This window comes from Arthrobacter pityocampae, from assembly GCF_002927275.1.
Taxonomy (GTDB): Bacteria; Actinomycetota; Actinomycetes; order Actinomycetales; family Micrococcaceae; genus Arthrobacter_D; species Arthrobacter_D pityocampae.
The window spans coordinates 393089-448448 of the sequence record NZ_PRKW01000005.1 but is presented as its reverse complement, the minus strand read 5'-3'; the positions used below and the strand labels follow the sequence as shown (position 1 = coordinate 448448).

57 protein-coding genes (2 of these 57 cut by a window edge) are annotated in these 55360 nt (G+C 69.8%); 24 read left to right on the top strand and 33 right to left on the bottom strand.

All coding sequences use genetic code 11. From position 1 onward, the window contains the following. A protein-coding gene (locus C4K88_RS13615) for an alpha-amylase family glycosyl hydrolase (protein WP_104122152.1) crosses the window boundary here: on the bottom strand, positions 1–1147 show its 5' portion. It extends 458 nt beyond the left edge of the window; 1147 of the gene's 1605 nt are visible here — the first part of the coding sequence; it begins with the start codon at positions 1145–1147; the stop codon falls past the left edge of the window. Between the two features lie 176 nt (positions 1148–1323). Between C4K88_RS13615 and C4K88_RS13610 the strand changes: the two genes are divergently transcribed. Continuing rightward, entirely contained in the window at positions 1324–1671 is a 348-nt protein-coding gene (locus tag C4K88_RS13610) for a nuclear transport factor 2-like protein (RefSeq protein ID WP_104122151.1), read from the top strand. A gap of 21 nt (positions 1672–1692) precedes the next feature. On the opposite strand, the gene C4K88_RS13605 is transcribed toward C4K88_RS13610, so the two are convergent. Beyond that, positions 1693–2187 carry a DUF4188 domain-containing protein gene (locus C4K88_RS13605; RefSeq protein ID WP_104122150.1) on the bottom strand — a complete coding sequence of 165 codons (495 nt, stop codon included), beginning with the start codon at positions 2185–2187 and terminating at the stop codon, positions 1693–1695. 76 nt (positions 2188–2263) lie between these two features. Here C4K88_RS13605 and C4K88_RS13600 point away from each other — a divergent pair, with 76 nt between their 5' ends. Together C4K88_RS13600 and C4K88_RS13595 are read left to right on the top strand one after the other, a co-directional pair. Further along, positions 2264–2839, top strand: a complete 576-nt coding sequence (locus C4K88_RS13600) for a TetR/AcrR family transcriptional regulator (protein ID WP_104122149.1) — start codon at positions 2264–2266, stop codon at positions 2837–2839. 137 nt (positions 2840–2976) lie between these two features. After that, positions 2977–4698 carry an alpha/beta-hydrolase family protein gene (locus C4K88_RS13595; RefSeq protein WP_104122148.1) on the top strand — a complete coding sequence of 574 codons (1722 nt, stop codon included), beginning with the start codon at positions 2977–2979 and terminating at the stop codon, positions 4696–4698. A 39-nt stretch (positions 4699–4737) separates the two neighbouring features. Here the strand turns inward: C4K88_RS13595 and C4K88_RS13590 are convergent, their stop codons facing one another. From C4K88_RS13590 to C4K88_RS13570, 5 genes are all read right to left on the bottom strand, one after another. Further along, positions 4738–5400 carry a GAP family protein gene (locus C4K88_RS13590; protein WP_104122147.1) on the bottom strand — a complete coding sequence of 221 codons (663 nt, stop codon included), beginning with the start codon at positions 5398–5400 and terminating at the stop codon, positions 4738–4740. Further along, a complete protein-coding gene (locus C4K88_RS13585; RefSeq protein WP_104122146.1) occupies positions 5400–5942 on the bottom strand; it encodes a TetR/AcrR family transcriptional regulator in 543 nt (180 codons plus the stop codon). Before C4K88_RS13585 ends, C4K88_RS13590 begins: the two co-directional genes overlap by 1 nt. A gap of 171 nt (positions 5943–6113) precedes the next feature. Then, positions 6114–7124, bottom strand: a complete 1011-nt coding sequence (locus tag C4K88_RS13580; RefSeq protein ID WP_104122145.1) for a serine hydrolase domain-containing protein — start codon at positions 7122–7124, stop codon at positions 6114–6116. 240 nt (positions 7125–7364) lie between these two features. After that, entirely contained in the window at positions 7365–7733 is a 369-nt protein-coding gene (locus tag C4K88_RS13575) for a DUF7793 family protein (protein ID WP_104122144.1), read from the bottom strand. A gap of 217 nt (positions 7734–7950) precedes the next feature. Further along, complete coding sequence (locus C4K88_RS13570; RefSeq protein WP_104122257.1) at positions 7951–8205, bottom strand: PLDc N-terminal domain-containing protein; 255 nt, start codon at positions 8203–8205, stop codon at positions 7951–7953. A 221-nt stretch (positions 8206–8426) separates the two neighbouring features. Here C4K88_RS13570 and C4K88_RS13565 point away from each other — a divergent pair, with 221 nt between their 5' ends. The 10 genes from C4K88_RS13565 to C4K88_RS13520 all read left to right on the top strand — a co-directional run bounded on the left by C4K88_RS13565 (position 8427) and on the right by C4K88_RS13520 (position 17854). Next, a complete protein-coding gene (locus tag C4K88_RS13565) occupies positions 8427–9893 on the top strand; it encodes a fumarylacetoacetate hydrolase family protein (RefSeq protein WP_104122143.1) in 1467 nt (488 codons plus the stop codon). Continuing rightward, positions 9886–10599, top strand: coding sequence for a GntR family transcriptional regulator (locus tag C4K88_RS13560; RefSeq protein WP_104122142.1), 714 nt, complete (start codon positions 9886–9888; stop codon positions 10597–10599). Before C4K88_RS13565 ends, C4K88_RS13560 begins: the two co-directional genes overlap by 8 nt. A 9-nt stretch (positions 10600–10608) precedes the next feature. Beyond that, positions 10609–12159 (top strand): 5-carboxymethyl-2-hydroxymuconate semialdehyde dehydrogenase, encoded by a 1551-nt coding sequence (hpaE, locus tag C4K88_RS13555; RefSeq protein WP_104122141.1) that lies wholly within the window; start codon positions 10609–10611, stop codon positions 12157–12159. Between the two features lie 35 nt (positions 12160–12194). Then, on the top strand, positions 12195–13274 hold the full coding sequence (hpaD, locus tag C4K88_RS13550; RefSeq protein WP_104122140.1) for a 3,4-dihydroxyphenylacetate 2,3-dioxygenase: 1080 nt from the start codon (positions 12195–12197) through the stop codon (positions 13272–13274). 26 nt (positions 13275–13300) lie between these two features. Next, entirely contained in the window at positions 13301–14086 is a 786-nt protein-coding gene (hpaH, locus tag C4K88_RS13545) for a 2-oxo-hept-4-ene-1,7-dioate hydratase (RefSeq protein ID WP_104122139.1), read from the top strand. Next, complete coding sequence (locus C4K88_RS13540) at positions 14071–14874, top strand: HpcH/HpaI aldolase family protein (RefSeq protein ID WP_174705242.1); 804 nt, start codon at positions 14071–14073, stop codon at positions 14872–14874. Before hpaH ends, C4K88_RS13540 begins: the two co-directional genes overlap by 16 nt. Positions 14875–14944: 70 nt before the next feature. Beyond that, positions 14945–15367, top strand: coding sequence for a hypothetical protein (locus C4K88_RS13535; RefSeq protein ID WP_104122137.1), 423 nt, complete (start codon positions 14945–14947; stop codon positions 15365–15367). A 52-nt stretch (positions 15368–15419) separates the two neighbouring features. Continuing rightward, entirely contained in the window at positions 15420–16436 is a 1017-nt protein-coding gene (locus tag C4K88_RS13530) for a nitronate monooxygenase (protein WP_104122136.1), read from the top strand. Between the two features lie 98 nt (positions 16437–16534). After that, a complete protein-coding gene (locus tag C4K88_RS13525) occupies positions 16535–16918 on the top strand; it encodes a hypothetical protein (protein ID WP_104122135.1) in 384 nt (127 codons plus the stop codon). A gap of 192 nt (positions 16919–17110) precedes the next feature. After that, the gene (locus C4K88_RS13520; RefSeq protein WP_104122134.1) at positions 17111–17854 is read left to right on the top strand and encodes a CPBP family intramembrane glutamic endopeptidase; all 744 of its coding nucleotides are present in this window, start codon (positions 17111–17113) and stop codon (positions 17852–17854) included. A gap of 285 nt (positions 17855–18139) precedes the next feature. Here C4K88_RS13520 and C4K88_RS13515 read toward each other — a convergent pair whose 3' ends face one another. After that, positions 18140–18604 (bottom strand): MarR family winged helix-turn-helix transcriptional regulator, encoded by a 465-nt coding sequence (locus C4K88_RS13515; protein WP_104122133.1) that lies wholly within the window; start codon positions 18602–18604, stop codon positions 18140–18142. Between the two features lie 163 nt (positions 18605–18767). Here C4K88_RS13515 and C4K88_RS13510 point away from each other — a divergent pair, with 163 nt between their 5' ends. Beyond that, complete coding sequence (locus C4K88_RS13510; protein ID WP_104122132.1) at positions 18768–19973, top strand: MFS transporter; 1206 nt, start codon at positions 18768–18770, stop codon at positions 19971–19973. Between the two features lie 38 nt (positions 19974–20011). On the opposite strand, the gene C4K88_RS13505 is transcribed toward C4K88_RS13510, so the two are convergent. From C4K88_RS13505 to C4K88_RS13495, 3 genes are all read right to left on the bottom strand, one after another. Further along, complete coding sequence (locus C4K88_RS13505; RefSeq protein WP_104122131.1) at positions 20012–22093, bottom strand: putative bifunctional diguanylate cyclase/phosphodiesterase; 2082 nt, start codon at positions 22091–22093, stop codon at positions 20012–20014. Positions 22094–22294: 201 nt separating this feature from the next. After that, positions 22295–23977, bottom strand: a complete 1683-nt coding sequence (locus C4K88_RS13500) for an AMP-binding protein (protein WP_104122130.1) — start codon at positions 23975–23977, stop codon at positions 22295–22297. A 143-nt stretch (positions 23978–24120) separates the two neighbouring features. Continuing rightward, the gene (locus C4K88_RS13495) at positions 24121–24501 is read right to left on the bottom strand and encodes a DUF2256 and DUF3253 domain-containing protein (protein WP_241521932.1); all 381 of its coding nucleotides are present in this window, start codon (positions 24499–24501) and stop codon (positions 24121–24123) included. Positions 24502–24769: 268 nt separating this feature from the next. Between C4K88_RS13495 and C4K88_RS13490 the strand changes: the two genes are divergently transcribed. Further along, positions 24770–26332, top strand: coding sequence for a GGDEF domain-containing protein (locus C4K88_RS13490; protein ID WP_104122128.1), 1563 nt, complete (start codon positions 24770–24772; stop codon positions 26330–26332). Between the two features lie 75 nt (positions 26333–26407). On the opposite strand, the gene C4K88_RS13485 is transcribed toward C4K88_RS13490, so the two are convergent. The 3 genes from C4K88_RS13485 to C4K88_RS13475 form a co-directional block, all read right to left on the bottom strand. Then, positions 26408–27508 carry a PQQ-dependent sugar dehydrogenase gene (locus C4K88_RS13485; protein WP_104122127.1) on the bottom strand — a complete coding sequence of 367 codons (1101 nt, stop codon included), beginning with the start codon at positions 27506–27508 and terminating at the stop codon, positions 26408–26410. A gap of 118 nt (positions 27509–27626) precedes the next feature. Next, entirely contained in the window at positions 27627–28391 is a 765-nt protein-coding gene (locus C4K88_RS13480; protein WP_104122256.1) for a MerR family transcriptional regulator, read from the bottom strand. Positions 28392–28474: 83 nt separating this feature from the next. Continuing rightward, positions 28475–28741 carry a hypothetical protein gene (locus C4K88_RS13475; RefSeq protein ID WP_146065693.1) on the bottom strand — a complete coding sequence of 89 codons (267 nt, stop codon included), beginning with the start codon at positions 28739–28741 and terminating at the stop codon, positions 28475–28477. A 150-nt stretch (positions 28742–28891) separates the two neighbouring features. Here C4K88_RS13475 and C4K88_RS13470 point away from each other — a divergent pair, with 150 nt between their 5' ends. After that, positions 28892–29323, top strand: a complete 432-nt coding sequence (locus tag C4K88_RS13470) for a helix-turn-helix domain-containing protein (RefSeq protein ID WP_104122125.1) — start codon at positions 28892–28894, stop codon at positions 29321–29323. A gap of 13 nt (positions 29324–29336) precedes the next feature. Here the strand turns inward: C4K88_RS13470 and C4K88_RS13465 are convergent, their stop codons facing one another. After that, the gene (locus C4K88_RS13465; RefSeq protein ID WP_104122255.1) at positions 29337–30566 is read right to left on the bottom strand and encodes a PucR family transcriptional regulator; all 1230 of its coding nucleotides are present in this window, start codon (positions 30564–30566) and stop codon (positions 29337–29339) included. A 263-nt stretch (positions 30567–30829) separates the two neighbouring features. Here C4K88_RS13465 and ald point away from each other — a divergent pair, with 263 nt between their 5' ends. Next, positions 30830–31942, top strand: a complete 1113-nt coding sequence (gene ald, locus C4K88_RS13460) for an alanine dehydrogenase (RefSeq protein WP_104122124.1) — start codon at positions 30830–30832, stop codon at positions 31940–31942. Between the two features lie 88 nt (positions 31943–32030). Here ald and C4K88_RS13455 read toward each other — a convergent pair whose 3' ends face one another. The 3 genes from C4K88_RS13455 to C4K88_RS13445 all read right to left on the bottom strand — a co-directional run bounded on the left by C4K88_RS13455 (position 32031) and on the right by C4K88_RS13445 (position 34594). Continuing rightward, on the bottom strand, positions 32031–33050 hold the full coding sequence (locus tag C4K88_RS13455) for a Gfo/Idh/MocA family protein (RefSeq protein WP_206604372.1): 1020 nt from the start codon (positions 33048–33050) through the stop codon (positions 32031–32033). Positions 33051–33088: 38 nt separating this feature from the next. Beyond that, positions 33089–33895, bottom strand: coding sequence for a GAF and ANTAR domain-containing protein (locus tag C4K88_RS13450; protein WP_104122122.1), 807 nt, complete (start codon positions 33893–33895; stop codon positions 33089–33091). A 69-nt stretch (positions 33896–33964) separates the two neighbouring features. Then, entirely contained in the window at positions 33965–34594 is a 630-nt protein-coding gene (locus C4K88_RS13445) for a TetR/AcrR family transcriptional regulator (protein WP_104122121.1), read from the bottom strand. Positions 34595–34697: 103 nt separating this feature from the next. Between C4K88_RS13445 and C4K88_RS13440 the strand changes: the two genes are divergently transcribed. After that, positions 34698–35258 (top strand): NAD(P)H-dependent oxidoreductase, encoded by a 561-nt coding sequence (locus tag C4K88_RS13440; RefSeq protein ID WP_104122120.1) that lies wholly within the window; start codon positions 34698–34700, stop codon positions 35256–35258. A gap of 78 nt (positions 35259–35336) precedes the next feature. Here the strand turns inward: C4K88_RS13440 and C4K88_RS13435 are convergent, their stop codons facing one another. The 3 genes from C4K88_RS13435 to C4K88_RS17440 form a co-directional block, all read right to left on the bottom strand. Next, positions 35337–35528, bottom strand: a complete 192-nt coding sequence (locus tag C4K88_RS13435; RefSeq protein ID WP_104122119.1) for a hypothetical protein — start codon at positions 35526–35528, stop codon at positions 35337–35339. Positions 35529–35556: 28 nt separating this feature from the next. Then, positions 35557–36531 (bottom strand): lantibiotic dehydratase C-terminal domain-containing protein, encoded by a 975-nt coding sequence (locus C4K88_RS13430; RefSeq protein ID WP_104122118.1) that lies wholly within the window; start codon positions 36529–36531, stop codon positions 35557–35559. An 84-nt stretch (positions 36532–36615) separates the two neighbouring features. After that, positions 36616–36756, bottom strand: a complete 141-nt coding sequence (locus C4K88_RS17440; protein WP_167399052.1) for a hypothetical protein — start codon at positions 36754–36756, stop codon at positions 36616–36618. Between the two features lie 368 nt (positions 36757–37124). Here C4K88_RS17440 and C4K88_RS13425 point away from each other — a divergent pair, with 368 nt between their 5' ends. Together C4K88_RS13425 and C4K88_RS13420 are read left to right on the top strand one after the other, a co-directional pair. Then, on the top strand, positions 37125–38093 hold the full coding sequence (locus C4K88_RS13425) for a helix-turn-helix transcriptional regulator (RefSeq protein WP_104122117.1): 969 nt from the start codon (positions 37125–37127) through the stop codon (positions 38091–38093). Positions 38094–38199: 106 nt separating this feature from the next. Beyond that, positions 38200–39492, top strand: a complete 1293-nt coding sequence (locus tag C4K88_RS13420) for an aminotransferase-like domain-containing protein (protein WP_241521931.1) — start codon at positions 38200–38202, stop codon at positions 39490–39492. A gap of 137 nt (positions 39493–39629) precedes the next feature. Here C4K88_RS13420 and C4K88_RS13415 read toward each other — a convergent pair whose 3' ends face one another. From C4K88_RS13415 to C4K88_RS13385, 7 genes are all read right to left on the bottom strand, one after another. Then, positions 39630–39845 (bottom strand): hypothetical protein, encoded by a 216-nt coding sequence (locus C4K88_RS13415; RefSeq protein ID WP_104122116.1) that lies wholly within the window; start codon positions 39843–39845, stop codon positions 39630–39632. Between the two features lie 9 nt (positions 39846–39854). Next, a complete protein-coding gene (locus tag C4K88_RS13410) occupies positions 39855–41495 on the bottom strand; it encodes a dihydrolipoamide acetyltransferase family protein (RefSeq protein WP_104122115.1) in 1641 nt (546 codons plus the stop codon). 9 nt (positions 41496–41504) lie between these two features. Further along, positions 41505–42479 (bottom strand): alpha-ketoacid dehydrogenase subunit beta, encoded by a 975-nt coding sequence (locus C4K88_RS13405; RefSeq protein ID WP_104122114.1) that lies wholly within the window; start codon positions 42477–42479, stop codon positions 41505–41507. After that, on the bottom strand, positions 42479–43696 hold the full coding sequence (pdhA, locus tag C4K88_RS13400; protein WP_104122113.1) for a pyruvate dehydrogenase (acetyl-transferring) E1 component subunit alpha: 1218 nt from the start codon (positions 43694–43696) through the stop codon (positions 42479–42481). Before pdhA ends, C4K88_RS13405 begins: the two co-directional genes overlap by 1 nt. Before the next feature lie 144 nt (positions 43697–43840). Beyond that, entirely contained in the window at positions 43841–44989 is a 1149-nt protein-coding gene (locus C4K88_RS13395) for a histidinol-phosphate transaminase (RefSeq protein WP_174705240.1), read from the bottom strand. Then, a complete protein-coding gene (locus C4K88_RS13390; RefSeq protein WP_104122111.1) occupies positions 44986–46287 on the bottom strand; it encodes a hypothetical protein in 1302 nt (433 codons plus the stop codon). The genes C4K88_RS13395 and C4K88_RS13390 overlap by 4 nt, the downstream gene beginning before the upstream one ends. Then, the gene (locus C4K88_RS13385; protein WP_146065692.1) at positions 46284–46544 is read right to left on the bottom strand and encodes a hypothetical protein; all 261 of its coding nucleotides are present in this window, start codon (positions 46542–46544) and stop codon (positions 46284–46286) included. The genes C4K88_RS13390 and C4K88_RS13385 overlap by 4 nt, the downstream gene beginning before the upstream one ends. A 228-nt stretch (positions 46545–46772) precedes the next feature. Between C4K88_RS13385 and purB the strand changes: the two genes are divergently transcribed. The 3 genes from purB to C4K88_RS13370 all read left to right on the top strand — a co-directional run bounded on the left by purB (position 46773) and on the right by C4K88_RS13370 (position 50661). Further along, the gene (gene purB / locus C4K88_RS13380; RefSeq protein WP_104122109.1) at positions 46773–48203 is read left to right on the top strand and encodes an adenylosuccinate lyase; all 1431 of its coding nucleotides are present in this window, start codon (positions 46773–46775) and stop codon (positions 48201–48203) included. A 61-nt stretch (positions 48204–48264) separates the two neighbouring features. Continuing rightward, positions 48265–49137 (top strand): endonuclease/exonuclease/phosphatase family protein, encoded by an 873-nt coding sequence (locus tag C4K88_RS13375; RefSeq protein ID WP_104122108.1) that lies wholly within the window; start codon positions 48265–48267, stop codon positions 49135–49137. Between the two features lie 81 nt (positions 49138–49218). Continuing rightward, positions 49219–50661 (top strand): lipase maturation factor family protein, encoded by a 1443-nt coding sequence (locus C4K88_RS13370; protein WP_104122107.1) that lies wholly within the window; start codon positions 49219–49221, stop codon positions 50659–50661. On the opposite strand, the gene C4K88_RS13365 is transcribed toward C4K88_RS13370, so the two are convergent. From C4K88_RS13365 to C4K88_RS13345, 5 genes are all read right to left on the bottom strand, one after another. Then, positions 50638–51201, bottom strand: a complete 564-nt coding sequence (locus tag C4K88_RS13365; protein WP_104122106.1) for a 2'-5' RNA ligase family protein — start codon at positions 51199–51201, stop codon at positions 50638–50640. The two genes, C4K88_RS13370 and C4K88_RS13365, sit on opposite strands and share 24 nt — an antisense overlap. A gap of 48 nt (positions 51202–51249) precedes the next feature. After that, positions 51250–52167, bottom strand: a complete 918-nt coding sequence (locus C4K88_RS13360; protein WP_104122105.1) for an FHA domain-containing protein — start codon at positions 52165–52167, stop codon at positions 51250–51252. Between the two features lie 15 nt (positions 52168–52182). Beyond that, entirely contained in the window at positions 52183–52437 is a 255-nt protein-coding gene (locus C4K88_RS13355) for a hypothetical protein (RefSeq protein WP_174705239.1), read from the bottom strand. A 132-nt stretch (positions 52438–52569) separates the two neighbouring features. Then, entirely contained in the window at positions 52570–53553 is a 984-nt protein-coding gene (locus C4K88_RS13350) for an aldo/keto reductase (RefSeq protein ID WP_104122103.1), read from the bottom strand. 8 nt (positions 53554–53561) lie between these two features. Further along, positions 53562–55130: a cryptochrome/photolyase family protein gene (locus tag C4K88_RS13345; protein WP_104122102.1), complete on the bottom strand. Its 1569-nt coding sequence runs from the start codon at positions 55128–55130 to the stop codon at positions 53562–53564. A gap of 132 nt (positions 55131–55262) precedes the next feature. Between C4K88_RS13345 and C4K88_RS13340 the strand changes: the two genes are divergently transcribed. Then, a protein-coding gene (locus C4K88_RS13340; protein WP_104122101.1) for an FAD-dependent oxidoreductase crosses the window boundary here: on the top strand, positions 55263–55360 show its beginning. 1396 nt of this gene lie beyond the right edge of the window; the window shows 98 of its 1494 coding nt (coding positions 1–98); the start codon lies at positions 55263–55265; its stop codon lies off the right edge, out of view.

The window sequence follows — 55360 nt, the reverse complement described above, 5'->3', positions numbered from 1 at the left end:
CCTGAAGCGGCACATCCACCTCGGGCAGCCCGAGCTCCTGGCCCTGGTACAGGTAGGCTCCACCCGGTAGTCCCAGCAGGGTGAGCAGGGCCGCGCGGGCACGGGACAGGCCATCGTCCCCACCGCCGTACCGGGTGACTGCGCGGACCACGTCGTGGTTCTCGATCGACCAGGCCGGCGCCGTCCCGACTTCCCCGTGGGCCTCCGCCAGCAGCGCTGCGGTCGACCTCCAGGTCTCCGCGTCCCACGGCACCTTGACGAAGGGGTAGGCGAACGCCTGATGCATCTCGTCGGACCGGACGAGGCGGGCTGCGCGATCCGCGTCGAGATTCACCTCCCCCACCAGGACACGCACGGGCGAGAATTCGTCCGCGATCTTCCGCCACCGCCGGTAGACGTCGTGCAGCTCCTCCTGATCCGTGAGGTGCGGGTTGAACCGCAGCCCCCGGGCCACCGCACCGGGGTCCTCGGCGTCGGGCAGTCCCTCCGTCTTGAAGAGCCCATGAGCGACGTCCACCCGGAGGCCGTCCACTCCCTTGCCGAACCAGAACCGGAGCACCTCCTCGAAGAAATCGCCCACCGCGGGGTTCCGCCAGTTCCAGTCGGGTTGGGCGGGCGAGAAGATGTGGAGATACCACTGCCGGTCGCTCGCGGAGTCCGGATGGGCCCGGGTCCAGGAGCGGTCGCCGAAGGAGGACACCCAGTTGTTGGGTGGGGTGTCGGCGTCGGGCCCGTCCTCGAAGTGGAAGAACTCCCGTTCGGGGGAACCGGGGCCGGCCGCGAGGGCGGCCTGGAAGAGCGGGTGTTCCACCGAGCAGTGGTTGGGGGCGATGTCCATGAGGACGCGCAGGCCCCTGCCGTGCGCCGCCTCGATCAGCTCCTCGAAGTCCTGCATCGTCCCGAACAGCGGATCGACACCGCAGTAGTCGCTGACGTCGTACCCCTGGTCGACCTGCGGCGATGGTTGGAAGGGCGTGATCCAGATCCCGTCCGCGCCGAGGGACGCGATGTACGGCAGATGCGCGGTCAGACCGACGAGGTCGCCGACGCCGTCACCGTTGCCGTCGGCGAAGGAGCGCGGATACACCTGGTAGATGACCGCATCCTGCCACCAGTCCGGCCGCCCTCCGCCATCGGCAGGAGTCATCGAGGACTGCCCGCAGCAACGGACCGGAGGGAGACGCGACGGCGGGCACCCAGCGCGCCGACCGGCCGAGGGACATGGTGGACGCACATGGTGCGAGCTTACGACGCCGCGATGCCACTTCCCTCCCCCGGACTCCGGGCATGGCGTCGCCCCCGGGCCGACGATAGGTTGCCGTCATGACAAATTCGGCGCCCGACGTCGTCCGAGCACAATTCGAGGCGTACCGGTCCGGCGATGAAGCCACCGCGCGGAGACTCATCAGCGATCGGCTGCGTTTCACCTCGCCACAGGACGACGGGATCTCCAAGGACCAGTTCTTCGCCACCTGCTTTCCCACCGCAAAATACTTCGTCCAGCAGGACATCGTCGACCTGCAGGAGCTCGGGGACGGGCGGGTGTTCCTCCGCTATCGGGCGCGACGCCGGGACGAACCTTCGTTCAGCAACGTGGAGGTGATCACGGTCGTCGGCGGGGAGATCGTCGACATTCGCGTGTACTTCGGCGGGCCCGACGACACACCCTGAGGCCCGCCCGATGCGTAGGGGTCAGAGCCGCTCACCGGCAGACCGACCCATCCGCTGCCTGGCAGTATTGGTCCCCACCCTGACCGGGCTGTGCGCGGTGGCCTTCGCCAATCCGAAGAGGGGCATCCCGTTGTAGATGGTTTCGATGCCACCCGCAGGCACCTGGTAGGTCTCATGCCAGACGCCCACATCCCCGCTCCCGGCGGTTTCCTTCATGAACCGGCGCCAGGGCTCGAGGTGCGGGGACTCGCGGTCGGCGGCGAACTTCCGCAGGTGTTCCGGGCTCTCCCAGTAGCTGAGCAGCATGGTGGTGCGGCCGAACCACTGCTCACAGCCCAGCATTCCTGACGCGGGATCCTCAGCCAGGTGCTGGAGCATCCGCGGCATCGCGCTCGCCACTTTGCCCACCGTCCTCACCTTCCACCACCGGTTCGCCCGCATGCCGATCAGGAACACCGTCACCGATTCCCGTCCTGGGGTGGCGGTGTACCGGCCCGGGAAGACTGCCTGTGCCATGGGGACTCCTCAGGAAGGGTGGGCGACGATATTTCGTAACTGCGTTATGAAACAAGGTTATGGAACAATCGGATGCATGGCAAGACCTGTGGTCCACGACGATTCCCTGCGGCAGGAGCTGCTGGCCGTGACGGTCGAGCTCGTGGACCGGAACGGACCAGCGCGGGTGACACTACGGGATGTGGCCTCGGCCGCCCGGACCTCCACCACCGCCGTCTACTCCCTGTTCGGCGGGAAGTCGCAGCTGCTGACTGCCGTGGTCGACGACGGGTTCCGCTCCTTCCGCGATTCGCAGGTGGCTGCCGCCCCGGAGGGGCTGCAGGCACTCGGCGTGGCCTACCGGGCCTGGGCGCTGGAGCACCCCGCGCTGTACCGGCTGATGTTCGGCGGCGCGATGGCCGCTTTCGTGGACTGCCGACCCAGCCCGGAGGCTGCGGGGAACGCCATGGAACCACTCAGGGAAGCCGTCGCCGCCGCGCAGGCATCAGGGGCCATGCGTGATGCCCCCGTCGACCTGGTGGCCGCAGCCATCTGGGGCCAGGTGCACGGACTGGTGAGCCTGGAACTGGCGCAGATGGGCCCGCCCAGCGCCGACTGGGCTGCTGCCTACGACTCGGCACTGGACGCCGTGGCCCGCGGGTGGGCCGCCTGATCCACCGCAACCGTTGTGGAGGACTCTGCGCATCGGACCGGCCTCGATCCTGGTTCTACGCTCGATGCGTGGACCTCACACCGGCCTCCCTGCGTCGTCATTTATGATGGGCCACCGACAACGGAAATGATGGACTCGTGGCGGTCTTCAGACGCGGCATCACCTACCTTCAGGCACACCTGCTCAGTCTGGTCTGTGCGCTTGCGCTCGCGTCGCTGGCGCTGACTCCCTCACTCGTGCCACGCCCTACCGTGTTCCAGGGATTCCTGGCCGGTTTCTGGTTCATGGTCGGCTTCCAGATCGGGTACGCGCTCCGCGAGTTGTGGCGGATGACGGCTCGCAGGGTCCGACGGGCAACCCCGCAGCCGGAGTCCGAACACCCGCGCGCCCCACACCGCAGCACGCCATGGGTACCGCCCCTCATCGCCCTGGTACTTCTGGCGTACGTCATCGGCTACGGCCTGCTGGTCGCTTCCTGGCAGAACCGCGTCCGGGAACTGGTGGACATGCCACCCGTCGACGGCGTGGGGCACGCCCGGTTCTTCGCGAGCATGCTCGTCATCATGGGGGTGCTCTACGGGATCTCCCGGGGCATCGGGGCTCTGCGGAGGTTCGTGGCCGAGCGGGTCTCCACGGCCGGCGGATCCGCGGGCGCGGCACGCCGGGCGTCGCGGGCCACGGGGGCGGCGGCCGTCGTCGTCCTCGTTGCCGGACTCGCCGGCGCAGGACTGGCTGCGGTCGGGACGATCTACGCGGCACGGGACGCCGACACCCTCGCGGGGAGCGTGCAACCGGTGCTTCCCACGCGGTCGGGCTCGCCGGAATCGGCGGTCGGGTGGGATCAGTTGGGCCGCCAGGGGCGTGCCTTCGCCGGCGGAGGACCGAGCGCGAGTGCAATCGGCCAGGTCACCGGCAGCCCCGCGATGGAACCGGTTCGTGTCTATGCAGGGCTTCCCGCCGGGCAGGATGCGGCGGCGCGGGCGGATCGTGTGGTCAGGGAACTCGAACGCGCCGGCGGGTTCGAGCGGGAGGTGCTGCTCGTCGCCACGCCCACCGGCTCCGGGTGGCTCGAACCGCAAGCCATCGCGGCCCTCGAATACCTCTACGGAGGCGACACGGCAACGGCGTCGATGCAGTATTCCTTCCAGCCCAGCTGGGTCTCGTTCCTGTTCAGCCCGGACCTCGCGGCGGAATCCAGCGAAGCGCTCTTCGACGCGGTGCATGCGCGCTGGCAGGAACTGCCCGCCGCGCAGCGGCCGAAGCTGGCCGTCTATGGGCTGAGCCTCGGGGCGCACGGCATGCAGGGCAGCTTCGAGAATCTCGATGACCTGCGCTCACGCACCGATGCCGCACTGTTCACCGGACCGCCGTCGAACTCCCAGCCGTGGCGCACGCTGCAGGACAACCGCGATGCCGGAAGCCCTGTCTGGCAGCCCATCTACCGACAGGGCCGGGAGGTGCGCTGGCAATCGAAGCCGGGGGATTTCGCTGCGGTGGCCGGTGATTGGGAGCAGCCACGGGTGGGCTACCTGCAACATGCCACGGATCCCATCACCTGGCTGGACCCAGCTGTCATCTATCAGCGGCCGGAGTGGCTGGCCGGACCGGCCGCAGCCGGCGGGCGTGGGGCCGACGTCAGTGATTCGATGCGCTGGATCCCCGGCGTGACCTTCCTGCACCTGACCACCGACATGCTGGTCAGCGAGGCCGTCCCGCCCAGCCACGGGCACAATTTCGGCGACGTGGCGGTCGACGGCTGGGCGCAGGTTCTCCCCGGACACGGGCGCAGCGACGCCCAGCTGGCGTCGATCCAAGCTGTCATCGAGACGATCAATACGCACGACCCCATCTGGGAGTAGCAACGAGCGTTCATGCTGCGTCCGCGGGTCGCTGAACACTCAGGGCCAGAAGGCGATGGTGAGCACGCCGAGGCCGAGGAGGGCGAGGGTCAGGGCCGTGGGGATGGAGCGTTCGATGGTGCCGGTGGCGAAGCGGTCGTAGACCTTCTGCAGGCGTAGCCGGACCCGCTCGCCGTGGGCGATGCCGAGGCCGAGCAGGACCAGGCAGGGGATGCAGTAGATGAGCGCGTACCCGGCCAGGGCGAGGAGCCCGGCGCCGGTGGTGATGCCCGCGTCGATCATGCGTTCGATGGCGATGAAGTAGGGGAACGCGTTGGGCAGGTCCGCCCCCGTGACGAGGACGCCGAGGGGCAGGGCGGTCCCCACACCGAACCAGGAGGGCAGGCCGATGCCCTTCCTCTCGCGGTCCTTCAGGCGACGGACGGCGGCGATGAACAGGGTGATCGCCGCAATCAGGAAAACGATGCGCCGCAGCCAGACGAGCCCGTCACCAACCGTTTCCGCCGCAGCCCCTGCGCCAAGGAAGATGATGGCGCCCAGCACGAGGACGGTGCTGAACGCTCCGAGGACGAAGGACAGGGCGGAGGCGACCGGGCGTCGGGGGACGGTGAGGAGGATCAGGGTGATCGTCACGATGGTCGCAGGGTTCAGGCTGTCGGCCAGTGCGAGCCCGAGGACCGCCCAGAACAGGCCGGCGCTCATCAGGTCTCCTGCCCCCGGTCCCGCTCGTGGATCCGTTCCGGGCTTCGCCTGGTGTCCAGCCAGCCGAGGATCGCCTCCAGCGACGGGAGGGTGTCTCCCGTCAGAGCGCTCATGACCAGGCCGTCGCCCAGGAGCCGGACGACGGACCCGGCGACGGGATCGCCCAGTTCCTCGGCCAGCAGGCGTTCCCACCGGGCGGAGGCCTCACCCGATCGACGCAGGAGATCCGAGGTGTCGGTTCCTCCTTCGCTGAAGGACATCAGCAGAGCCCGATAGAGATCCGATTCCTCCCGCGCCATGGAGATCTGCAACCACGTCCTGACGACGTCGCCAGTGGCCGCGGCCGCATCGAGGGCCGCGTCCATGGAGTCGATGGACTGCTCCGCGAGACCGGCCAGGAGGGCCGCCCTCGTCCGGAAGTGGTGGGTGAACCCACCCTTGGACACCCCGGCGGCAACCGCGACGACATCCATCGACGGCACCGATCCCGCCTCGATCGTGAGTCGGCGGGCCGTGTCGAGAATGCGTTCCCGGGCTGTCATACGTCAACAATAGCAAAGGACCGACCGACTAGTCGGTCGTTCCCCGTTGTCGATGTCCGCCACGGTCCAGTGGTTCGCCCCCTCGGGCAGCCATCGGATCCGGCATCACCGTCAGCCGCTGGATGATGACACATCCTGGTGGCCATCAGGCCCGCGGCGGCACGATGAGGGTCAGCGGGTGGGCTCGTCATCGACGACGGATGACGGCGCCGCAAGGGGCGCAGTGAATTCCTCGAGGATCCGGAATCCCTGCCGGTCCACGGATCGGTGAACCGCCGACAGCACGACCGCCCCGGTGCCGGCGTCGCGGTCGAGTCCGATCCAGCTGTTGAATCCGCCCGTGCTGCCGTTGTGCCAGGTGATCCTGCGCCCGTGGTGCTCGAGGGTGATCCACCCGGCGCCGATACCGACCCGGGGAGCGAACTCGGTGACCGGATCGAGCGCCGACATGCCGGGGGGCGCCCCGTCGAGGACCGATCGGAGGAAACCGCGCATCGTACCGATGGTCGCGCGGATGCCTCCCGCGGGAGCGATGGCTTCACCGACCCATGGCTGCATGGGCCGCCCGAACCGGTCGCATCCGGTGAGGTCCGCAGGCCCGAGGTCCTCGACGCGTGCGGGAGTCGAGAATCCGGGCCCCAGGTCGTCCTGCAGGAGCTGCGGGTAGCTGCTACCGGCCGCTTTCGCCACGGCGTGCCCGAGCAGCTGGAAACCGAGGTTCGAATACCTGGGCCGTGGGGCGCCGACGTGCACGGTGCGCACCTGGTCCAGGAGGGCGGCAAGCGAATCGCCGTAGGGGTTCTGCCCGTGGATCCAGAACCCGAGGGAGCGCCGGAGCGGGTGCATCCCCGGCGGCAGGCCCGGGAGGCCGGACCGGTGGATGGCCAGGGAGCCCAGGGTGACGGCGCCGACGTCCCCGTACCCCTCGAGGGGGAGCAGGTCGCCGAGGGTCGTCGTCGGCGACACGAGACCGCGCTCTACCGCGTGTCGGTAGAGCATCCCGGTCAGCCCCTTCGAGATCGATCCGATCTCGAAGGCGGAGCGGTCGTCGGAGCCCCTCAGTGCGGTCCTCTCCTCATACGGGGTCACCACCGCGATGGCCGTCGCTGACGCAGCGGGCCGGAATGCGCGTTCCGCCGCACCCAAGAGCCCCCCGTCCCCACTCCATTCGGCGTCCCCCATGAAAGTTCCTTCTCCCTCGTAGTGATGACCGATCGCCTTCCGGTCCCTCTGTAGTGGCTGTCCACCGGCGTACTCGTTACCGATGGTGCCGCCTTCAGGCGCTCACGTTCGCCGCCCCCTTCCCCGAGGTGCCGGCCACAGGGCCGCATTAGGCCGGGCTGCACACCAGGACGCCCTCGCCGCGCTCACCATACGGGGACAACGGCGCTCCATCCGGACTGCGCGCCTGTGGGGTGGCGACTACGCGGCGGGGCCCGCCTCAGCGGAATCCGGCCAGCCCTCGACCCACGACCGGGCTGACTCCTCCTCGGTGAAGTAACGGGTCGGGGTGAGAGCGCCGTGGGCGAAGCCCGCGAGGACCTCGTCGACAGGGCCATCACCGACGAGCGCGACGACGCTGAACCCCTGATAGGAATTCATCCCCAGACGTGTCTTCAGGGTCACGCCGTCGATGCCCCGCATGACGACCACCAGCGGCAGGATGCGCCCCTCGCCGACGTGCCGGAGGGCCAGTGCCGCCTCGACCGCCACCGCGTGAGTGATACGTGCTCCCGGCGCCCACCGCAGGAACAACACATCGTCGTCGCGGGCCACCACGAACTGATCCACTACACGCCCCTCCACAGGAAGAAAGCCCGACCGGGGCCGGGCAGAGAACATCGATTGTGCTGCGCCCTGATTGAATCACCTGCTCCGCGCATGGCGCGCATCATCGGCTTTTCACACACACGGTGTTGCCTCGGAGCTGACGTCCATGCAACCACACGCCGAGATCACCGGGACGATCGGCGGGAGTCCTGGAGCCGATTCGCGCGGCAGCGCTTCCTCAGCGCCGGATCCCCTTCCAGAAATACGCCACGGGCCCCACGAAGTTGATGGCGATGATGGCCGCCCACATGCCCTTGCTGCCGTTCACCGTCTCCTTGGGCCGGGTAGCGAGGTCCGTCCAGGCGAACGCGGCCAGGGACAGTTGCACGGAGCCGAGAATCACCACCCTCGCCTTCTGCGCGTCCGTGAGGTCGCCCCAGCGCTTCCGGGCGGCCTTCTTGTGGTGATGCGTCGATGCTTTGCGATCAGCCATGGGGATCTCCCGGGTCGGAGCCGGTGCCGGAAGCGGGGCCGCTGCCTCGTTCCCGGATGCACGGGCCGGCGGAACATTCGGATGCCACATCCCACCACGGACGGCGTTCCATGACCATGGCCGGAGCGAAATTTCCGCCGCGGACGGGAAGAGACCTTGACGCACCCGAAAGCCCCTGCCTACTCTTCGTATACGATTTTGTACTCGATGAGGAGCAACGGGTGGAACTGCTCGACGACGGCGTCCTCGCCGCAACCCGCAAGGTCATCGCGGTGCACATCAACTACCCCAGCCGTGCTGCACAGCGGGGCCGCACACCCGAGCAGCCGTCCTACTTCCTCAAGCCCTCCTCCTCCCTCGCCCTGTCCGGGTCCGGCGTCGAACGCCCCGCCGGCTGCGAACTGCTCGGCTTCGAGGGGGAGATCGCGCTGATCATCGGCGCACCCGCCCGACGGGTCTCCCCCGAAACCGCGTGGGGCCACGTCCGCTGGATCACGGCAGCGAACGACCTCGGCGTCTACGACCTGCGCTACGCGGACAAGGGCTCGAACCTGCGGTCCAAGGGCGGGGACGGCTTCACCCCGGTAGGGCCCGGGCTCCTGCCGGCCGACGCCGTCGACCCCTCCGACCTCAGGATCCGCACCTGGCAAAACGGGACGCTCGTGCAGGACGACACGACGGCCGGCCTCCTCTTCCCGTTCGCGCGGCTCATCGCGGACCTGTCCCAGCTCCTCACGCTCGAACCCGGCGACATGATCCTCACCGGCACGCCGGCCGGCGCATCGGTCGCCGGTCCGGGTGACCTGCTGGAGGTCGAGGTGACCGGGGCCGGCCTGTCCACGGGACGGCTGATCACATCGGTCAGCGAGGGCACGACGCCGCTGGCAGCGTTCGGTGCCCGCCCGAAGGTCGACGACGTCCAGCGCGAAGAGGCGTACGGCTCCCGCGAGGCGGCCGGACTGCCCGAGGTCGAGGCGACGCCCGCCCTGACCCCGGCGCTGAAGGCGACCCTCGAGAGCGTCTCCACCGCCACCCTCTCCTCCCTGCTGCGCAAGCGCGGTCTGAACAACGTCAGCATCGACGGCCTGACCTGCACGCAGCCGGGCCGGCGCGTCGTCGGACTCGCCCGCACCCTCCGCTACGTGCCGAACCGTGAGGACCTCTTCACGGCCCACGGCGCCGGCTACAACGCCCAGAAGCGCGCCGTCGATACCGTCGGCGAGGGCGAGATCCTCGTGATGGAGGCCCGCGGCGAGAAGGGCACCGGCACGGTCGGTGACATCCTCGCCCTCCGGGCGCAGGTCCGCGGAGCCGCGGCGATCATCACCGACGGCGGAGTCCGCGACGTCGCCGTGGTGGCCGCCCTCGACATGCCCACCTTCTACGCCAACCCGCACCCCGCCGTCCTGGGGCGGCGCCACATCCCGTGGGACACCGACGTCACGATCGCCTGCGGGGGGACGACCGTCCAGCCCGGCGACATCATCGTCGCGGACGCCGACGGCATCCTCGTGATCCCGCCCGCCCTCGCGACGGACCTGGCCGCGGACGCCGTCGTGCAGGAGAGGGAGGAGACGTTCATCGCGGAGATGGTGGCCGCCGGGCACAGCGTGGACGGCCTGTACCCGATGGACGCCGCCTGGCGGGAGCGCTACGACGCGTGGCAGGAGCGGCACGCCCATGGCTGAGCCGGCGGCAACCACCGACGTCCCAGCGGCGGGCAGCAAGTCGCAGCAGGCCTACGACGCCGTCAAGCAGCGGATCGTGGACGGCGCGTATCCCCCCGGGCACCGGCTGGTCCTCGCCGCGATCGCCCAGGACCTCGGCGTCAGCGTCGTGCCCGTGCGGGAGGCCATCCGCCGCCTCGAGGCCGAGGGCCTGGTGACGTTCCAGCGGAACGTGGGAGCCACCGTCGCGGGGATCGACCCCACCGAATACCTCTACACGATGCAGACCCTGAGCCTCGTCGAGGGAGCGGCGACGGCGCTGTCCGCGCCGCTGATCAGCGCCACCGACCTCGAGCGGGCCAGGGCGGTCAACGACGCCATGCGCGCCTGCCTGCAGGACTTCGATCCCGTCCGCTTCACCCGGCTCAACCAGGACTTCCATGCCATCCTCTTCGAGCACTGCCCCAATCCGCACATCCTGGACCTGGTGCACCGCGGGTGGAACCGGCTGGCGTCGCTGCGGTCCTCGACGTTCCGTTTCGTGCCCGAACGCGCCCGCGAGTCCGTCGAGGAACACGCGCACCTGCTCGCCCTCATCGCGGGCGGGGCGGACGCCGACGCCGTCGAACGCGCCGCCCGCCGCCATCGCAGCGCCACCCTCGACGCCTACCTGACGCACTTCAGTACCACCGAGGCAATCTCCGACGCTTCCCCCGACCACGGTTAGGACCCCCCCATGACGATCCCCGGCGCACAGACCACCGCGGCCACCGCGCGGCACATCCCGGACGGCGTGCCCTCCTCCCTCCAGCACTACATCGGCGGCGAGTTCGTCGACTCCGTGGGCGGGGCCACGTTCGACGTCCTGGACCCGGTGTCCAACACCACCTATGCCACCGCGGCGGCCGGCCAGCGGGAGGACGTCGACCGCGCCGTCGCCGCCGCGCGGGAGGCCTTCACCAACGGACCGTGGCCGCGGATGAAGCCCCGCGAGCGCGCCCGCGTGCTGAACCGGATCGCCGACGCCGTCGAGGCGCAGGAGGCCCGGCTCGCCGAACTCGAGACCTTCGACACCGGCCTGCCCATCACCCAGGCGAAGGGCCAGGCCCTGCGCGCGGCCGAGAACTTCCGCTTCTTCGCGGACCTCATCGTGGCCCAGTTCGACGACGCCATGAAGGTCCCCGGCTCGCAGATCAACTACGTGAACCGGAAGCCGATCGGCGTCGCCGGGCTGATCACGCCGTGGAACACGCCCTTCATGCTGGAATCCTGGAAGCTCGCGCCGGCGCTGGCCACGGGCAACACGGTGGTCCTGAAGCCCGCCGAGTTCACCCCCCTCTCCGCGTCCCTGTGGGCGCAGATCTTCAAGGACGCCGGACTGCCCGACGGCGTGTTCAACCTCGTCAACGGCCTCGGCGAGGAAGCCGGGGACGCCCTCGTCAAACACCCCGACGTGCCGCTGATCTCCTTCACCGGCGAGACCACCACGGGCCAGACGATCTTCCGGAACGCCGCGGCGCACCTCAAGGGGCTCTCGATGGAGCTCGGCGGGAAGTCCCCCTGCATCGTCTTCGCGGACGCGGACCTCGACGCCGCCATCGACTCGGCCCTGTTCGGCGTGTTCTCCCTCAACGGCGAACGTTGTACCGCCGGCTCGCGCATCCTCGTCGAGCGCCCCGTCTACGAGGAGTTCTGCCAGAAGTACGCGGCCCGGGCGAGGACCATCGTCGTCGGCGACCCGCACGACCCGAAAACCGAGGTCGGGGCGCTCGTCCACCCGGAGCACTATGCCAAGGTGGCCTCCTACGTGGAGATCGGCAAGACGGAGGGCCGCCTCCTCGCCGGCGGCGGGCGCCCCGAGCACCTGCCCGAGGGCAACTACATCGCCCCGACGGTCTTCGCGGACGTCTCCCCCGACGCGCGGATCTTCCAGGAGGAGATCTTCGGCCCCGTCGTCGCCATCACCCCCTTCGACACCGACGCCGAGGCCCTGGAACTCGCGAACAACACGCGCTACGGGCTCGCGGCCTACGTGTGGACGAGTGACCTCACCCGCGCCCATACGTTCTCGCAGGACGTCGAGGCCGGGATGGTGTGGCTGAACAGCCACAACGTCCGCGACCTGCGCACCCCGTTCGGCGGCGTCAAGGCCTCCGGGCTGGGCCACGAGGGCGGCTACCGGTCCATCGACTTCTACACCGACCAGCAGGCCGTGCACATCACCCTCGGCGCCGTCCACACCCCCCAGTTCGGCAGGATCGACGACTCCGCAGCCAACGAAGGCTGACCCATCCCAGTTTCGCTCGACGAAGAGAGAATCCCATGACCACCCCCATCCCCACGCCCTCGGTCCCCGCCCCGGATATCGTCCGCTGCGCCTACATGGAGATCGTGGTCACCGACCTCGCCCGCTCGCGCGAGTTCTACGTCGACGTCCTCGGCCTGCACGTCACGGAGGAGGACGAGAACGCGATCTACCTGCGCTCCCTCGAGGAGTTCATCCACCACAACCTCGTGCTGCGGCGCGGTCCGGTCGCCGCCGTCGCCGCGTTCGCCTACCGGGTGAAGTCGCCCGCGGAGGTCGACGCCGCCGAGGCGTATTACCGCGAACTGGGCTGCCGCACCGAACGCCGCGCAGGAGGCTTCACGAAGGGCGTCGGGGACTCCGTGCGCGTCGAGGACCCGCTGGGCTTCCCGTACGAGTTCTTCTACGACGTCGAGCACGTGGAGCGCCTCACCCAGCGTTACGATTTGTACTCGGCCGGTGAACTGGTGCGGCTGGACCACTTCAACCAGGTCACCCCCGACGTGCCGCGCGGCCGCGCCTACCTCGAGGACCTCGGCTTCCGCGTCTCCGAGGACATCCAGGACTCCGACGGCGTCACCTACGCCGTCTGGATGCACCGCAAGCAGACCGTGCACGACACCGCCCTGACCGGCGGCAACGGCCCGCGCATGCACCACGTGGCGTTCGCCACCCACGAGAAACACAACATCATCCAGATCTGCGACAAAATGGGCGCCCTGCGCATCAGCGACCGCATCGAACGCGGGCCCGGGCGGCACGGCGTCTCCAACGCCTTCTACCTGTACATCCTCGACCCGGACGGCCACCGCGTGGAGATCTACTGCCAGGACTACTACACGGGCGACCCTGACAATCCCACCATCACCTGGGACGTGCACGACAACCAGCGCCGCGACTGGTGGGGTAACCCGGTGGTGCCGTCCTGGTACTCGGAGGCGTCCCTCGTGCTGGACCTCGACGGAAACCCCCAGCCCGTCGTCGAACGGGACGAGCGGAGCGAGATGGCCGTCACCGTCGGCGCGGACGGCTTCTCCTACACCCGCAGGCAGGACGACGACGGCGTCGAGGGCTTCAAGCTCGGCACCCAGCTCTGACCATCCCCGGCTCCCGAAGGACCCCGATGCTTGATCCGCAGACCATCAGCCAGATCGCCGACGAACTCCTCGACGCCGCCAGCACGCGGACCCCGGTGCCGCTGCTGACGGCCCGCTACCCGGGCATGACCGTCGAAGACTCCTACGCGGTGCAGCGGCTGTGGCGTCAGCGGAACGAGGACGCCGGCCGGACGCTCGTGGGGCGGAAGATCGGGCTCACGTCCCGGGCGATGCAGGCCGCGACCGGCATCACCGAGCCGGACTACGGCGCGATCTTCGACGACATGGTCTTCGAGACCGGCTGCTCGGTGCCGTGGGACGCCTACACCCGCCCGCGCGTCGAAGTGGAACTCGCGTTCGTGCTCAAGAACGACCTCACCGGGCCGGGCTGCACGATCTTCGACGTCCTGAACGCCACAGACCACGTGGTGCCCGCCCTCGAGATCCTCGACTCGCGGATCGAGATGGAGGGACGCACCATCGTGGACACCATCGCCGACAACGCGGCGATGGGCGCCATGGTGGTCGGCGGCCGGCCGGTGAGGCCCGACGCCGTCGACCTCCGCTGGGTGTCCGCCATCCTCTACAAGAACCAGGTGGTCGAGGAGACCGGCGTGGCCGCCGGGGTCCTCGACCATCCAGCCGCGGGCGTGCACTGGCTCGCGAACAGGATCGCCGCCCACGGGGACCGGCTCAAGGCCGGGGACATCATCCTCGCCGGGTCCTTCACCCGCCCGCTCTGGGTGGACAAGGGCGACACCGTCCACGCCGACTACGGACCACTGGGGGCCGTCACATGCCGCTTCCATTAGGAGAGTCCTTCCGCGAGGCGCTCGCCGCGGCCGATCGGCCGCTGGCGGGCATGTGGGTGTGCTCGGGCAGCCCGCTCGTCGCCGAGATCTGCGCCGGGGCGGGCCTGGACTGGCTGCTCGTGGACGCCGAGCACAGCCCGAACGGGCTCGAGTCGATCCTCGCCCAGCTGCAGGCCATCCACGGCTACCCGGTGCACACGCTCGTCCGACCGCCCGTCAACGACACCGTCCTCATCAAGCAGTACCTGGACCTGGGCGTGCAGAACCTGCTGATCCCCATGGTGCATTCCGTGGCGGACGCCGAAGCCGCGGTCGCCGCCACCCGCTACCCGCCCGAGGGCGTGCGCGGCGTCGGGTCGGCGCTCGCGCGGGCGGCCCGCTGGAACCGGGTGCCCGAGTATCTGGCCCGTGCCGCCTCGACGATCAGCGTCACGGTCCAGATCGAGTCGGTGGCCGCCGTCGACGCCGTCGCGGACATCCTCGCGGTCGACGGCGTCGACGCCATCTTCGTCGGCCCGTCCGATCTCGCGGCGTCCCTGGGACTCCTCGGCCAGCAGGAACACCCCGACGTGGTGGCCGCCGTCGAGCGGTGCCTCGCCGCTGCGACGCGGGCCGGGAAGCCGGCGGGCGTCAACGCGTTCACGCCGTCCGTCGCCCGGCGGTATCTGGACGGCGGGGCCGGGTTCATCCTGGTCGGCGCGGACGTCGCGCTGCTGGCCCGCGGCTCCGAGGCCCTGGCCGCGGCGTTCGTCCCGGCGTCCGACGACGGTCCGGGCGCCAGCTACTGACGCCCCGCCCGGCCTCGGTGTGTGGGGGGCGTTCCTACCCCGTCACGCGCTGGACGGCTAGGCTCCGAGGATGACTCGAGCGATCCGCCACGATCCAGGCCCGCACCGGGCGTCCACCGGTCTCGCCGCCCTCCTCCTCGCCGTCGTCGGGGGCTTCCAGGCGGCACTCGCCGCGGGCGCACCCTGGGGACAGGCCGCCTACGGGGGCGGGCACCGCGGTGTACTGCCGGCGAAGTACCGGGCGTCGAGCGCCGTGTCCACGCTGGTCTACGCGGGGCTCATCGCGGTCGTCCTCGGCAGGCGTCCGGGCCCGGGACTGCGGCGGCGGATCCTCACTGGGGCCTCAGGACTGATGATGCTCGGCACGGTGCTGAACCTCGCGTCGCGGTCCCGGGTCGAACGGCTGGTGTGGACGCCGGTGGCGGGGACGCTCGCCGTCACCCTCCTGCGCGTGGCCCGCGGCCCGCGGAGGGTCAGGTCGCGACCGCGATGAATCAGCCGAGGGCGGGCCACCGCGCGGACCGCCGATCCGGGGGTGGCTAGGAGTGCGCGCTCTTGACCTGTCGTCGCTGCGCCGTCCGATCGTGGGCGCCCCCATGGCCGGAGGGCCCTCGACGCCCGGGCTGGCAGCGGCGGTGACCAACGCCGGCGGCCTGGGTTTCCTTGCCGGCGGGTACAAGTCACCGGACCAGATCGGCCGGCAGATCCGTGCCACCCGGACGCTCACCGACGGCCCGATCGGGGTCAACCTCTTCGTCGTGTCCGCGAACGACGCCGACGAGGAGGAGCTCGAGGCGTACCGCCTGGAACTCCAGGTGGAGGCGGACCGGCACGGGGTCGAACTCGGAACGCCCCGCTGGGACGACGATGCGTGGGAGGCCAAGCTCGACGTCGTGCGTGCGGAGAGACCGGACGTGGTGTCCTTCACCTTCGGCTGCCCTGCGGCCGGCATCCTGCGCGAACTCGACGGCCGGGGGATCCTCACCGCGGTGACCGTCACCGATGCTGCTGAAGCACGTGCCGCTGCATGCAACGGCGCCCAGGTCCTCGTGGTGCAGGGACCCGAGGCCGGAGGGCACCGTGCCACCTTCGACGCCGCCGCCGAACCGGGAACCTCGCCGCTTCCCGAACTTCTTGCGACCATCAAGGCCACGACCGATCTGCCCCTGATGGCAGGCGGAGGCATCAGTACGCGCAGGCTCGCTGGAGAGATCCTCGACGCCGGGGCAGTTGCCGTCCTCGTGGGAACAGCCCTGCTGCTGGCCGACGAGGCAGGAACGGCACCTGCGCACCGCACAGCGCTGCAGGATCCACAGTTCACCGGAACGGCGGTCACGCGCGCCTTCACCGGACGACCCGCACGGAGCCTGCGCAACCGCTTCATCGACGACCACCCGATCACCGCGCATGCCTACCCCCAGATCCACTACCTGACCGCTCCCCTGCGCGCGGCCGCAGCGGCGCGCAACGACGCGCAGGCCCTCCACCTCTGGGCCGGAACGGGGTACCGCCACACGCGGGGAGGTTCCGCTGCCGAGATCGTCGCTGCGTTGACGCCCTGACCTGGACCACGATCCGGCGCTGGATCATCGAACCGGACATCAGGGTAGTTGCAGTTCCGCAACAGTCGGCCCTCCGGCAGCGGCCCTCTGCACTGTCGATGACCGGGTGCAGCGCCCCGGAGGAAACCAGGGATGCCATCGCCAACGGTGAGGACGGGCAGGTCGGCGTCGTGAAGCTGCGCAGCATGCTCGTGGTCTCGGCGGAAGAAGGGGAGGCAGGCCGCCTTCTGGGGACGCTCGACAACGAGTCCTCCGCAGCCGTCGAGGTGGTGATCGGCGACTCGGACGATCAGGTGGCGGTGACAGCGCCGGCGAACGGCCAGTACCCGCTGGACACCAGCGAGGAGATCCTGAGCACCGTCGAAGAACCTCCTGGGGCGCTGACGCAGCTCACCCTGGCAACGCCGTCGGAATCCGCCACGCTCGATGTGCCGATGCTCGACGGCACCCTGGACCAGTACGAGGCATACCTCCCTGACTGAGCACAGACCCCGGACCAGTACAGGAACCGGGGCTGGTTGTTCTCGGTGGGCGCCGGGATGAGGGGCGCGCAGCCGACCACGACCGTGTCCTGCTCACGGCACGCGAGTGGCAGTCGGGTACCGAGGACCTCGAGCCATTCGGGATAGCGTGAAGGATCACCGCCCAGCGACATCATGACCGGGGACCCTCCTATGCCAGCCAGTTCGAGCATCGAACGCGACCCTGCGGACCGACAGGTGAAACCGGCGACCCTCGGCCAGGCGGCGTGGGCCCTGATGTTCGTCGTCCTCTACGTCGCTCTGGGTGCCGCCGCGATCGTCGTCGCCGGGCTCTCGGGTGCCGTCGAATTCACCCTCGCATCCCTTCTGCCGGCCTTCCTCGTCACGGTGACCGCGGCCGCGATGCTCGCCCTCTACCTCCACCTCGTCCGCCGGAACCGCCTGTCCCTGGCCGGGCTCGGCTTCCGACGCCCGACGCTCCGGCTGTTCCACCTGCTCTGGCAGATACCGGTCATCATCCTCGTCTGCGGCAGCCTGCAGGGCATCTTCCTCGTGTGGCTGAGCTCCCTCGGCGTGGACACGGCGTCGGCCGGTACGGCCGATGATCCCCTCGCGGACATCGCCGCGCTGCCCGTGCCGTGGATCGTCGTCTGCTTCCTGATCATCGCCGTCGCCACACCTCTGTGGGAGGAGATCCTGTTCAGGGGCGCCTTCCTGGACGGCCTCGCCCGCCGCTTCCGGCCGGCCGTGGCGATCCTCCTGTCCGCCGCGCTCTTCGCGGCTCTCCACCTCGTCCTGCTGGGCTTCGTCTACCTCTTCACCCTCGGCATCGCCCTGGCCCTCCTGCGCCGGTTCCACCGGAACCTCTGGGCCCCGGTCCTCCTCCACGCCGCGAACAACGCGCTCGTCACCCTGACCATCCTCGCCGTCGTGTAGTGACCCGCTCCGTCGGGTCCGGCGCTACTACCTGCTGATACATCTGGGATTGCCCCGGCCGATCAGCGCAGATGAGCCGCCGCACGGAAAGCCGACGTCCAGGGTGAGCGTCTCGTCGAAGAGCCCGTCATCGTCATGTCCTCCGAACGCAGGGAGTATGTGGGGCATGCCTGGAAGGAATGACCCTGATCAGGGGACCGGACGGAACGCAGATCGTCGGTGGTCCAGGGTCGACCCGCCCGCGGGCTCGGTTCAGCGACGTGGTGGTCGTGGAATGAAGAATGCCTAGGCGATGGCAGGTGACGAGCCCGCCAGAGCCGGGACGGCGTCGACGAGGAGGGCGAGCTCCGGCACGTCGCGCGCATCCTGCAGCGCTTTCGTCAGCGCCTGGTCGTGCACGGGCTGGACCGACGCCAGGAGATCCGCTCCGGCCTGGGTCAGTTCCGTGTAGATGCCGCGCCGGTCGTCCTCGCAGAGGACACGCCGTAAGAGTCCGCGCTTCTCCAGGCGGGTCACCAGGCGGGTCGTCGCGCTCGGACTCAACGCTGTTGCCCGGCTGACCTGCTGCATCCGCAGGTGCCACGATCCCGGCTGACGCGACAGGACGCTGAGCATGGTGAACTCCACCACGGACAGATCCGCGGCGTCCCGCAATGCTCTCTCCAGTTCCGCTTCGATCCGGTTGTGCAGCGCCGCCAGAATGCGCCACCCCTGCGCCTGGACCTCGATCGCACCGTCGTCGACACTCATCGCAGACACTCCTCCACAGTAGTTGCTTGCGCGGGATACCTTCTTGTGCAACGATATTACCCGCGTCTGCAACTAGTTTAGTCGATGGGTCGCAGCCGCTGCTGCGCACCCCGCACGATCGTGCTGCGCGTCTCTCACGTCACTCCCTCCACGAAGGATCACCATGCCTAAAGGTCTTCTAGCCCTCGCTCTGGGCGGGTTCGGTATCGGACTGACCGAGTTCATCATCATGGGGCTCATGCCCGAGGTGGCCGGCACCTTCGGAGTCACCGAAGCCCAGGCCGGATGGCTCATCACCGGCTATGCCCTGAGCGTCGCGGTCGGGGCTCTGGTGGTCACGGCCGCCGTGACCAGACTCCCCCGGAAGCAGGTCCTGCTCGGTCTACTGGTCCTGTTCATCCTGGGGAACATGCTCGACGCCGTGGCGCCGACCTACACCCTCATGATGCTGGGTCGCATCATCGCAGCCCTCTGCCACGGAGCGTTCTTCGGCATCGGGTCCGTCGTCGCCGGCTCGATGGTGGCCCCCGAGAAGAAGGCGAGCGCCATCGCCGTCATGTTCACCGGCCTCACGGTCTCCAACGTCCTCGGTGTCCCCCTTGGCACCTTCCTCGGCCAGGCCTTCGGATGGCGTTCGACGTTCTGGGCCATCACCGCCATCGGGGTCGTCGCCTTCATCGGCATCGCCCTCCTGGTACCTGCGACCGGGCGCGATGACACTGCCATCAGCCTGCGCCGCGAACTCCGTGCGTTCCGCTCCGGCCAGGTGTGGGCGTCCCTGAGCATCACCATCCTCGGCTACGGCGGCATGTTCGGCGCCTTCACCTACATCGCCTACCTCCTGACCGAGGTCAGCGGGTTCCCCTCGAGCGCCGTCCCGTGGCTCCTCGTCGTCTTCGGCGTAGGGCTCTTCGTGGGCAATCTCGTCGGCGGGCGCGCCGCCGACCGTGCGCCGGACCGCAGCCTGCTCATCATCCTCGCGGCGCTCACCGTCGTCCTCGTCGTCTTCGCCCTGGTCGCCGAGAATAGAGCCGCCACTGTCATCTCTCTGATTCTGATGGGCGGTTTCGGATTCGCGACCGTGCCGGGCCTGCAGATGCGGGTCATGCATTACGCCGGCGAAGCGACCACGCTCGTCTCCGGTGCCAATATCGGCGCGTTCAACATCGGCAATGCGCTCGGCGCCTGGATCGGTGGTGTCACCATCAGCGCGGGGCTCGGCTACACCTCACCCATTTGGGCCGGCGCCGTGATCACCTTCGCCGCAGTCGTCGTCCTGACGCTCTCCATGACCCGGAACGCCCCCTCACCTCGAGCAGCTCACCTCGCACCCCTCGATGCCACCCGACAGGTCGCGCCAACACGATGACGCCCGGAGCGGACCCGCCATTGGTGTGCCGGTCCAGGTCAGATCGCGGGCGCCACGTTCCCGTAGAGAAAGCCCTGGGTCCGATTGCAGCCTAGTCCGTGGAGGTAATCGGCCTGGACCTGCTTCTCGACCCCTTCGGCAGTGACTTCGAGACCCAGGGTGTGCGCGAGGGCGATCATCGATTCCACGATGGGCGACCGGTCTGTCGGTGTGAGGATCTTGTCGATGAAGGACCTGTCGAGCTTGACGGCATCGACGGGCAGGGCCTGGAGCTGACCGAAGGATGAGTAGCCGGTGCCGAAGTCGTCAAGTGCTATGCGCACGCCGGCGGTGCGCAGGGCTGAGAGTTCGGCGATGACATGGACGTCAGGTTCCAGGAACAGATGCTCGGTGACCTCGAGGACCAGCTGGCAGGGGCTGACGCCCTGCTTCCGAATCGTCGCAAGCGTATTCGCCGCGAAGTCGGTCTGGGCGATCTGCAGTCCGGAGACATTGACCGCGAGGCTGCGTCCGGCGTCCTCCGCGAGCCATGCTCCGGCGTCCCGGCAAGCACGGGTGAGGACCTGTCGACCCAGTTCGACGATCAGACCGCTGTTCTCCGCCTCGGGGATGAAGATGCTCGGGGGGCACGGGCGGCCCTCCCACGTCCATCGGGCGAGAGCCTCATATTGGACGACATTGCCCTCGCGGTCCTGGACCGACTGGTAGACGGGGTGGATGTCGTGATCGTCCACGGCGCGGCGGAGACTCTCCTGCAGCCGTGATTTCTGGAGGAGAGCCTCCATCATGGGCGGCTGGAAGCGGACGAAGCGGTTCTTGCCGGTACGTTTGGCTTCGTACATGGCGATATCGGCGCGCCTGAAGAGGTCCGACGCGCCGCTGTCCGGGCAGCAGTCCGCGTACCGGCTGGCGATGCCGAGACTGATGCTGGGGCGCAGGGCAACGCCGTCAATCTCCACGGGTACTTTGAGGGCGTCCACGACTCGTTGCGCCACCTCGTCCGCGTCCTCGTTCGATCGAAGAATGACCACGAATTCGTCCCCGCCGATGCGGGCGATGATGTCGCTCTTGCGCACGCAGGTTCCCAGTCGTCGGGCGACCTCGACGAGCATCGTATCGCCGGCCTGGTGTCCGTAGATGTCGTTGACCTCTTTGAAGTCATCGAGATCCAGCAGGAGGACGGTCAGATCCTTTCGATCAGCGGTGGAGTGAGCGGCTTCCAGCGCATCGTTGAACAGGGCCCTGTTGCCCAGCCCGGTCAACGGGTCCGTGTAGGCGAGCTTGCGCAGTTCCCTGGCCCGTTTGCGGAGTTTCCGCAACGCCCGCTCGGCTTCGAGTTCAGCATGGCGCCTCGTGGTGATGTCCCGGAAACTCCACACCCGGCCCACCACGGTGTCGGCGAGAAGTTGTGGGCGGGAGAATCGTTCGAAGACTCGCCCGTCCAGGAAGTGCAGGACGTCCAGGCTCTCTGCCCATGGCTCCGCATACAACTCCTGGACCTTGGCGAAAAAGGCGTCGGGGTCGCTGAGCTGTTGCAGGACGAGACCCATGACGGCTGCATCGTCATGGGTCGCCAAGACGCTGCTCGGTATCCGCCACAGTTCCGCGAAGCGCGAATTGATCCCGGTGATACGCCCATCCGTGCCGACTACCAGAAGGCCGTCGGCCGTCGATTCGAGCGTCGCATTGAGCAGGGACACGAGCTCCTGGAGTTGAGACGGAGGTTCCGACGTGTCCTCATTCACCGTCCGCACCGACACAACCCAGCACTCGCTACGCGGCGGAGATGCGACGTGCACCTCCACCACGAGGCTGCGGCCGCCGAAGCGTTGCGCACGGGTCGTGAAGACCTGCCGCTGCAAGCCGTCGGCGGTAGGAGGTGTGGCCGGCGGATCGCTGAGGTCCTCATTCCAGGACGGAAGACATGTGCCCAACGGGACTTCCGCCAAGGCGCCTTCCCCATACCCGAACAGCTGCTCCGCCGCCGTGTTCGACGCCGTGATGCGCTGCCGTGCCGGGTCGACGAGCAGCACCGCGAACGCCATCCCGTCGAGCATCAACCGCTGGTACTCCATCGGGTTCTGCCCTACCCCGAGACCGGGCATGATCACACTGGACATCTGTGCGGCGTCCCTCCTACGAGATTGTCCTGAGATGTCAATCTATGCGAACGCTCCCAGGATCCGGTCACGCAGTCAGCGAAACGTCGGAAGGAGCGGCAGAAATTGCGACTCGAGCGAGGACCGCATGAAGAGCGGGCCCCAAGCGCCATCGAAACGTGCCGGGAAGGTGCTTCGGCAATGATCCGCCGGTGGGGCTCCTCAGGAGTCCAGGCCCAATCGTGCAACCGCCTGGTGACGCATCTCGACCTTGCGAATCTTGCCGGAGACGGTCATCGGGAAAGTCTCGCGGATCTCCACGTAACGGGGGATCTTGTAGTGGGCGAGGCGCCCACGGCAGAAATCCGCGATCGCGGCCGCATCCAGGGGGTCGGCGCCGCTTTCCAGGATGATGCACGCCATGAGCTCCTCCCCGTACTTCGGATCAGGCAGCCCGATGACCTGGACGTCCTGGATCGAGGGGTGGGTGTACAGGAATTCCTCGATCTCGCGCGGGTAGATGTTCTCGCCACCCCGGATCACCAGGTCCTTGATGCGGCCTTCGATCACGATGTAGCCCTGGGCGTCCATCCGGGCCAGATCGCCGGTGTGCATCCACCCTTCGGCATCGATCGCTTCCGCTGTCTTGTCGGGCTGATCCCAGTACCCGGCCATGACGGAATAGCCGCGGGTGCAGAGTTCTCCGATCTCGCCACGCTCGAGGACCTTCAGCGTGCCGGGGTCGATGACCTGGTTCTCGAGGTGGGGCATGGTGCGGCCCACGGTCTCGGTGCGCTGGCGAAGGGTGTCCCACGGCCCCGTCATGGTCGATACCGGAGAGGTCTCGGTCATGCCGTAACAGATGGCCACATCACGCATGTTCATCTGCGTGATGACCTTGTTCATCAGTTCGATGGGGCACAGTGAACCTGCCATGACCCCCGTACGGAGCGTGGACAGGTCGTACGAGGAGAGATCGGGCAGGGCGAGTTCGGCGATGAACATGGTGGGGACCCCGTACAGGGAGGTGCAGCCGAAGTCCTGGACGGCCTGCAATGCGGCCGCGGGGTCGAACGCGCGTCCGGGAATGACGGCAGCTGCGCCGTGGCTCAGCGTCGCCAGGTTGCCGATGACCATCCCGAAACAGTGGTAGAACGGCACGGGGATGACTACCCGGTCACGCTCCGTGTAGCCCAGCAGCTCACCGATCGCGTAGCCGTTGTTGAGGATGTTGTGGTGGGTGAGAGTAGCCCCCTTGGGGAACCCCGTGGTGCCGGAGGTGTACTGCAGATTGATGGGGTCATGCGCACTCTGGGTGGCCATCCGCAGTTTCAGCGCCGTGGGCTCCAGGCCTTCGGCCCGGTCGAGCAGTGCGGTGTACGTCATTTCCCGTGCGTCCTGCGGGACACCGGCGGTGAGGCCGGGAATGTCGTGAGCGGGCAGGAACACCAGCTCGCGCAGCTCAGGGCACTCCGCCAGCGCCCGTCGGGCCATCCCCAGGTAGTCGCTGTTGCGGTCCGAGGGTGCGACGACGAGCATCCGCAGGCCGTTCTGCTTCACCACGAAGTCGAGTTCATGGCTGCGGTAGGCGGGGTTGACGTTGACCAGGATGACGCCTGCCTTCGCCGTTGCGTACTGCAGCAGGGTCCATTCGGCGCAGTTCGGACTCCAGATCCCGACCCGATCCCCCTTGTCGATGCCCAGTGCGATGAGCGCACCCGCCAATCGGTCCACTTCATCGTTCATGGCGGTGTAACTCCAGCGACGAGGAGTTCCGTTCGAGATGGGAGCAGCTTCGATCAGGGCGTCATGAAACGGGAATCGGGCAACAATCCGCTCGAAGTTCTGGCCGATGGTTTCCTCGAGCAGCGGGACGTCAGTGTCCCCGGCTGTGTAAGCGAGCATGGTCAAAGCTACCAATGCTGTCCACTGCCTCGCCCGAAGCCACTCCGGATGAGTCCCACCGCGGTGCTGACCGATCGTGCCGGACGGCCCGGACCGTCCGCTACGAGCCCGAGCAACGCCCCGTTCCGGCTCCGCGGGTTCCCTCACCGGGCCGGACGTAGGCCCACGGGCCCCTTCGCCGTCGACGGGTCGATGACGGCTCCGCGCTGCACCATCTCCGCGACGCCGCGGTTCACGAGACGGCGGGCAGCGTTCCGGGCCGGTTCGTGCAGGAGGCCCGCATCGCCCAGGGCCCGTGCGGCGTCCGCCGGGTCGGTGGCCTGTCCGCGCGGCGCGCTCCGCAGACGCGTCAGCAGCCAGTCCTCGAGGGCCTCGTCGATCGGCCGCACCTTCCGCGCCCGGCAGGCGTCGCTGCAGTAGAGCACGGAGTCCCAGTTCCGCTCCCACTTCTTCCGCCACTCCATCCGGCGCCCGCAGGACCTGCAGTACTTCGGGTCCTGCCCCGCCCTGCTGTCCGTGGTCACGGCGATCCTTCCTGTCATCCCTGCACATCCTGCGGCGGACCGACGCGGGACGACCTGCAGCTCTGTGGTCCACCCAGCATAGGGATGGGCGTGCGGCGCCGAAGCTTTGCACGACGCGCCGAAATTCGCAAGCCCGAACCCTTGAGGTGCCGCCCCCGGCACGGCAGACTGATCACGCCAGTCCCATCCGGCACGTCAGCGCACACCATGGTCTCGTTCACGCTCCACGGTCAGCAGGACAGCGCTGCCCCGACCATCTGGAGCCACCATGAATGACGCCGTGATCGAAAGCGGTTCACTCCGCCTCGCGCAGGAGAGCGACCTCATCGCCACGCTCGAAGCCGTGGAGATCAGCGCGGACCTGCCTCGCGCTGCGGCGGACGCCGCCGAGATCAGAGCCTTCGCGGAGACGCTCGGACGGCTCGACGTCGCATTCTGGGCCGAGGTGACCGGGCTCGACGCCCTGGCACGCACGGACGGTGCGCCCGGGGCGCGGACGCGGGGCCAGGAGATCCTCGAATGGGCCACCGAGCAGGGCGACGCGCGACTCGCCAGCCGCTGTCACGCCCTGATCGCGATGATGGATCTCATCGGGGGCCACTCCGGCTCCGGCGCGGAGCAGGCTACCATCGCCGTCACCCTCCTGGACGGCACCGAACTCCCCCGCCTCCGCGCGAAGTTCCTCACGCGCCAGGCGCTCGGCCTCCTGTTCGCGGGGCTCCTCCAGCACGGCTTCGACGTGTCCCGCCGGGCGCTCGCCCTCGCGGACCAGCTGGAGGACCCCGAACTCCTGGCCCAGATCGCCTCGAACGCGTTCCACGCCGCGCTGGACGAGTCGATGCCGGACGAGGCCCGCTTCTGGATGCGGCGGCTGGAAGCCGTCATGGCCTCGTCCCCGGACCTCGAGGCCGAACTGTCGGATGTCCTCGCACGCGGCCATCTGGCGGACAACCGTCCCTGGGACGCGCTCGACGTGCTCGAGCGGGCCGGGGACGACGACGCCGCCACGTCCCAGCCGGAGACCCGCGCCACCCGGATGCTCCTGCTCGCACAGGCCCACCACGGGGTCGGCAACCTCCCCGCGGCGCGGCGCGCCCTCGACCGGGCGGAGCAGATCACCGTGCGTCACGCCCTGGAGGAGGTCGCCTCCACCGTCCTCGAGGAGCGCGCCGCCGTCGCCGCGTCCGCGGCCGATTTCCGGCTCGCCTACGAACTCCACCGGCAGTTCCACCAGGCGGCGCGGAGCCGGTGGATCGAGGCCCGCCGCTCCCGGGTGGACCACCTGTTCGCCGAGCAGAACGTCACCGAGGCGCTGGAGCGCGCCGAGCAGGCGGAGGCGGCCGTCGCCGTCGACCCCCTGACGAAGGTCCGCAACCGGCGGTGGGTGGAGGACACGCTGCCGGACGTCGTCCGGACCTGGCAGGCCGGAGGACCGTGGACCGCGTCCCTGGCCATCCTCGACCTCGACCACTTCAAACTGGTCAACGACCGCTACGGGCACGCCGCGGGCGACGACGTGCTCGTCGCCGTCGCCGCGGCCCTCCAGACGTGCGGCGGGGTCCAGCACGTCGCCCGGATCGGGGGCGAGGAGTTCCTGCTGGTCCTGCAGCAGGACGCCGACCCGGAGCAGGTGGCGGAGCGGGTGCTGTCCGCCATCCGGGAGCTCCGGTGGCCCGGGATCGACGGTGGCCTGCGCGTCACGGTCAGCGTCGGCTTCGCCGGTTGCGCACCGGGGGCGACGACGTCGGCCCTGCTGCAGGAGGCGGACCGCCGCCTGTACAGCGCGAAACGGGGCGGCCGGGACAGGTCGGCCGGCCCGTGGGCCGAGTGAGCGTGCGCTCCGCGGCTGTCCGTCCGGGTCGTAGCTGACGACCGGCAGCAGGACGGATCGCAGGAGAACCGGCGGTCAGGAGGCTCGGGCGGGCAGGCGGAGGAGCTGATCGTCCTGATCGGAGGGGTCTCCTCGCCCGTCGGTGTTGCTCGTGAGGAGCCACAGGGCGCCGTCGGGTCCGACGGCGACGTCGCGGAGCCTGCCGTAATCGCCGGAGAAGTAGTCCACGGCTCGTCCGGGATCGGAGGCCGGTACGGTGCGCAGCACGCGGCCACGGAGGTTCGCGAGGTACAGGGTGCCCTCCCGGTAGGCCATGCCGCTGGGACTCGCGATCCCGGGGTCCCACTGCTGGACGGGGTCCGTGAACCCCTCCTCGCCGGCCATGCCCTCGACGGCGGGCCAGCCGTAGTTGCCACCGGGTGTGATGACGTTCAGTTCGTCCCAGGTGTTCTGCCCGAACTCCGTGGCGAACATCGTGCCGTCCTCCGACCATGCCAGGCCCTGGGGGTTGCGGTGACCGTAGCTGTAGGTGAGGGAACCTGGGAACGGGTTGTCCTCCGGGGCGTCGCCGTCAGGCGTCAGGCGGAGGATCTTGCCTCCGAGCGAGGCTGGATCCTGGGCGGCGTCGGGCCGGCCTGCGTCGCCGGTCGTGGCGTACAACATCCCGTCGGGGCCGAAGGCGAGACGGCCGCCGTTGTGGATGTTCGCCGACGGGATGCCGTCGAGCAGCGTCGTCGCCTCTCCCAACCCGAGGCCGCCGGGCGTCCCGGTGAGTGCGAAACGCTGGATCCGGTTGCCGTCCGTGGCGGTGGAATAGACGTAGAGCCGCTGATCGTCGTCGACCGCCAGCCCGAGCAGTCCCCCCTCTCCCCCACCGGCGACGCCCTCGACCGTGCCGACGACACGCGTCCCCCCGTCATCGAGGACTTCGAGGATCCTGGCGCTGTCCCGCTCGCTGACGAGCGTCGTCCCGTCGACGAACACCACCGACCACGGCGCGTCGAGACCCGGGACGACGGCGACGGGTTCCCCCAGCGCCGTCGACCGGCCCTGGGACGGGGCGCCGTTCGGGGCCATCCGGCCCGGGTCGCCGGGTCCGCCGCAGGAGGTGATGAGCACCGCGACGCCGAGGCCGGCCGCGGCGAGGACCCTGCCGTGGGAGAAGCGGATCCTCATGGTGGCCTCCTGCTGGGTCGGGCGGAACTCGTGCCGTGCACACGAGGTGTTCGTTCTCCGGACGGCGCGAGATGGGCCATCCAGCGGACGGCCCATCTGACCCCCAGCCCCGTCCCGGTCAGGGAGCCCGTTCGAGCCACGCCTCGAGCGCGTCACGGACGAATTCCGCGCCGCCCTGTCCGCCATAGTTCGCCGCGAACCGGGGATCCTGGACGTACATCGCCCCGAGTCCGCGGAGGTACTCGGGCAGGAGGGCCCCGTCGTCGTCGAGCAGTGCGCCCGGGACGGAGGAGAGCCAGGCGACGTGGCGCCCGGCCAGGTCCTGGGCTTCCTCCCCGGTCGGTGGCACACCCCGGGCCGCGGCGTCGGCCCAGCACGCGTTGAGGTCCGCGACCTCCCGCCCGAAGGCGTCCCGTTCCGCCCCGGTCTTCCCGCGCCACCAGGTGTCCCCCTGGGCGTAGGCGTCACGGCCCCACCGCTCCTCGACCTCCTCCCGGTAGCGCGTGTGGTCGAATCCGTCGAACATCATCTCGGGCATGGGTTCCTCCCCTCGTTCCAGCGCCTCCACCGTCGTGAGGACCGCTGTGATCTGGCGGTCGAGCCGTTGCTGCTCGCCGCGGAGGTGGTCGAGGTGGGCCCGCAGGGCGGATGCCGGAGCAGCCTCGTCGCCGTCGTCGAGCACCGCACGGATCGCCGGGATCGGCAGTCCGAGGGAGCGCAGCAACAGGATGCGCTGGAGCCTGACAAGGGCCGGGGCATCGTAGAACCGGTACCCGTTGGCGCCCACGCGGGACGGTTCCAGCAGCCCGACGTCACCGTAGTGGCGCAGGGTCCGGCTCGTGGTGCCGGCCAGCCGAGCCACGGTGGTGATCGGGTAGTCCACGTCGTCCTCCTCCTCCCGCCGCACGGTGCGCCGGGAGAATTCCAGAGTAGGAATTGACGCCGCGTAAAGGTCAAGCGGACCGGTCAGCTGTACCAGAACCACTGCGGCGGCCGCCACGACTCCGGGACCGCGTGCGCGTTGAAGGTGCCGCACTCGGAACACGTGTAGGAGGCGCTCGCGGGAAGGAGGTCGGTGGAGTTCTCGGCCTGCCGCGCGGGCACGAACTCCTCGAAGATCAGGTAGTCGTCCGTACGGCACAGGGGGCAGGAGGGGGCTTCTTCGATGGGAGGGACTGCGACGGCGGAGGTGGTGGTGGTGTGCAGGCTCCGCCCGTGATCGATAGTTGTCATGAGGTTCACCGTTTCCGTAGCTGCAACCGACGCTGGGTGCAGGTACTTGGGGTACGTATACGCCGAGGATAGACCTCTGCTACTCCATGCGGAACCCTCGGACCCCACGTAAACCTCCCGCTTGCGGGCCCCTGCTGGCACAATGACCCCATGATCATCAGGGCCCCCAGATCCACGGCGGCACTTCCTCCGGAGCAGGCCGCGCCCCTGCGCCGCGCACTGGGCGGAAGCGCCGACGTCACCGTGTTCGTCGACGGCACCGCCCACCGCCTTCCCGGGGAGGCCCAGGCCGCCGTCGTCGACCTCCTCGCCCGGCTGTCCGACGGCGACGCCGTCCAGGTGAGCTCGGTCGCCGAACTGCTCACCACCTCGCAGGCGGCCGAGCTCGCCGGGATCTCGCACAGCTACCTGCGCAAGCTCACCGATGCCGGCACGCTCCCGGTGGAGTACCGCGGATCGCACCGGCGGCTGCGCCGGGCCGACGTCGAGGACTGGCTGCGCAGCCAGCTGCGGCGCTCCGACCCCTCGGGCGCGACACCACCGGCATCGGACCCCCCAGCGGCGGAGGGCGGCGAGGCGTAGTGCGGGCGCGGTCCTAGGACTGCTCGAACCGGGGTCGGGAGCGCCACCTGCGGGCCTTGAGCGCGAGGTGCAGTTCCAGGCGCACCGTCCCGGCGAGCGGGTCCGCGCCGATGATCGAGCGGATCCTCGTCAGCCGGTTGTAGACGCTGCTGCGGTGCAGGTGGAGTTGCGCGGCCACATCCTGCACCGAGCCGTTCTTGTCGTACAGCAGTTCGAGGACCGGCAGGAGTTCCCCGAGCCGGTCCGCCTCGCACAGCTCGTCGAACCGCACGCTGCCGTGCGCCGGGACCTGCCAGCCCGCCGCGCCGAGGAACTGGTACACACCGATATCGGCGAACGCCGACACCTTCCCGGGCTGGGGGTCGACGGCGTCGGCCTGGGCCGCGTGCACGGCCTGCCGGAAGGCGTCCGCGAGATCCCGGGGATCGGCGGCGGGCTCGCTGAGGCCCAGCACGAACCGCCCCGCGGGACGTCCCGCCCGTTTGGCCACCTCGCTGCGGCATCGGTCCACCACGTGCTGGAGGGCGCTCCGGCCCACCCGCGCCTCGCACAGGAGGACCGAGTGCGTGGACGCGCCGGCACTGAACAGGACGGGCTCGACGCCGACCGTCGCCTGCAGGGCGATGGTGCGCTGGAGCAGGGCGGCCTCGAGCGGGTCCTCCCTCCCGGCGCGTGCTGAGACCTCGGACAGCTCGTGCACGAGGGCTACACGCCACGGCCCGTGGCCGCCGAGCTCGCGCCAGCCGCGCAGGTCCTCCACTGCGGCGGCGACACCATGGCACGCGGCGAGGAACGTGGCCTCACGCTGGGCGCGCCGCTGGGAGGACGCCGTGTCCGTCTCGAGGAGCAGCTCGGCGAGGCGGTCGATCGTCGGGCGGATGGCCGGCAGGGCCGCGAGGATCCCCGGGGCCGGATCCTCGTTGGAGAGCTGCTGGACCCACAGGTAGCCCACGCGGAAGCCGCGGACCAGAAGGGGGACGCACACCCGCCCCAGCATCCCGAGGCCCTCGTTCGCGGGGACGGCAACCGGGCGGACGGCCTGCGCGATCCCGTGGCGGAGCTGCCACTCGCTCACGTCCGCAGGCACCTTCTTGCTCAGCAGGAAATTGACCCGGACGCGGTCGGCCGAGGTCTGGTGGCTGCTGTAGGCGAGGAGGACGCCGTCGGGGTCCTCGAGGGACAACCCGCGGCCGAGCGTCTGCGCGAGCGACTCGACGAGGTCCTCGATCTGCTGGTTCTGCACAGCCCCACAGTAGGCGCGCGGGCCCGGCCGGGACGACATTTGACGTTCCTGGGCTCGACATCTGTCGATAGCGGCTTTGCCGCCGATCTGCTAGTGGTCCACGTCACACCCTCTCCGGAAGGCGGTGTGGCGGGCTCGCCCGGCAACGGTGCCCGATCTCGCATGCCCGTCACGGCCCGGCAGACCACGCGTCGCCCCGGAAGCGCGTCGGACGGCTCCTATTCTGGAGCTACCCCGTCCCGATCGAACCCGTGGAGCACTCAATGATCATCGGCGTCCCCAAAGAAGTGAAGAACAACGAGTACCGCGTGGCCATCACGGCGTCCGGTGTGCACGAGTTCCGCGCCCACGGGCACACCGTGCTCGTGGAACGCGGAGCGGGCGTCGGATCGGCCATCACGGACGCCGCCTACGAGGCCGCGGGCGCCGAACTCGTCGACGCCGCGGACGATGTCTGGGCACGCGCGGACATGGTCCTGAAGGTCAAGGAGCCGGTTGCCGGCGAGTACCACCGCTTCCGGAAGGGCCTCATCCTCTTCACCTACCTCCACCTCGCCGCGGAACCGGACCTGACCCGTGCCCTGGTGGACGCCGGCGTCACCGCGATCGCCTACGAGACCGTCCAGGACGGCCGCGCCCTGCCCCTGCTCGCCCCGATGTCCGAGGTGGCCGGGCGCCTCTCCGTCCAGGTCGGCGCGCAGGTCATGATGGCACCGGGAGGCGGGCCCGGCCTGCTGCTCGGCGGCGTCGCCGGGGTGCGGCCCGCCAAGGTCGTGGTCCTCGGGGCCGGGGTGGCGGGCACCAACGCGACGGCGATGGCGGTCGGCACGGGCGCCGAGGTCACCATCCTCGACATCAACATCCCCCGGCTGCGGGAGATCGACGCCCTGTACGCCGGGCGCGTCAAGACGGTCGCGTCGAACTCGCTGGAGATCGAGACGTCCGTCCTCGACGCCGACCTGGTGATCGGCTCCGTCCTGATCCCCGGCGCCCGGGCCCCGAAGCTCATCACGAACGAGCTCGTCTCCCGCATGAAGCCGGGCAGCGTCCTCGTGGACATCGCCGTGGACCAGGGCGGGTGCTTCGAGGACTCCCGCGTGACCACCCACGAGGACCCCACCTTCACGGTGCACGGATCGCTGTTCTACTGCGTGGGCAACATGCCCGGCGCCGTCCCCAACACCTCGACCTACGCGCTGACCAACGTCACCCTGCGGTACGCCGTCGCGCTGGCCGACCGGGGCGTCCGCGCCGCCTTCGACGCCGACCCCTCGCTGGCACGCGGGCTGAACGTCGCCTCGGGGCGGGTGACGCACCACTCGGTGTCCGAGGCGCACGGCCTGGAGCTGGCGACGGACTGGTCGGCCCTCGTCTAGCGCGGGTCCGGTACCGGACCGCAGCCGGACCGCTGCCGGACCGCAGCAGGACTGCCGGCCTGGCCGATCCCGCCCGGTCAGGCGCCCGTCATCGGCCCGGGTACGCGGCGTGGATCCGTTCGATCAGCCGTACGACGTCGAGGGCCTGGTCCGCTGGCACGGGTGGCGGTCCGTCCCCCTCGAGGGCCGCGACGAGCCCAGCGTAGAAGGCCGGGTACCGGCCGGGGCCGACGACGAGCGCCCGGGTGTCCCCGTCGCGCCCCATGACGCCCCGGGCCGGTTCTGTGAGGGCACGGGCCGCGTTTGCGATCCCCTCCGGTGGCACCCCCGCCGCGAGCAGCGCCTCCTGCGGGTCCACGCCCGTGATCTCCAGTCCGCCCTGCGTCCCGGTGACGCGGAAACGGGGTCGGGTGAGCGGCGCGAGGGACCCCGCGTGCAGGTGGCTGGTGACCCCGCCGTCGTGCCGCAGGACCACGAACGCCGAGTCCTCGGCGGCACCCCCGCGGTCGTGGCGCAGTTCGGCGTACTCGGGGACCGCCGGCCCGAAGAGGGTCAGTGCCTGGTCGATCAGGTGCGAGCCGAGGTCGTAGAGCACGCCGCCGCCGTCCGCCGGGCCGGCGGCGCGCTTCCACGGCTTCCTGATGGAGGGCTTCCAGGACTCCATCGCCGACTCGAACAGCCGCACCTCCCCCAGAGCTCCTGCCAGGACGGCCTCCCGCACGGCCAGGAAGTCACCGTCCCACCGCCGGTTGTGGAACGGCACGAGGAGCCGGCCGGCAGCGCGCGCTGCGTCGACGAGCCGTACGCCGTCCTCGGCGTGCACCACGAAGGGCTTGTCGACCACCACGTGCAGGCCGCGCCCCAGGGCCTCAGCGGTGAGCGGCGCGTGCGTGGCATGAGGCGTGGCGATGACGGCGAGGCCGAGGTCCGGTACGGCTCGGAGTGCGTCGTCGAGGGTCGCAGCCACCACGGCGGAGGGGTACGCGGCCCGCACGGCTTCCCCACGCTCGGGGCTACGGGTCACGACGACGGCGAGGTCCAGCCCGGGATCGTGCTGGACCAGCGGTGCGTGGAAGACGCTGCCGCCGTGGCCGAAACCGACCAGCACGGTCCGGACGGGCCGTCGCGGCCTCGGCGCCACAGGGGTCAGGAGGGGTCGAAGTGGGCGCGGGGGACGGTGCCGTTCAGATTGGCGACCATCCCGGCGGCGAGCACCCGCACCTTCACGTTGCGGGCGTTGGAGGCCCGGCGCATCTTGTCGAACGCGTCCTTCTGCGAGCAGTTGTCCTGGCCCATGATGATGCCGACGGCGAGGTCGATCTCGGTGCGGGTCTGCAGCACGGCGTGGAGGTCCTCCGCCGTCGCGGCGTGCTGGGCCACCCGCACGGCGAGCTTCAGGGCCTGCGACGCCTGCACCGTGAAGGCCCGCGCGACCCGCCGGTAGTCCTCACTGAACACGGAGGCGTCCTCGGCATACAGATTGAGGGCCGCCCGCGCCTTCCCCTCGAGATCCAGGGGAAGGCAGAACATCGCACCGACGTCGTTCCGCCTGATGTGCTCCATGAACCCGGGCCACCGCGTCTCAGTACGGGCGTCGGCGATGAACACCTCGTCGTGTACGCGCAGTGCATGGAGGCACGGGCCGTCGTCGTGCTCGTACTGCACCTCGTCCATGGCCCGCGCCCTGTCTCCGCTGCTGCCCACGGTGAACTGCTCGTGGACGGACCGCTGCAGCGTGATACCGCAGTAGGTGTCGCCCTCGGTGCCGAGCGTCGCGGCGGTGAACACGGCCAGTTCCTGCAGGAAGGCGTGGACGTCGGGGTGGTCCACCAGCAGATCCTGCAGTCGCGCGGCGGCCGTCTCGGGCGGGAGGGAGGCGACGTCGTCGGCCACCACGTGGAGGCGCGGGCCGGGCACGGCGGCGTCCTCGATCACTTCACGGGAATCGGACATCTGCCCGGTCACCTCCTTCACGCTCCACCAGCCTCACTCGACGGCCGGCAGGCACCGGCGTCTGCCAGTCTACAAGGGGCCGGGCGAAGTGCGGCGGGGATCCGCATCCACCGCGAGGGCCGAGACCAGGGCGCGCCAGGACGCGATCAGGCGTGCGTTCGACATGCCCCGGCGCTCCTGCAGGTGCAGCAGCAGGCCCGCGTTCAGGAATGCCGACAGCTGGTAGGCACCCAGCTCCGGATCCGTCACGTGGAGGCCGCGCAGCAGCACGAACAGGTGCAGCCGCGTGAGTTGCTGGGTCGGGTGGTCGAGGTCCGGTCCGCCCTGCTGCTCGGCCGCCCGGAGGATCTGCCCGTCGAACCGCATGCGCTCGATACTGGCCTCGCCGAAGGCGATCAGTCGCTCGAGGGGCGGCGCGCCGGGCCCCAGCGGAGGAGGGCCCGCCATGAAGGCGTGCTGGAAGGAACGCCCTGCCTCGTCCGCGAGCGCGTGCATGAGGCCCGCCCTGTTGCCGAACCTCCGGAAGACGGTGCCCTTGCCCACTCCTGCGCGGCGCGCGACGGCGTCCGTGGTCAGCCGTTCGGGGCCGCAGGTCGCGACGATCTCGGCGGCGGCATCGAGGATGAGGCGGCGGTTGCGCGCCGCGTCGGTCCGCTCTCCGTCGTCGCCCGTGACCCGGAGCAATTCCTCGCCCTGCATGCCGCAACTATAGCTGTGGAATAAAACGGACCACAGTCCGCTTGAAGGGGGGGAAGCATCTGTCACAGTATCGGCCGCACGGCCCACAGCCCTGGGAGAAACCATGACCACCACGATCCTGACCCTCGTCGGAAGCCTGCGCGAGGGTTCCATCAACCGCCAGCTCGCGGAAGCGGCCGCCGTGCACGCCCCCGACTCCGTGGACGTCGTCACGTTCGACGCACTCAACGACGTCCCGTTCTACAACGAGGACATCGACAACGACGCCGACCGCCCCCAGGCTGCCGACGCGCTCCGCGCCGCGGCAGCCGACGCCGACGCCGTCCTGCTCGTCTCCCCCGAGTACAACGGCAGCATGCCGGCGGTCCTGAAGAACGCCATCGACTGGCTCTCCCGTCCCTACGGCGCCGGCGCGCTCTCGGGCAAGCCCACCGCCGTCATCGGGTCCGCCTTCGGCCAGTACGGCGGCGTGTGGGCCCACGACGAGGCCCGCCGCGCCCTCGGCGTCGCCGGTGCCACGGTGCTCGACGAAGCCCGGCTGTCCATCGGCAGCTCGATCACGCGCTTCGCCGAACTGCACCCGAAGGACGACGCCGAGGTCTCCGGACTGGTCACCGGGGTCCTGTTGGCGCTCGCCGGAGCAGCGGAGCCCATCGCGGCCTGATCTCCGGGATCCCCAGACGCGAGAGGGACGCCGGCGCATGATGCGCCGGCGTCCCTGTCGTTCTCCGGGACATGCGCCTCAGCGCCAGAGACCGTCCGCCCAGACGGCGTCCCTCAGATAGTCCTTCGCGGGTCCGATCTCCCACAGCTGGCCCTGCGGAGCGAGGACACCCGCGTTCTGCATCGACTCCACCTCCTCCGACGAGCAGCCGAGGGCCTCGGAGAGGTCGGTGTCGTCCATGGCCAGCACGATGGTGTTCCTTGCATTCATGGCGCGCTCCTTCGGTCGGTGGGTGGGGTCACGGAGCCGTGCGCGACGAACGCGCCGGGACGACCAGCGGCTGCCAGCTGCGTGCGTACAACCCGAGTGCCGCCTCTTCACGGGCGACGAACCCGAGGCGGTTGAGTGCCATGTGCGCCTGGTACACGGTCAGGTGCTGGGCACTGCGGCTGACGCGGACCTTGTCCGCCCGGTACAGATAGGTGTCGATGGCGCGGAACCAGCGCCGCCGCCAGTTCTGGACGGCGGACTCCGACGCCGTGGCGGCCATCAGTGCGTGGAAGCCGGGCGCCTTCGCGGCGACCTGGGCGGCCATCGCCTCCCGGACCGCCGGGGCGCGCGGGCCGACGTCGGCCGTGCAGGTACGCAGGTGACTGTCCCAGTAGAAATCCCACGAGAGCCGCCGGCGGTCCGGCCATCCGGCGGAACGGGGGCCGCGCATCATGCCCTGGGCGGAGTCGAAGAGGATCAGCGCGCCGAGCGCGGAGCGGTTCTGCATGCGGGGGAAGCGCTGATTGCCCCAGAGCGCGAGCTCGGAGCCGAGTTCGAAGACCTCCTCGGCGAGGTGCAGGCCCTCGACCCCGCCGTACTTGACGAGGTTGGCCTCGAGTTGCGGATCGGCCATCTCACGCCCGCCGGAGTAGTAGGTGTTGTCGGCGGGAGCGGTGAAGTGCTGGCGCACGACGAGCAGGGGCATGCTCTTCGCGCTGCGGGCCTGGAGCGCCCGCTGGAAGGCGCGCAGGGGTTCGAGGACGCGGGGGTGGGCGTGGATGCTGAGCCTGATCTGGCCGACGACGCCCGTCGACGGGTCCTCGCACCGCGTGAAGTACCAGCGTTTGGCGCCGAGCGCCTGGGCCTGCGCCACCAGCGGGGTGATCAGTTCCTCGATGATGCCGTCCGCTACATCGAAGCCACCCGTCGAGAGGGAGAGATGCCACCACTGAGTGCTGACGACCGTCCGTGAGGCGGTACGAACGGCGGTCAACTGGCTCATGACTCTCTCCTTCAGGGTCTGTGATCATCCCCGCTGGGGCGGGTTCCGGGGGGTACCGTCCGGGTCCTGACCCGGGGGCACCTGTTACTTCGGCCAGTCCCAGCTCGCCGCCATGGGCTGGCCCTTGGGCCAGTCCCAACTTGCCGCGCTGATGGACTGGCCTGCCGGCAGAACAGCTCCCACCACGATCAACAAGCCTGCAGTTGCGCCGAATACCTTCTTCATGGCGATCCTTCCTTGCCCGTGTCCGGGTGGTTGAGCTGTCCCCACACTGCCGATCGGCAGTGCCCGATCCAATGTGGGAAGGCCCCCTCGGGACTTGCATCGGATCGGCTTCATCAGAATGTCCGGCACTGACGGGTAGTGTCCAGCAGGAGAAGTGGCCGTTTGCGGACATGGCGTGATCAGGACGCGGACATGCTCCGGGAAGATCCGGGGCCGTGCGATCCTGACCCCGCTCCCGCGGAACGGCGCGGATTCCGGGCGTCCCCCGGACGCCGGATTGCCACTCTCCCTGGTATGTCATTAACTGGACATGTCATCTTTTTCGCACACGATTCGCCGCTGCTGCAGCGGCCGGACAGGGAGCTCGCATGCTGGGTGCGACATCGCTCGAGGTCTACCGGTATGCCGTGGGGCACCCCGGATGGACGCGTTCCGAGGCCTCCGACGCCCTCGGTCTGACGCTGCGCCGCATCGACGAGGCGGTCGGCGAGCTCTCCGACCGCCGGCTGCTCAGTCCGCAGGCCGGGAGCCCCGACGGGCTCGTCGCCGTCTCCCCCGACGTCGCCCTCGCCGACCTCGTGGACGCCGACGAACGCGCCATGCAGGAGCTCAAGGCACGCATCAGCACCCAGCGCCGGGAACTGTCCAGCCTCCTGCCCGCCTTCCTCGACGCCCGCAAGCACGTGCTCGCCAGCACGTCGGTGGAGACCCTGGAGGACCCGCACCTCATCCACCGGGTCCTCATCGACTACGGGCGCGACGTCACCGAGAAGGTGTACATCGCACAGCCGGGACAGGGGTCGACGGCGGACGTCCACGAGGAGAGCGTCCGGAAGGACCTCGAGCTCCTGGCGAACGGGGTGCGTCGGCGCACCCTCTACGACACCAGCACGCGCGACCACGTGCCCACCCGCAAGGCCGTCGAGGCGATCGCGGCGGGCGGTGGTGAGTTCGGGGTCCTCCCATTCATCCCGCTGCGCATGCTCGTCTTCGACGAGAAGCTGGCCGTCGTGGGCCGTCGGCTCTCGCACGACGACAAGGCCGCCCTGGTCATCAGGGACCACAGCCTGATCACCATCTTCACGCACCTGTTCGACATCGCGTGGGAACTCAGCGAGTCCTTCCTCTCCCCGCCCCAGGTGGTGTCACCCCTGAGCGCGATGCAGCGCTCCATCCTCCAGGGCCTCGCGAACGGACTGTCCGACGAGTCGATCGCACGCCGCCTGGACATCAACGTGAGGACCTGCCGTCGGCATATCGCCTGGATGCTGGAGACGCTGCGCGCAGACAGCCGCTTCCAGGCCGCCCTGAAGGCGCGCGACGCGGGCTGGATCTGACCGGGCCGCACCGCCGCCGGAATGCGTGCGGTACGGGGGTCCGCACGCGTTGCACCGCGAGGCAACACCTGTTGCCTGATAGTGAACCCCGGCCTAGACTCTGGGCGTGACGTCCTCCAGCGAAACCCCCACCGACTTCCTGCCCGCCGAGACCGAAGCGGCTCTCGAACGCGCCGTCGATTCCGCCGCGCGCCACGACCGGCTCTTCTCCCTGCGTGCCGCCAACATCAAGCAGTCGGCGGTGCGCGACGTCTTCGACATCTCCATCCGCCCGGGCCTCGTGTCCCTCGCGGGCGGGAGCCCGTACCTGAAGTCCCTGCCGCTCGAGGACCTCGGCCGGACCGCCCAGAAGATCATCGCCGAGCACGGGCTCGAGGCGCTGCAGTACGGCGGCGGCCAGGGCATGGACGAACTCCGGCGGCTCGTCTGCGACGTCATGGCGGCCGAGGGCATCGAGGGCGCGGACCCCGAGGACATCGTGATCACCACGGGCTCGCAGTCGGCGCAGGACGTCGCGGCGAAGGTCTTCTGCGATCCCGGGGACGTGATCCTCTGCGAGGACCCCACCTATGTGGGCGCCCTCAACACCTTCGAGGCGTACCAGGTCGACGTCGTCACCATCCCGATGGACGACGCCGGCCTCATCCCGGACGAACTGGAACGGGTCATCGCCGAACTCCAGGCGCAGGGCCGCTCGATCAAGCTGCTGTACACGATCCCCAGCTTCAACAACCCGAGCGGCATCACGATGGCCGCCGATCGTCGCCAGCGGGTCGTGGACATCTGCCGTGAGCACAACATCCTCGTGCTCGAGGACAACCCCTACGGCATGCTGCGCTTCGACGGCGAGCCGCTGAAGCCCATGCGCGCGGACAACCCCGACGACGTCATCTACCTCGGCTCCTTCTCGAAGATCTTCGCCCCCGGTGTGCGGCTCGGCTGGGCCCTGGTGCCCAGGCACCTCTACCGCCGGTTCTACCTCGCCTGCGAGGCCGTGGTGCTGTGCCCGTCCCCGCTCACCCAGATGCTCGTGAGCGCCTACCTCACCGAGTACGACTGGCGCGGGCACCTGAGCTCGATGCGCAGCCTCTACCGCGAGCGGTGCGATGCCATGCTCGGCGCCCTCGCCGAGGAGTTCCCGGAGGGCGTCCACTGGACCACCCCGGACGGCGGCTTCTTCGTATGGGTGACCTTGCCCGAGGGCATCGACACCTACCCGCTGCTCTACACGGCGATCGACGCCGGCGTCGTGTTCATCCCCGGCGCCGCCTTCACGCCGTCGGACGAGCCCTCGAACAAGCTGCGGCTGGCCTTCAGCGCCGTCTCACCCGAGGACATCGTGGAGGGCGTCCGCCGACTCGCGCCGATCCTGCGCGGGGCGATCGAGCAGAACCGGTAGTCCCGACCCTCGTGCGGCCGTGGTGCGGCTCCGTGCACGGGTTCCAGCCGCCGAAGCGCATGTCCCGTCACGACACGCCGCGTCATGGTCATCCTGTCGAGGCAGAGCCGCGCACGAGGCCCCGGTAGCGGCGTCGCCTACCTCGGCGGCCGCTGCTGACGGAGCGTCACGGCGATCGAGATGAGCGCGGCGATGATCACCAGGATCGACAAGCGCGCCACGGCCCCGAGATCGGGGAAGATCAGCTGCAGGACGCTCGACGCGATGAAGCCGATGACCACCACGAGCAGGAGCCTGCTCAGCGGGTACCGCGGTCGCGGGCGGCCCGGCCCTCCGGGTAGCTGCTGGTCCATGGCCCCACCCTAGTCGAGCAGGAGCGCGGGCTCCTCGAGGATGGAGGCGACGTCGGCCATGAAGCGTGCGCTCAGGTCGCCGTCCACGACGCGGTGGTCGAACGATCCCCCCAGCGTGGTGATCCAGCGCGGGATCACCTCTCCGTCGAGCACCCAGGGCTTCTGCTTGATCGTGCCGAAGGCCACGATCGCCACCTCGCCCGGGTTGATGATGGGCGTGCCGGTATCGATCCCCAGGGCCCCGATGTTGGTGATCGTCAGCGTCCCGCCCTGCATCTGGGCCGGCTGCGTACGGCCGGCCCGGGCCGTCGTGGCGAGGTCGTTGAGGGCGAGGGCCAGCTCCTTCAGCGAGAGGTCCTGCGCGTCCTTGATGTTCGGGACCATGAGCCCCCGCGGTGTCGCGGCGGCAATGCCGAGGTTCATGAAGTGCTTCACGAGGATCTCGTCCCCGGCCCAGGTCGCGTTGACCGACGGGTTGCGTGCCGCCGCCCAGATGACGGCCTTCGCCAGGATCAGCAGCGGCGAGACCTTGATGCCCTCGAAGTCCCGGGACGCCTTGAGCCGCTTCACGAACTCCATGGTCCGGGACGCATCGACGTCCACGAAGATGCTCACATGCGGCGCCGTGAACGCGCTCTGCACCATGGCCTTCGCCGTCGCCCTGCGGACGCCCTTCACCGGGATGCGCTCGATGCGGCCGCCGCCGAGGAGCTTGCGGTCCGACCAGAAGGAGTCCGCGCCGTCCTGCTCGGCGTCGCGCTGCGACTGGTAGCTCATGAGGTCCTGCTTGGTGACCTCACCTGCGGACCCGGTTGCCGGGACGTCCGACAGATTGATCCCGAGGTCCCGCGCCGCCTTCCGGACCGGCGGCTTCGCGAGGACACGGTGGAGAAGCTGGTTCAGCGGATTGGTCCGGCCGGGCGCGTCGGCCGTGCGATCCGGGCTGGATCCGTCGTGTGCGGACGACGGCGGAGCGGTCGCGGCCGCTGTCTGCGGAGGCGATGCGGCCGACGTCGGAGCACCCTGCGCGGGCGACGTGGGCGCGGTGACTGCCGGGGGCGCGGACGCCGTCCGGCGGGGGCGACGCTTCACGGCGTCGGCCTTCGGGCCGGTGCCCACCAGCGGACTGGGCGTCGACTCGGCGCCCCCGGGGCCGGTGGCATCGACCCCGTCCGACCGGGCGTCGGCGACCTCCCCGGGCATCTCGGGTACGGGGACCGGGGCATCGTCAGCGGCGGCGACGGACGCATTCGCGGCCGTCTTCTCGGCGGCCATTCGTCCATCGTCGGCACCGGGGCCCGACGGCGCCGCGGCGTCGTCCCCCTCAGGCCGTGCGCCGTCCGCACTTGCAGAGGTGTCGCCGCTCCGACCATCGGCGCCGGTGCCGCCGTCGCTCCCGTTCCGGGATCCCGACTCGTCGACGGCGATGATCGGCGTGCCCACCTCGATGGTCTCGCCCTCCGCGACGAGCAGTTCGGCCACGGTCCCGGAGTAGGGGGAGGAGAGTTCCACGAGCGACTTCGCGGTCTCGATCTCGCAGATGATGTCGTTGACCTCGACCGACGCGCCTGGAGCCACCTTCCACTGCACGATCTCTGCCTCGGTGAGGCCTTCACCGACGTCGGGCAGGTTGAACGTCTTCAGCGTCATGATGGTCCTTCAGTATGCGAAGGCACGGTCGAGTGCCTCGAGGATGCGGTCGATGTCCGGCAGGTAATGCTCCTCCACGCGGGCCACGGGGTAGGGCATGTGGAAGCCGCCGACGCGGATGACGGGGGCCTCGAGCGAGAGGAAGGCGCGTTCGGAGATCCGCGCGGCGATCTCCCCGCCGATCCCGCCGAAGGTCGGCGCCTCGTGGGCGACGATCAGGCGGCCCGTGCGGGTCACCGATTCGGTGACGGTGTCGAAGTCGATCGGCGAGATGGACCGCAGGTCGATCACCTCGACGCTGCGTCCGTCCTCCTCGGCGGCGGCCGCCGCGGCGAGGGCGACGGGCACGAGCGGGCCGTAGGCGACGACGGTCGCGTCCGTACCGGAGCGCAGGACGTGCGCGGAGAACGGGTCGCCGGTGGGAGCAGAGGTGTCCACCTCGCCCTTGAGCCAGTAGCGGCGCTTGGGCTCGAACACGATGACCGGGTCCTCGCAGCTGACGGCCTGCTGGATCATCCAGTAGGCGTCCTGCGGGTTGGACGGCGTGATGATCCGGAGCCCGGCGGTGTGCGCGAAGAGCGCCTCGGGGGACTCCGAGTGGTGCTCGATGCTGCCGATGCCGCCGCCGTAGGGGATGCGGATCACCACGGGGGCGCTCAGCATGCCGTCGCTGCGCGTGCGCAGCTTGGCGAGCTGCGTGGTGATCTGGTTGAACCCGGGGAACACGAAGCCGTCGAACTGGATCTCGCAGATGGGCCGGTAGCCGCGCAGGGCGAGTCCGATCGCGGTGCCGATGATGCCCGATTCGGCGAGTGGGGAGTCGACGACGCGCAGGGCACCGAAGTCCCGCTTCAGGCCGTCGGTCACCCGGTAGACACCCCCGAGTTCGCCGATGTCCTCGCCCATCAGCAGGGTCTTCGGATCCTGGGTGAGGGAGGCGCGGAGCCCCTCGTTGATCGCCTTGGCGATGGTCATCGTCGCCATCAGGCCTGCTCCCCCTCATCGGCGAACCCGGCCTCGTACTGCTGGAAGAAGCGCAACTCCTCCTGCACGAGCGGGTGGGGCTCTGCGTACACGGTCGCGAAGCGGCTCTCCAGGTCCGGCACCGTCATGGAGAGCACGGCGTCGCGGAGGGCCGTGGCCATGGCCCGTGCCTCCGCGGCAAGCTCGTCGAAGAAGGCGTCGTCGGCCAGCCCCTGCGCGCGCAGGTGGGCCTCGAGACGGACCAGCGGGTCGCGCGGCTGCCACGCCTGCTCGTCGCCGGACAGCCGGTACTTCGTGGGATCGTCGGCCGTGGTGTGTGCGCTCATCCGGTAGGTGTAGGCCTCGATCAGGACGGGTCCCTTCCCGGACCGGGCGCGGTCGAGGGCCCAGCGCGTGACGGCTTCCACGGCGACGACGTCGTTGCCGTCCACCCGGACGCCCGGGAACCCGTACCCCTCGGCCCGCCGTGCGAGGGGCACGCGGGCCTGGACGGCCGCGGGGACGGAGATGGCCCACTGGTTGTTCTGGCAGAAGAACACCACCGGGGCGTCGAAGGACGCGGCGAAGACCATGGACTCGTGGATATCGCCCTCGGAGCTCGCGCCGTCGCCGAAGTAGGCGACGGAGGCGGCCTGCGGCAGCGAGGGATCGGCGAGCTGGTCCCGCTGGATACCCATCGCGTAGCCGACCGCGTGCAGGGACTGCGCCGCGAGGACGAGCGTGTAGAGGTGGAAGTTCCGCTCGCGAGGATCCCATCCGCCGTTGGTCACGCCCCTGAAGAGCCGGAGGATGTCCGCCAGTTCGACGCCGCGGGTCAGGGCGACGCCGTGCTCCCGGTAGGTGGGGAAGGCGTAGTCCTGGGGCTGCAGGGCGCGCCCGGATCCGATCTGTGCGGCTTCCTGGCCCGTCAGGGGGACCCAGAGCGCCAGCTGCCCCTGGCGCTGCAGCGCCGTGGCCTCCTGGTCGAAGCGTCGGATGAGGGACATGTCCCGGTAGAGCGAGCGTAGGTGGGCGGCATCCGTCGCGGCGAGGTAGGGCGCGAAGTCGACGACCTCCCCGGCGATCTCCGCGGTCAGGCCGTCGGCCTTCGTCCCGTCGGGGGCGAGGACCTGCAGCATCTCCGGCGCGGGCCCCTGCTGCCCGCCGATCGCGGACTGGGCGGCGAGCAGGACCTCCTCGACCTCGAACTCCGCTGCGGGCACACCACTGCCACTCATAACCACTCCTCACGTGACGCACTACATTCCGCTGGGAGAATGTATGTAGCAAGTCATACACGGGACAACATATGTTCCCGGGACGTACTGCTCAAGACTAGTCAGGGCGGCCCCGGGGGCCTATTCGTGTCGTGCCGGACCCGGTCAGGGGCGGTGCGTGTACTCTCCGCACAGCTCGAGGAACCGGGTGTTCGCGGCGCCCTCACCGATGGAGACACGGACACCCTCCGAGCCGAAGGCCCGCACGGACAGGGCCCGCTCCGCCGCCTTCGCCGCGAAGTCCTGCGTGTGCTCGCCCAGCGCCAGCCAGACGAAGTTCCCCTCGGCCTCCGGGACGCGCCAGCCCAGGTCGCGGAGCCCCTCGACGACACGGTCCCGTTCGTCGACGATCGACTGGACGCGGGCCTCGACCTCCTCGATGTGCCGGAGCGAGGTCACGGCGGCGTGCTCGGCGACCTGCGACACGGCGAACGGGACGGCGCTGACGCGCAGGTGCTCCGTGAGGGCCGGCTGGGACACCGAGTAGCCCACCCGGAGTCCTGCCAGACCGTGGGCCTTGGAGAAGGTCCGCAGCACGATCACGTTCGCATGCTCCCGGTACAGCGCGATGCCGTCCACGGCATCCGGGCGCCGCACGAACTCCTGGTACGCCTCGTCGATGACGACCACCACGTGCGGCGGGACCCCGGTCAGGAAGCGGACCACGTCGTCGCGCGTGAGGATGGGCCCGGTGGGGTTGTTCGGGGTGCAGAGCATGATGACGCGCGTGCGATCCGTGATGGCCGCCACCATGGCGTCCAGGTCGTGGGTGCCGTCCTCCCGCACCGGGACCTGGACGCCCGTCGCGCCCGCGAGGCCCACACTGATCGGATACGCCTCGAAGGAGCGCCACGCATAGATCACCTCGTCGGGTGCGTCGAAGTCGTTCTGGCCCGCGAAGGTGGCGAGGATCTGGTTCAGGGCGCCGAGACTGCCTGCGCCGGTGACGATGTCCGTCGCAGGAACACCGAGATAGCCCGCGAGTTCGGTGCGCAGCGCCGTCGTCATGGGGTCGGGGTAACGGTTGATGGCGGTCTCGGAGGCGATCGCGGCGAGGACAGCGGGCAGGGGCGGCAGCGGGTTCTCGTTCGAGGACAGCTTGAAGCTCTCGAGCCCCTCGACCACCACCGGGGGTTTGCCCGCAGCGTAGCGGGGGAGCTTCCCGAGGACGCCGCGTGGTCGGATGCCGGCCGTGCCGGATGCTGCGGCCGCAGGGCCTGGGGATGGAGCCGGACGGTCCTCGATCGAAGTCATGGCCATAGCCTAGACCGGCCGTCCGCCTCACGGCGCCTGCCCTCGGACGGTGAAGTACTGCCGGACGGTGGGGTACTGCCGAACGGTGGTCGACGCGTGGCGGTGAAGGAGTAGCGGCGCGCCGCACCGCCGGCGGCGGCCAGCAGTGCGGTCGCGGGGGCGAGGGACGGTGCGTTGCCGGAGTCGACGAGTCGCGCACCCACCGCGTAGTTCTCGAGCTTGTGGGCCCGACCGAAACCCCGGGGTTCCGCCGAGCCATCGGCTTGCTCGGCCGGCTCCGGGATCGGGGTGGCGAGGGTGACGGTGGTCCGGTGTCGGTCGTCACCGTTCTGCACCGAGTCGAGGCGGGGCACCGGGTCAGCCTCGTGCTCCAGGTGCAGGTACTCCGTGCCACCACTCGTGGACCAGCCCGTCGGCGACCCCGCGGTCAGGACCAGCTGGACGTCGTACCGGCCGCCCAGACCGTCCGGCTCCGCGAGATTGACGGCATGGAGGCCGCCCTCGCTGTACCCCGCGATCATCAGGGCGTCCCCCTCCCGGGCGCCGGCCCGCCCGAGGGCCTGCAGGACGGCCTCCTCGGTGAAGCGGCTGTCCTCCGTGAGGGCTTCGCCGATTCCTCCCACGTCGAAGGGATTGCTCCTGTCCCGCCCCGGGAGGCCGCTACCCTGCATGCCGGGCAGGACGACGACGTAGACCGGCTCGTCCTCCGTTCCTGTCCGGAGCACCTCGAAGGTGCCGGGGGCATCATCCTCCACCGCGGCCAGCCGCTCCAGCACGCCGCTGACCGTTCCGTCGAACCGGACGGGCACCCCCAGGTCCGCGGCCTCCACCCCGATGGGAGCGACGCTCAGCGCGCCGGAGTCGATCGCCGTACGCGCAAGGCCCCGGGCCGCGGCGTCCGAGACCTGCCGCGCGGCCTCCGTCACGGCGAGCGCGGCGTCGTCGGCCAGGCGGTAGGCGAGCAGGGCGGCGCGGAGCCGGTCCTCCGCGGCGGCGAGGGCGCGGGCGTTCTCCAGGGAGGCCGTCCACGCCCCGTCGAGCCGGGCCAGGGCCGACTGGTACTGGGGACCTGCCACGCCGCCGGAGAGGTGCAGGTGCATGATCCGCCACGGGAGCTCGCTGACCTCGCCGTTCAGGTACCCGAGGCCGACGGCGACCTCCCCCGCGTCCGCGGCGAGGACGGCGAGCACCCGGGCGGCCTCCTCCAACTCCTCCCACTGGAACCGGATCCCGCCGATACCCCCGCGTACGGCCATGGGGCCGTCGTCGCCCACGACGGGGCGTAGCCCGTCCGTCACAGTCCCGCTCCGTGCTGCCGTTCCTCGGCGTCGCGCACGACGCCGGCGAAGGCCCCCAGTTCCTGCGCGGCGGACTCGAGCTGGTCCACCGTGCGTCCCAGTTCCTCGCTCCGCTCCGCGAGATACGTGCGGAAGTTGCCGCCGGCGGGAGACTCCCAGGAGAGCAGGCCGACCGACAGCGCGTGCCGGCGGACGTCCCCCAGCTGCCCCGCATGCCATCGGAGGCGGGCGGCCATCGCGGTCACCTCGGAGCTCACGTCCGCCCACGCCTCGCTTGACGCTCCGCCCTGCATGCCGCCATCCATCGCCGCTGTCCTCCTGCTCGCCCTGCGGCCGTCCGCCCGGCCGTCCTTCAACGCTAGGAGGGGGCCCGGGGGCGCCCGGACGACGGAGTCGCTATGTGGACAGGACCACGGGCGGGTCAAGACTGCGGAGCGTACTGCCCGGGGTGACCCCCGCCGTCGGCGCCGTGAAAGGATGGAGGAATGGCTGACTCCGCGCTCCCCCGGGTTGAATTCGCTGCTCTGTCCAGAGGGGAGGGGACGTCCCTGACGCTCGGGCCGCTCGACGGCCGGTATCGCGGTGCCGTCGCCCCGCTCGTCGACTTCCTCTCGGAGGCGGCGCTCAACCGGGACCGCGTCCACGTCGAGGTCGAGTGGCTGATCCACCTGACACGGGACGCCGTCCTGCCCGGCACCGCACCCCTGGACGCCGGCCAGGAGGCACGGCTGCGCGCGATCGTCACCTCCTTCGACGCGGAGTCCGTCGCGGAACTCGGCGAGATCGAGGCCGTCACCGTGCACGACGTCAAGGCGGTGGAGTACTTCATCGGACGGCGGCTCGACGGGATCGGGATCGGCCACCTGAAGCCGCTCGTCCACTTCGGCTGCACGTCGGAGGACATCAACAACCTCTCCTACGCGCTCGGCGTGAAGGGCGCCGTCCTGGACGTCTGGCTGCCGGCCGCCCGGGCACTCGTCGCGTCGATCGCGGACCTCGCACGCACGGCGCGGGACACCCCGATGCTCTCGCGCACGCACGGCCAGCCCGCCACCCCCACCACGCTGGGCAAGGAGATGGCCGTCGTCGCGCACCGGCTGACGCGGCAACTCGACCGCATCGCGGCCACGGAGTTCCTCGGGAAGATCAACGGGGCAACGGGCACGTACGCCGCCCACTACGCCTCGGTCCCGCAGGCGGACTGGCAGGGCGTCGCGCGGTCCTTCGTGGAGGGCCTCGGCCTCACCTGGAACCCGCTCACCACGCAGATCGAGTCGCACGACTGGCAGGCGGAGCTCTACTCCGACGTCGCCCGCTTCAACCGGATCCTCCACAACTTCTGCACGGACGTGTGGAGCTACATCTCGATCGGGTACTTCGCCCAGATCCCGGTGGCGGGCGCCACGGGATCCTCGACGATGCCGCACAAGGTCAACCCGATCCGCTTCGAGAACGCGGAGGCCAACCTGGAGATCTCCTCCGGCCTGCTCGACGTCCTGGCGTCGACGCTCGTGACCTCCCGCTGGCAGCGGGACCTGACCGACTCCTCCAGCCAGCGCAACATCGGGGTCGCCCTCGGGCATTCGCTGCTCGCCATTTCGAACGTGGCGAAGGGCCTCGCCCGGCTCGACGTCGCCGAGGACGTCCTCGCGGCGGACCTCGACGGCAACTGGGAGGTCCTCGGGGAGGCCGTGCAGATGGTCATGCGCGCCGAGGCGATCGCCGGCGTACCGGGCCTCGATGATCCGTACGAGCGCCTCAAGGACCTGACCCGCGGGCACCGCGTGGACGCCGGGCGCATGCGTGACTTCGTCAGCGGCCTCGGCCTCGGTCCGGACGCCGAGCAGCGGCTCCTCGCCCTGACGCCCGCGCGGTACACCGGCATCGCGGCGGATCTCGTGGACCACCTCGGCTGACGGCCCGCCGGCGTATCGCCGGGCAGCCGCCGCATCCCACGTGCCGCACCGGAAGGGTCTCATGCCTCGAACACCCACACCATCGCAGTCCCCCGCCCTGATCGGGGCCAGCCGGTCCTCGCTCCATGTCATGAGCTTCAACATCCGGTACGACCGCCCCTCCGCCCGGCCCGAGGACGTGGACTACTGGCCGGACAGGATCGCGCCCCTGCAGGACCTGCTGCGCCGGGAGGTCCCGGCCGTCCTCGGCGTGCAGGAAGCCCTCCGCCACCAGCTGACGGTGATCGAGGCGGCGCTGCCGCCGAGGTACCGCATGATCGGTGACGGCCGGGACGGCGGCAGTCGCGGCGAGTACTCGGCCATCTTCTACGACGCCCACCGCCTGCGGCTCATCGAGTGGGACCAGTTCTGGCTCTCGGACAACCCGAAGCTCATCGGCTCGTCCACCTGGGGCAATGGGGTGACGCGCATCGTGACGTGGGGACGTTTCCACGACAGCGGATCCGACCGGGAGATCCTCCTCGTGAACACCCATTTCGACCATGAGTCCGAGCACGCGCGGCTCCGTAGTGCCACCGCGGTGCTCGACCTCGTACGTTTCTTCCACCCGCGGCTGCCGACCATCGTGATGGGCGACTTCAACTCCGATGCCGGCGCATCCTCCGCGTACCGGCAGTTCCTGGACTCGGGAGTCCTCATGGATGCGTGGACCCGGGCGGACGAGCAGCTCACCCCCGCCTACGGCACCTTTCCCCGCTACGCCAGCCCCGTGGACGGTGGGATGCGCATCGACTGGATCCTCACCACCCCCGACGTGCGCGTCCGCCAGGTGGCGGTCAACACCTCCACCCTCGACGGCAGGTATGCGAGCGACCACGCCGCCGTCCAGGCGCTCGTCGACCTCCCCCGCCCCCCTCACCCCGGGGGTTCCTGAGCGGATCCGCTAGTCCCGGGACCCTCACTGTGGGGTCGAAACGCCCTTGACGCTCCTTCCGGGGAACCGGACGCTGAGGGGATGGAGTGGGCCGCGGACGTCCTCACCGCCGAGAAGTACGACGTCGGGCGGCAGATCGCCCAGCGCGGAGTCGCCGCCGTCTACGTCATCGCGTTCCTGTCCGCCGTCGCCCAGTTCCCGGCCCTCCTCGGCGAGAAGGGCCTCCTGCCGGTTCCCGTCTTCCTCGCAAGGGCCGGCCGGCGGGCCGGCCCGACACTGTTCCACCGCGGCTACACGGACCGGCGCCTGCGCGTCGTCGCCTGGACCGGCGCGGCACTCTCCGCCGCGCTCGTCCTCGGCATCCCGCAGGCAGGGCCGTGGTGGGTGCCCCTGATCGCGTTCCTCCTCGTCTGGTGGCTGTACACATCGATCGTGAACGTGGGCCAGGTCTTCTACGGCTTCGGCTGGGAGAGCCTGCTGCTGGAGGCGGGGTTCGTCGTCGCGTTCCTCGGATCCGCGGAGATCGCGCCGCCGTTCCTGGTGCTGCTGATGATCCGCTGGCTCGTCTTCCGGCTCGAATTCGGGGCCGGTCTGATCAAACTGCGCGGCGACCGCTCCTGGCGCGACCTGACCGCCCTGTACTACCACCACGAGACCCAGCCGATGCCGAATCCGGCCAGCCGGTTCTTCCACCTCCTGCCCAAACCGCTGCACCGCCTCGAGGTGGCGGGCAACCACGTCACGCAGCTGGCCGTCCCGTTCCTCCTCTTCATGCCGCAGCCGATGGCAGGGTTCGCCGCGCTGATCATCGTCGTCACGCAGTGCTGGCTCGTGCTCTCCGGCAATTTCGCCTGGCTCAACACCCTGACGATCATCCTGGCCCTCGCCGCCGTGCCCGATTCCTTCTACGAGGCGGTGCTCCCCGCCCTCGAGCTGTCCGGCGCCCACCGACCGACGCCGCTGTACGTGAGCGTCGTCGTGTCCGTCGCGATGCTGGTCCTCGCCTACCTGAGCTGGCCGGCGCTGCTGAACCTGTTCGCCCGCCGGCAACTCATGAACGCGAGCTTCAACCGGTGGCACCTCGGGAACGCCTACGGTGCGTTCGGGAGCGTGACGAAGGTGCGGTACGAGGTGGTCGTGGAGGGAACGCTCGACGCCGTGGGCCCCGGTGCGCGCTGGCGCGAGTACGAGTTCAAGGGCAAGCCCGGTGACCCGGCGCGGATGCCACGCCAGATCGCGCCGTACCACCTGCGGCTGGACTGGATGATGTGGTTCCTCGCCCTGGGCTCGGAACGCGGCTGGTTCGCCCCGTTCCTGGTGAAGCTCCTCGAGGCGGACCCGGCGGTCCTGAAACTGCTCCGCACGGACCCCTTCGACGGCGAACGGCCCCGCTACATCCGCGCACGCATCTTCATCTACCGCTTCTCCACCCGGGAGGAGAAGCGGGCCACCGGGCTGTGGTGGATCCGCGAACCCCAGGGCGTGGTGGTCCACCCGGCGTCACTCCGCGCGGACGTCCCCTGACGCCGCGGCCCCGGCGCCCCCGCCGCCGAGCAGGACCAGCTGTTTCTCCTGGGCGTCCCATCGGCGGACCGCGCCGGCTCGAAGCCCTTCGGCCGGACGGTCCCGCAGGATGCCGAGGGCTGCAGCCAGCTGGTCGGCGGTCAGGCCGTGGCCGAGCGTGATGTGCGGGGTCCAGGCCCCCGGGACGGTAGTGGGCACCGGATCCTCGACGCCGTCCAGGGCGGCCCAGATCCGGCGGTGCAGGCCGGTCAGGGCATCACTGCCGATGACCTGCCGCGCGAGGACGTATTTCCGCCGGGTCGGGAAGACGAGGAATCCAGCGGTAACCAGGCCCGTGGGGCCGTCCTGCGCCGCACACGCGAGGAAGGCGTCGTACCGGTCGTCGATCCTGCCGGCGGCCGCGAGGGTGATGTGCGGGCTGTTGCTGAAGGACAGGTGGCGTGACTGGTTCGGCAGGCCCGCCGCCTCGAGCGCGGCCCAGTCCTCGAGCAGGAAGGTCTCCGACGGCGGGTCCAGCAGGAGTTCGACGCTATCGGCCACGTCGCACCCACCCTGCCGGGCCCGCCGGTCGGCCGCCTGGCCCCGGGGTCAGCGCCGCCGCCGTCGGAAGTCCCCGACGCCGGCGGAACCGTCCACCTCGGTGGCGCCGGTACGCGGATTGCGCTGCGGACGCTGGTAGGCGAGTTCGCCACCGCTGCGGCCGCCGTACGGCCGCCCGTGGTCGGCGTACTCCTCCCGGAAGAACGCCAGCGCCCAGTCACCGAACTGGATACGCGCCCCGGTGCGGAGCACGGACGGTTCGCGGGCGTTGACGCTGCCTCTGGTGACGCCGTGCGGTACCAGTACGTACTCGTCGTCCTCCGTGTGGAGGACCTCCGCGTGCAGGGCGTCGAGACCGGTCAGCCTGAGCATCGCGTCCTCGCCGCTGCCGATCGTGGTGCGGTCGGCGACCAGCTCGAACTCGCGCGGCACCTGGCCGGAATACGTTGCCGAGTTCTGCACGAAGATGAGGCGCGGGCGCCCCGACCCCCGCTCGTAGTGGGTCGTCGTGATGGTGCGCCGGATCCGGCGATTGACCGTCGGGACGATCGGGAACGGCGTGGACGGGGGGATGAGCGACGGCGCATCCCCCTTCTCGAGGACGCGACGGCCGACGCCGAGCAGGGGCGCGAGCGTCCCGGGTGAGCCGAGACGGATGTGCGGGGAGCGCGTGATGAGCCGCTGGGCCAGGGAGGACTCCACGGCACCGATGCTCACCAGCAGCCCCTTGGGTCCGGAGACCGAGACCGCGAGACCCCGCTGCGCCAGCTGCCGCGCGGCATCCCGCACCTGCCCGAGGCCGGGGAGGTTGTTGCCGCGGAAGGAGCCGGGGTCGTCGACGAAGATCTCGATCGTGGATCCTGCCGCCTTCACGGTGCCGGAGAGCCCCGCTTCCGGCTTCCCGTCGATGGCCGGTTCTCCCAGCGAGAAATCAATGTCGATGTCGAATCTGAGTGCTGAGGCCATGATGCGCGCGGCGCGTCAGCTCGTGTGCGGGTCGGAGCCGCCGGATGCGTTGTCGCTGGTCGTGATCCGCAGGGTTCCGTTGAACTTCCAGGTGGCGCGCGGCGCATCGGGGCCGATGTCACGCGGGACCTCGATGGTCATGTTCTCCAGCGTGTAGTTGATCGCGGCGCCGCGCCCGGTCAGGTAGGCCCACATCTCTTCCGCGAGGTCCGTCCAGTCGCGGATGGTGTGCGCTTCGCCTGCGTTGACGCCTGAGGTGTTCTCGGTCATGTCGATTCCTTCATCGGTGATCCAACAATGACAGACGTCCTCTAACTCCGTCTGACGTGATACTCCTCACCTTAGTCGAGGGTCTGGCCGTGCGGAACCCGCGCGTGGAGTGCGCAGATTCCGCACGGCGGATCACCAGCGAGGGTGCACGGCGGCCCGGAAATGGCGGTCGTAGATGTCGGCGACGGCGGCGCTCAGGTCGGCGCCGAGGCCTGCATGCCCGGCCGCTGCCGCGTTGGCCCTGGCCTGCTCCGGGTTGCGGGCGCCGGGGATGACGGTGCTCACGCCCTCCTGGGCGATGATCCAGGCGAGGGCAGCCTCGGCTGTCGTGACGCCGTCGGGCACGAGGTCCGCGAATTCGCGGGCGGCCCCGACGCCGGTGGCGTAGTCGACGCCCGAGAAGGTCTCCCCGACGTCGAACGCGGCGCCGTTCCGGTTGTAGTTGCGGTGGTCGTCCTCGGCGAAGGCGGTGTCCGTCGTGTATTTGCCGGACAGGAGTCCGGAAGCCAGGGGGACGCGCGCGATGATCCCGACGCCGGCGGCCTGCGCGGCGGGCAGGACCTCGTCGAGCGGCTTGAGGCGGAACGCATTGAGGATGATCTGCACGCTGGCCGTGGTGCCGCGCGCGATGGCCGCCAGTGCCTCGTCCGTGCGCTCCACGCTGACGCCGTAGTTGCTGATGACGCCCTCACCGACGAGGGTGTCGAGCGCGTCGTAGACCTCCTCGGAGCTGTAGACGGCGGTCGGCGGGCAGTGGAGCTGGACGAGGTCCAGGGTGTCGACGCCGAGGTTGGTCCGCGACCGGTCGATCCACTGGCGGAAGTTCGCCAGCGTGTAGTTCTCGGGGGTCTGGTCGACGCGCCGGCCCATCTTCGTGCCGACGAGCACGTCGAGGCCCGGGTTGTCCCGGAGGAAGGCGCCGATGGTCGATTCGCTGCGGCCGTCGCCGTAGACGTCCGCGGTGTCGAAGAAGGTCACCCCGGCGTCGACGGCCGCCTCGAGGACGGCGACGGCGTCCTTGTCCTCCACCGCACCCCAGTCCGCGCCGAGCTGCCAGGTGCCGAGGCCGACGACGGAGACGGGACGGCCGGTTCTTCCGAGGGTTCTCTGTTCCATGGATCCGACTATAGGCCGGGGAGCGTGGCCTCCGCGGCCTCCACCGCCCGGGTTGCCTTCGCAGCCGGAATGCCTCCCATGTTGGCCCGCCCCGAGCCGCCCGTCGTCCTGCCCTCACCGGGGAGCCACCGCGCAGCCTCCTGACGCAGGGCCTCCCGCCGCTCGGCGTCCATGCGGTCGAGGAGCACCACGCTCATGGTGGACCGGGGGTTGCGGGCGAACAGCTCGCGGTGGTCCTCCACGAACTCCCAGTAGAGGGCGTCCCAGCTGAACCGCCACGGTCCGTCCTTGAAGTCGCTCATCTTCTTGATGTAGTTGCTGCCGCTGACGTACGGCTTGGTGGTGATCATGGTGCCTGCCGCGAACTGGCTCATGGCGTAGACGTTGGGCACCATCACCCAGTCGTAGGCGTCGATGAACATCTCCATGAACCACTCGTAGACGGCGTCCGGCTTCGCCCGCATGAGCAGGGTCGCGTTGCCGAGCACCATGAGCCGCTCGATGTGGTGGGCGTAGGCGGTGTCGAGTACGCGGCTGATGACGGAGTCCACGGGGGCGAGACCCGTCCCGCCGGTCCACCAGCCCTCGTCGAGGTCCGCCGTGAATCCGAGGGTGTTGCCGGTCCGCATCTCCCGTCCGCGGATCACGTAGGACGCCCGGATGTACTCCCGCCAGCCGATGACCTGGCGGAGGAAGCCCTCGACGCTGGCGATAGGGGTGTCGTGGCGGTCGGCGAAGTCCAGGGCGAGGTCCACCACCTCGCCGGGGCTGAGGAGTCCGGTGTTCATGCTGGAACTCAGGGCCGAGTGGAAGAGGTAGGTCTGGCCCTCCGCGATGGCGTCCTCGTACGGTCCGAAGAGCTCGAAGCGCTCGGTGAGGAACGCCTCGAGGGCGTCGGAGGCCTGCCGGTGCGTGACGGGCCAGTTGAAGGATTCCGCGGTGCCGGGGTTGTCCGGGAACGCGCCCCGCACCCACGTGATGGCCTCCTCGACCTCCGGTGGCCGCCCGAACTGCGGCAGGTCCGGCAGTGCGATCCTCTTCGGCAGCTTCTTGCGGTTGTCCGCGTCGAAGCTCCACCTGCCGCCCGTCGGGGACCCGTCGGTCTCCACCATGATCCCGAGCCGCTTGCGCTGCCACTCGTAGAAGGTCTGCATGCGCCAGTTGTGCGAGGAGAAGTAGGTGCCGAGGATGTCGCGCGGCGTGATGAACTGCGGGGTCTCGAGCACGCGCGCCGCGACGCCGGCGTCCGCGAGGGTCCGCGTGAGCCGCCGGTCGAGCCAGTCGTCGACGACGTCGTAGTAGGTCGCGTGGCTGGCGTCGCGGTCCGCGAGCGCGGCAGCCAGCCGCTCCTGGCTGGTGGCCTCCGCGGAGGTCTCCACGTAGTCGACGCCGTAGCCGGCGTCCCGGACCCGCTGCGCGAAGATGGTCATGGCAGCCCGGTGCAGGACGAGTTTCTGCTGGTGGAACCGGAGATCCCGGAACATGAGGTCGTCCTCGAGGAAGACGAAGCGGGTGTCCGGGGACGCCTCGAGGTGCTCCTCGAACAGCTGATGGGGAAGGACGAGCTGGACGTGCACGGGGGGTGCCTTCCTGCAGGGGACGGTCGTCGGGTCACCCTAGCGCCTGCCGCCGACAGGCCCCGGAATGCTTGACCGTGTGCGGGCTTGGTGGTTCGGTGGGGATCACCGACCGGCTTCCGAAGGATTCCCATGAGATCGCTCTGGCTCGCTACCGCCCCGTCCATCCCGGCCGATCCCCTGCCGGCCGGTGCCACCTACGACTCCGTCGTCGTCGGGGCCGGACTGAC

What these genes read in the sequence shown, in the direction of transcription:
- C4K88_RS13445 (WP_104122121.1), bottom strand. Translation starts at nt 34,594, where the DNA reads ATGCAGGGCGAGGAATTGCTCCGGGTCACGGGCGACGACGGAGAGCGG.
- hpaH (WP_104122139.1), top strand. Translation starts at nt 13,301, where the DNA reads ATGCTTGATCCGCAGACCATCAGCCAGATCGCCGACGAACTCCTCGAC.
- C4K88_RS13435 (WP_104122119.1), bottom strand. Translation starts at nt 35,528, where the DNA reads ATGAATGCAAGGAACACCATCGTGCTGGCCATGGACGACACCGACCTC.
- C4K88_RS13425 (WP_104122117.1), top strand. Translation starts at nt 37,125, where the DNA reads ATGCTGGGTGCGACATCGCTCGAGGTCTACCGGTATGCCGTGGGGCAC.
- C4K88_RS13395 (WP_174705240.1), bottom strand. Translation starts at nt 44,989, where the DNA reads ATGACTTCGATCGAGGACCGTCCGGCTCCATCCCCAGGCCCTGCGGCC.
- C4K88_RS13570 (WP_104122257.1), bottom strand. Translation starts at nt 8,205, where the DNA reads ATGGCTGATCGCAAAGCATCGACGCATCACCACAAGAAGGCCGCCCGG.
- C4K88_RS13410 (WP_104122115.1), bottom strand. Translation starts at nt 41,495, where the DNA reads ATGACGCTGAAGACGTTCAACCTGCCCGACGTCGGTGAAGGCCTCACC.
- C4K88_RS13520 (WP_104122134.1), top strand. Translation starts at nt 17,111, where the DNA reads ATGCCAGCCAGTTCGAGCATCGAACGCGACCCTGCGGACCGACAGGTG.
- C4K88_RS13430 (WP_104122118.1), bottom strand. Translation starts at nt 36,531, where the DNA reads ATGAGCCAGTTGACCGCCGTTCGTACCGCCTCACGGACGGTCGTCAGC.
- ald (WP_104122124.1), top strand. Translation starts at nt 30,830, where the DNA reads ATGATCATCGGCGTCCCCAAAGAAGTGAAGAACAACGAGTACCGCGTG.
- C4K88_RS13505 (WP_104122131.1), bottom strand. Translation starts at nt 22,093, where the DNA reads ATGTCCAGTGTGATCATGCCCGGTCTCGGGGTAGGGCAGAACCCGATG.
- C4K88_RS13415 (WP_104122116.1), bottom strand. Translation starts at nt 39,845, where the DNA reads ATGGACCAGCAGCTACCCGGAGGGCCGGGCCGCCCGCGACCGCGGTAC.
- C4K88_RS13540 (WP_174705242.1), top strand. Translation starts at nt 14,071, where the DNA reads ATGCCGCTTCCATTAGGAGAGTCCTTCCGCGAGGCGCTCGCCGCGGCC.
- C4K88_RS13370 (WP_104122107.1), top strand. Translation starts at nt 49,219, where the DNA reads ATGGAGTGGGCCGCGGACGTCCTCACCGCCGAGAAGTACGACGTCGGG.
- C4K88_RS13605 (WP_104122150.1), bottom strand. Translation starts at nt 2,187, where the DNA reads ATGGCACAGGCAGTCTTCCCGGGCCGGTACACCGCCACCCCAGGACGG.
- C4K88_RS13580 (WP_104122145.1), bottom strand. Translation starts at nt 7,124, where the DNA reads ATGGGGGACGCCGAATGGAGTGGGGACGGGGGGCTCTTGGGTGCGGCG.
- C4K88_RS13470 (WP_104122125.1), top strand. Translation starts at nt 28,892, where the DNA reads ATGATCATCAGGGCCCCCAGATCCACGGCGGCACTTCCTCCGGAGCAG.
- C4K88_RS13610 (WP_104122151.1), top strand. Translation starts at nt 1,324, where the DNA reads ATGACAAATTCGGCGCCCGACGTCGTCCGAGCACAATTCGAGGCGTAC.
- C4K88_RS13360 (WP_104122105.1), bottom strand. Translation starts at nt 52,167, where the DNA reads ATGGCCTCAGCACTCAGATTCGACATCGACATTGATTTCTCGCTGGGA.
- C4K88_RS13475 (WP_146065693.1), bottom strand. Translation starts at nt 28,741, where the DNA reads ATGACAACTATCGATCACGGGCGGAGCCTGCACACCACCACCACCTCC.
- C4K88_RS13440 (WP_104122120.1), top strand. Translation starts at nt 34,698, where the DNA reads ATGACCACCACGATCCTGACCCTCGTCGGAAGCCTGCGCGAGGGTTCC.
- C4K88_RS13510 (WP_104122132.1), top strand. Translation starts at nt 18,768, where the DNA reads ATGCCTAAAGGTCTTCTAGCCCTCGCTCTGGGCGGGTTCGGTATCGGA.
- C4K88_RS13535 (WP_104122137.1), top strand. Translation starts at nt 14,945, where the DNA reads ATGACTCGAGCGATCCGCCACGATCCAGGCCCGCACCGGGCGTCCACC.
- C4K88_RS13355 (WP_174705239.1), bottom strand. Translation starts at nt 52,437, where the DNA reads ATGACCGAGAACACCTCAGGCGTCAACGCAGGCGAAGCGCACACCATC.
- C4K88_RS13600 (WP_104122149.1), top strand. Translation starts at nt 2,264, where the DNA reads ATGGCAAGACCTGTGGTCCACGACGATTCCCTGCGGCAGGAGCTGCTG.
- C4K88_RS13490 (WP_104122128.1), top strand. Translation starts at nt 24,770, where the DNA reads ATGAATGACGCCGTGATCGAAAGCGGTTCACTCCGCCTCGCGCAGGAG.
- hpaE (WP_104122141.1), top strand. Translation starts at nt 10,609, where the DNA reads ATGACGATCCCCGGCGCACAGACCACCGCGGCCACCGCGCGGCACATC.
- C4K88_RS17440 (WP_167399052.1), bottom strand. Translation starts at nt 36,756, where the DNA reads ATGAAGAAGGTATTCGGCGCAACTGCAGGCTTGTTGATCGTGGTGGGA.
- C4K88_RS13405 (WP_104122114.1), bottom strand. Translation starts at nt 42,479, where the DNA reads ATGGCGACGATGACCATCGCCAAGGCGATCAACGAGGGGCTCCGCGCC.
- purB (WP_104122109.1), top strand. Translation starts at nt 46,773, where the DNA reads ATGGCTGACTCCGCGCTCCCCCGGGTTGAATTCGCTGCTCTGTCCAGA.
- C4K88_RS13515 (WP_104122133.1), bottom strand. Translation starts at nt 18,604, where the DNA reads ATGAGTGTCGACGACGGTGCGATCGAGGTCCAGGCGCAGGGGTGGCGC.
- hpaD (WP_104122140.1), top strand. Translation starts at nt 12,195, where the DNA reads ATGACCACCCCCATCCCCACGCCCTCGGTCCCCGCCCCGGATATCGTC.
- C4K88_RS13350 (WP_104122103.1), bottom strand. Translation starts at nt 53,553, where the DNA reads ATGGAACAGAGAACCCTCGGAAGAACCGGCCGTCCCGTCTCCGTCGTC.
- C4K88_RS13485 (WP_104122127.1), bottom strand. Translation starts at nt 27,508, where the DNA reads ATGAGGATCCGCTTCTCCCACGGCAGGGTCCTCGCCGCGGCCGGCCTC.
- C4K88_RS13375 (WP_104122108.1), top strand. Translation starts at nt 48,265, where the DNA reads ATGCCTCGAACACCCACACCATCGCAGTCCCCCGCCCTGATCGGGGCC.
- C4K88_RS13500 (WP_104122130.1), bottom strand. Translation starts at nt 23,977, where the DNA reads ATGCTCGCTTACACAGCCGGGGACACTGACGTCCCGCTGCTCGAGGAA.
- C4K88_RS13560 (WP_104122142.1), top strand. Translation starts at nt 9,886, where the DNA reads ATGGCTGAGCCGGCGGCAACCACCGACGTCCCAGCGGCGGGCAGCAAG.
- C4K88_RS13450 (WP_104122122.1), bottom strand. Translation starts at nt 33,895, where the DNA reads ATGTCCGATTCCCGTGAAGTGATCGAGGACGCCGCCGTGCCCGGCCCG.
- C4K88_RS13585 (WP_104122146.1), bottom strand. Translation starts at nt 5,942, where the DNA reads ATGACAGCCCGGGAACGCATTCTCGACACGGCCCGCCGACTCACGATC.
- pdhA (WP_104122113.1), bottom strand. Translation starts at nt 43,696, where the DNA reads ATGAGTGGCAGTGGTGTGCCCGCAGCGGAGTTCGAGGTCGAGGAGGTC.
- C4K88_RS13590 (WP_104122147.1), bottom strand. Translation starts at nt 5,400, where the DNA reads ATGAGCGCCGGCCTGTTCTGGGCGGTCCTCGGGCTCGCACTGGCCGAC.
- C4K88_RS13525 (WP_104122135.1), top strand. Translation starts at nt 16,535, where the DNA reads ATGACCGGGTGCAGCGCCCCGGAGGAAACCAGGGATGCCATCGCCAAC.